46 protein-coding genes, 1 rRNA gene, 1 pseudogene and 2 riboswitches are annotated in these 49,606 nt (G+C 71.6%); of the genes and pseudogenes, 18 read left to right on the forward strand and 30 right to left on the reverse strand.

Going from position 1 to position 49,606, the window contains the following annotated elements:
- A pseudogene (rpsH, locus tag ACZ59A_RS33145) lies at positions 1-84 on the forward strand (30S ribosomal protein S8); the annotation flags it as partial.
- 111 nt (positions 85-195) lie between these two features.
- Here rpsH and ACZ59A_RS33150 read toward each other — a convergent pair.
- From ACZ59A_RS33150 to ACZ59A_RS33170, 5 genes are all read right to left on the reverse strand, one after another.
- Positions 196-960, reverse strand: coding sequence for an SDR family oxidoreductase (locus ACZ59A_RS33150; RefSeq protein WP_470966414.1), 765 nt, complete (start codon positions 958-960; stop codon positions 196-198).
- Between the two features lie 20 nt (positions 961-980).
- Entirely contained in the window at positions 981-1,742 is a 762-nt protein-coding gene (fabG, locus tag ACZ59A_RS33155; protein ID WP_470966417.1) for a 3-oxoacyl-ACP reductase FabG, read from the reverse strand.
- Between the two features lie 146 nt (positions 1,743-1,888).
- Positions 1,889-2,308, reverse strand: coding sequence for a DUF3037 domain-containing protein (locus ACZ59A_RS33160; protein WP_468044804.1), 420 nt, complete (start codon positions 2,306-2,308; stop codon positions 1,889-1,891).
- Positions 2,281-3,105: a HipA family kinase gene (locus ACZ59A_RS33165; protein WP_470966419.1), complete on the reverse strand. Its 825-nt coding sequence runs from the start codon at positions 3,103-3,105 to the stop codon at positions 2,281-2,283. Before ACZ59A_RS33165 ends, ACZ59A_RS33160 begins: the two co-directional genes overlap by 28 nt.
- A gap of 34 nt (positions 3,106-3,139) precedes the next feature.
- On the reverse strand, positions 3,140-3,754 hold the full coding sequence (locus ACZ59A_RS33170; RefSeq protein WP_470966421.1) for a DUF3887 domain-containing protein: 615 nt from the start codon (positions 3,752-3,754) through the stop codon (positions 3,140-3,142).
- 205 nt (positions 3,755-3,959) lie between these two features.
- Here ACZ59A_RS33170 and ACZ59A_RS33175 point away from each other — a divergent pair, with 205 nt between their 5' ends.
- The 3 genes from ACZ59A_RS33175 to ACZ59A_RS33185 all read left to right on the forward strand — a co-directional run bounded on the left by ACZ59A_RS33175 (position 3,960) and on the right by ACZ59A_RS33185 (position 8,161).
- Complete coding sequence (locus tag ACZ59A_RS33175; RefSeq protein ID WP_470966424.1) at positions 3,960-6,191, forward strand: MMPL family transporter; 2,232 nt, start codon at positions 3,960-3,962, stop codon at positions 6,189-6,191.
- Positions 6,192-6,293: 102 nt separating this feature from the next.
- Positions 6,294-7,481 (forward strand): sensor histidine kinase, encoded by a 1,188-nt coding sequence (locus tag ACZ59A_RS33180; protein ID WP_470966426.1) that lies wholly within the window; start codon positions 6,294-6,296, stop codon positions 7,479-7,481.
- On the forward strand, positions 7,478-8,161 hold the full coding sequence (locus ACZ59A_RS33185) for a response regulator (protein WP_470966428.1): 684 nt from the start codon (positions 7,478-7,480) through the stop codon (positions 8,159-8,161). The genes ACZ59A_RS33180 and ACZ59A_RS33185 overlap by 4 nt, the downstream gene beginning before the upstream one ends.
- 19 nt (positions 8,162-8,180) lie before the next feature.
- Here ACZ59A_RS33185 and pntB read toward each other — a convergent pair whose 3' ends face one another.
- Together pntB and ACZ59A_RS33195 are read right to left on the reverse strand one after the other, a co-directional pair.
- Positions 8,181-9,632 carry a Re/Si-specific NAD(P)(+) transhydrogenase subunit beta gene (gene pntB / locus ACZ59A_RS33190; protein WP_470966430.1) on the reverse strand — a complete coding sequence of 484 codons (1,452 nt, stop codon included), beginning with the start codon at positions 9,630-9,632 and terminating at the stop codon, positions 8,181-8,183.
- A gap of 6 nt (positions 9,633-9,638) precedes the next feature.
- Entirely contained in the window at positions 9,639-11,225 is a 1,587-nt protein-coding gene (locus ACZ59A_RS33195; protein ID WP_470966433.1) for a Re/Si-specific NAD(P)(+) transhydrogenase subunit alpha, read from the reverse strand.
- Between the two features lie 196 nt (positions 11,226-11,421).
- Here ACZ59A_RS33195 and ACZ59A_RS33200 point away from each other — a divergent pair, with 196 nt between their 5' ends.
- A complete protein-coding gene (locus ACZ59A_RS33200) occupies positions 11,422-11,919 on the forward strand; it encodes a Rieske (2Fe-2S) protein (RefSeq protein ID WP_470966435.1) in 498 nt (165 codons plus the stop codon).
- Here the strand turns inward: ACZ59A_RS33200 and ACZ59A_RS33205 are convergent.
- Positions 11,906-12,535: an isochorismatase family protein gene (locus tag ACZ59A_RS33205; protein ID WP_470966438.1), complete on the reverse strand. Its 630-nt coding sequence runs from the start codon at positions 12,533-12,535 to the stop codon at positions 11,906-11,908. The two genes, ACZ59A_RS33200 and ACZ59A_RS33205, sit on opposite strands and share 14 nt — an antisense overlap.
- 75 nt (positions 12,536-12,610) lie before the next feature.
- Between ACZ59A_RS33205 and ACZ59A_RS33210 the strand changes: the two genes are divergently transcribed.
- On the forward strand, positions 12,611-13,078 hold the full coding sequence (locus ACZ59A_RS33210) for a pyridoxamine 5'-phosphate oxidase family protein (protein ID WP_470966440.1): 468 nt from the start codon (positions 12,611-12,613) through the stop codon (positions 13,076-13,078).
- Positions 13,079-13,127: 49 nt separating this feature from the next.
- Here the strand turns inward: ACZ59A_RS33210 and ACZ59A_RS33215 are convergent, their stop codons facing one another.
- Positions 13,128-14,033 (reverse strand): LysR family transcriptional regulator, encoded by a 906-nt coding sequence (locus ACZ59A_RS33215; protein WP_470966442.1) that lies wholly within the window; start codon positions 14,031-14,033, stop codon positions 13,128-13,130.
- A 74-nt stretch (positions 14,034-14,107) separates the two neighbouring features.
- Between ACZ59A_RS33215 and ACZ59A_RS33220 the strand changes: the two genes are divergently transcribed.
- Positions 14,108-15,046 carry a DMT family transporter gene (locus ACZ59A_RS33220; protein WP_470966445.1) on the forward strand — a complete coding sequence of 313 codons (939 nt, stop codon included), beginning with the start codon at positions 14,108-14,110 and terminating at the stop codon, positions 15,044-15,046.
- A gap of 23 nt (positions 15,047-15,069) precedes the next feature.
- On the opposite strand, the gene ACZ59A_RS33225 is transcribed toward ACZ59A_RS33220, so the two are convergent.
- Positions 15,070-16,404: an aminotransferase class I/II-fold pyridoxal phosphate-dependent enzyme gene (locus ACZ59A_RS33225; RefSeq protein WP_470966447.1), complete on the reverse strand. Its 1,335-nt coding sequence runs from the start codon at positions 16,402-16,404 to the stop codon at positions 15,070-15,072.
- A gap of 36 nt (positions 16,405-16,440) precedes the next feature.
- Here ACZ59A_RS33225 and ACZ59A_RS33230 point away from each other — a divergent pair, with 36 nt between their 5' ends.
- Positions 16,441-17,145 (forward strand): pyridoxamine 5'-phosphate oxidase family protein, encoded by a 705-nt coding sequence (locus ACZ59A_RS33230; RefSeq protein WP_470966450.1) that lies wholly within the window; start codon positions 16,441-16,443, stop codon positions 17,143-17,145.
- 11 nt (positions 17,146-17,156) lie between these two features.
- Here the strand turns inward: ACZ59A_RS33230 and ACZ59A_RS33235 are convergent, their stop codons facing one another.
- Entirely contained in the window at positions 17,157-18,212 is a 1,056-nt protein-coding gene (locus ACZ59A_RS33235) for an EamA family transporter (protein ID WP_470966452.1), read from the reverse strand.
- A 32-nt stretch (positions 18,213-18,244) separates the two neighbouring features.
- The gene (locus ACZ59A_RS33240; protein WP_470966454.1) at positions 18,245-18,772 is read right to left on the reverse strand and encodes a Clp protease N-terminal domain-containing protein; all 528 of its coding nucleotides are present in this window, start codon (positions 18,770-18,772) and stop codon (positions 18,245-18,247) included.
- Between the two features lie 235 nt (positions 18,773-19,007).
- Here ACZ59A_RS33240 and ACZ59A_RS33245 point away from each other — a divergent pair, with 235 nt between their 5' ends.
- Entirely contained in the window at positions 19,008-19,625 is a 618-nt protein-coding gene (locus ACZ59A_RS33245) for an HAD domain-containing protein (RefSeq protein ID WP_470966457.1), read from the forward strand.
- A 4-nt stretch (positions 19,626-19,629) separates the two neighbouring features.
- Entirely contained in the window at positions 19,630-20,058 is a 429-nt protein-coding gene (locus ACZ59A_RS33250) for a type II toxin-antitoxin system Rv0910 family toxin (protein WP_470966459.1), read from the forward strand.
- Here the strand turns inward: ACZ59A_RS33250 and ACZ59A_RS33255 are convergent.
- Positions 20,055-20,687 carry a PadR family transcriptional regulator gene (locus ACZ59A_RS33255; RefSeq protein WP_470966462.1) on the reverse strand — a complete coding sequence of 211 codons (633 nt, stop codon included), beginning with the start codon at positions 20,685-20,687 and terminating at the stop codon, positions 20,055-20,057. The genes ACZ59A_RS33250 and ACZ59A_RS33255 overlap by 4 nt on opposite strands.
- A gap of 290 nt (positions 20,688-20,977) precedes the next feature.
- Between ACZ59A_RS33255 and ACZ59A_RS33260 the strand changes: the two genes are divergently transcribed.
- From ACZ59A_RS33260 to ACZ59A_RS33270, 3 genes are read left to right on the forward strand one after another with little or no spacing between them, the layout of a single operon-like run.
- Entirely contained in the window at positions 20,978-23,218 is a 2,241-nt protein-coding gene (locus tag ACZ59A_RS33260; RefSeq protein WP_470966465.1) for an MMPL family transporter, read from the forward strand.
- 4 nt (positions 23,219-23,222) lie between these two features.
- Positions 23,223-24,458, forward strand: a complete 1,236-nt coding sequence (locus ACZ59A_RS33265) for a sensor histidine kinase (protein ID WP_470966467.1) — start codon at positions 23,223-23,225, stop codon at positions 24,456-24,458.
- A complete protein-coding gene (locus ACZ59A_RS33270; RefSeq protein ID WP_470966470.1) occupies positions 24,455-25,147 on the forward strand; it encodes a response regulator transcription factor in 693 nt (230 codons plus the stop codon). The genes ACZ59A_RS33265 and ACZ59A_RS33270 overlap by 4 nt, the downstream gene beginning before the upstream one ends.
- Before the next feature lie 6 nt (positions 25,148-25,153).
- On the opposite strand, the gene ACZ59A_RS33275 is transcribed toward ACZ59A_RS33270, so the two are convergent.
- On the reverse strand, positions 25,154-26,377 hold the full coding sequence (locus ACZ59A_RS33275; protein WP_470966472.1) for an FAD-dependent monooxygenase: 1,224 nt from the start codon (positions 26,375-26,377) through the stop codon (positions 25,154-25,156).
- Positions 26,374-27,768, reverse strand: a complete 1,395-nt coding sequence (locus tag ACZ59A_RS33280) for an MFS transporter (protein ID WP_470966475.1) — start codon at positions 27,766-27,768, stop codon at positions 26,374-26,376. The genes ACZ59A_RS33275 and ACZ59A_RS33280 overlap by 4 nt, the downstream gene beginning before the upstream one ends.
- Positions 27,769-28,039: 271 nt before the next feature.
- Here ACZ59A_RS33280 and ACZ59A_RS33285 point away from each other — a divergent pair, with 271 nt between their 5' ends.
- Complete coding sequence (locus ACZ59A_RS33285) at positions 28,040-28,855, forward strand: PhzF family phenazine biosynthesis protein (RefSeq protein ID WP_470966477.1); 816 nt, start codon at positions 28,040-28,042, stop codon at positions 28,853-28,855.
- 19 nt (positions 28,856-28,874) lie between these two features.
- On the opposite strand, the gene ACZ59A_RS33290 is transcribed toward ACZ59A_RS33285, so the two are convergent.
- Both ACZ59A_RS33290 and ACZ59A_RS33295 read right to left on the reverse strand, forming a co-directional pair.
- Positions 28,875-29,687 (reverse strand): CPBP family intramembrane glutamic endopeptidase, encoded by an 813-nt coding sequence (locus ACZ59A_RS33290; RefSeq protein ID WP_470966480.1) that lies wholly within the window; start codon positions 29,685-29,687, stop codon positions 28,875-28,877.
- 16 nt (positions 29,688-29,703) lie between these two features.
- Positions 29,704-29,961, reverse strand: coding sequence for a hypothetical protein (locus ACZ59A_RS33295; RefSeq protein WP_470966562.1), 258 nt, complete (start codon positions 29,959-29,961; stop codon positions 29,704-29,706).
- Between ACZ59A_RS33295 and ACZ59A_RS33300 the strand changes: the two genes are divergently transcribed.
- Positions 29,899-31,716 carry a substrate-binding domain-containing protein gene (locus ACZ59A_RS33300; protein ID WP_470966554.1) on the forward strand — a complete coding sequence of 606 codons (1,818 nt, stop codon included), beginning with the start codon at positions 29,899-29,901 and terminating at the stop codon, positions 31,714-31,716. The genes ACZ59A_RS33295 and ACZ59A_RS33300 overlap by 63 nt on opposite strands.
- A gap of 12 nt (positions 31,717-31,728) precedes the next feature.
- Here ACZ59A_RS33300 and ACZ59A_RS33305 read toward each other — a convergent pair whose 3' ends face one another.
- Positions 31,729-33,231 (reverse strand): glutamate-cysteine ligase family protein, encoded by a 1,503-nt coding sequence (locus ACZ59A_RS33305; protein ID WP_470966483.1) that lies wholly within the window; start codon positions 33,229-33,231, stop codon positions 31,729-31,731.
- Positions 33,232-33,689: 458 nt separating this feature from the next.
- On the opposite strand from ACZ59A_RS33305, the gene ACZ59A_RS33310 reads away from it, so the two are divergent.
- Both ACZ59A_RS33310 and ACZ59A_RS33315 read left to right on the forward strand, forming a co-directional pair.
- Positions 33,690-34,277, forward strand: a complete 588-nt coding sequence (locus ACZ59A_RS33310; RefSeq protein WP_470966485.1) for a hypothetical protein — start codon at positions 33,690-33,692, stop codon at positions 34,275-34,277.
- Positions 34,278-34,546: 269 nt separating this feature from the next.
- Complete coding sequence (locus tag ACZ59A_RS33315; RefSeq protein WP_468044941.1) at positions 34,547-34,753, forward strand: DUF5999 family protein; 207 nt, start codon at positions 34,547-34,549, stop codon at positions 34,751-34,753.
- A 92-nt stretch (positions 34,754-34,845) separates the two neighbouring features.
- On the opposite strand, the gene gcvP is transcribed toward ACZ59A_RS33315, so the two are convergent.
- Positions 34,846-37,752, reverse strand: a complete 2,907-nt coding sequence (gene gcvP / locus ACZ59A_RS33320) for an aminomethyl-transferring glycine dehydrogenase (protein WP_470966488.1) — start codon at positions 37,750-37,752, stop codon at positions 34,846-34,848.
- A gap of 62 nt (positions 37,753-37,814) precedes the next feature.
- Positions 37,815-37,942, reverse strand: a riboswitch (glycine riboswitch).
- A riboswitch (glycine riboswitch) is annotated at positions 37,943-38,040 on the reverse strand.
- A 127-nt stretch (positions 38,041-38,167) separates the two neighbouring features.
- On the opposite strand from gcvP, the gene ACZ59A_RS33325 reads away from it, so the two are divergent.
- On the forward strand, positions 38,168-38,485 hold the full coding sequence (locus ACZ59A_RS33325; protein WP_470966490.1) for a PRC-barrel domain-containing protein: 318 nt from the start codon (positions 38,168-38,170) through the stop codon (positions 38,483-38,485).
- Positions 38,486-38,568: 83 nt separating this feature from the next.
- Here ACZ59A_RS33325 and ACZ59A_RS33330 read toward each other — a convergent pair whose 3' ends face one another.
- The 11 genes from ACZ59A_RS33330 to rrf all read right to left on the reverse strand — a co-directional run.
- The gene (locus tag ACZ59A_RS33330; RefSeq protein ID WP_470966493.1) at positions 38,569-40,107 is read right to left on the reverse strand and encodes a DNA polymerase IV; all 1,539 of its coding nucleotides are present in this window, start codon (positions 40,105-40,107) and stop codon (positions 38,569-38,571) included.
- A 63-nt stretch (positions 40,108-40,170) separates the two neighbouring features.
- Entirely contained in the window at positions 40,171-40,797 is a 627-nt protein-coding gene (locus tag ACZ59A_RS33335) for a MerR family transcriptional regulator (protein WP_470966495.1), read from the reverse strand.
- Between the two features lie 168 nt (positions 40,798-40,965).
- On the reverse strand, positions 40,966-41,439 hold the full coding sequence (locus tag ACZ59A_RS33340) for a bifunctional nuclease family protein (RefSeq protein ID WP_009713203.1): 474 nt from the start codon (positions 41,437-41,439) through the stop codon (positions 40,966-40,968).
- Positions 41,440-41,491: 52 nt separating this feature from the next.
- Complete coding sequence (gene ftsR / locus ACZ59A_RS33345) at positions 41,492-42,244, reverse strand: transcriptional regulator FtsR (protein ID WP_470966498.1); 753 nt, start codon at positions 42,242-42,244, stop codon at positions 41,492-41,494.
- Between the two features lie 21 nt (positions 42,245-42,265).
- Positions 42,266-43,120: an FHA domain-containing protein gene (locus ACZ59A_RS33350; RefSeq protein WP_468044870.1), complete on the reverse strand. Its 855-nt coding sequence runs from the start codon at positions 43,118-43,120 to the stop codon at positions 42,266-42,268.
- A gap of 133 nt (positions 43,121-43,253) precedes the next feature.
- Positions 43,254-44,093 (reverse strand): DUF881 domain-containing protein, encoded by an 840-nt coding sequence (locus ACZ59A_RS33355; RefSeq protein WP_470966556.1) that lies wholly within the window; start codon positions 44,091-44,093, stop codon positions 43,254-43,256.
- A 671-nt stretch (positions 44,094-44,764) separates the two neighbouring features.
- On the reverse strand, positions 44,765-45,097 hold the full coding sequence (locus ACZ59A_RS33360) for a small basic family protein (RefSeq protein ID WP_014058688.1): 333 nt from the start codon (positions 45,095-45,097) through the stop codon (positions 44,765-44,767).
- On the reverse strand, positions 45,094-46,032 hold the full coding sequence (locus ACZ59A_RS33365; protein ID WP_470966501.1) for a DUF881 domain-containing protein: 939 nt from the start codon (positions 46,030-46,032) through the stop codon (positions 45,094-45,096). Before ACZ59A_RS33365 ends, ACZ59A_RS33360 begins: the two co-directional genes overlap by 4 nt.
- A 118-nt stretch (positions 46,033-46,150) precedes the next feature.
- Entirely contained in the window at positions 46,151-48,646 is a 2,496-nt protein-coding gene (locus ACZ59A_RS33370) for a sugar phosphate nucleotidyltransferase (protein ID WP_470966503.1), read from the reverse strand.
- Between the two features lie 109 nt (positions 48,647-48,755).
- Positions 48,756-49,364, reverse strand: a complete 609-nt coding sequence (locus ACZ59A_RS33375; RefSeq protein ID WP_468044877.1) for a CDP-alcohol phosphatidyltransferase family protein — start codon at positions 49,362-49,364, stop codon at positions 48,756-48,758.
- Positions 49,365-49,514: 150 nt separating this feature from the next.
- Positions 49,515-49,606: ribosomal RNA gene (gene rrf, locus ACZ59A_RS33380) — 5S ribosomal RNA — on the reverse strand; the annotation flags it as partial.

Below are 49,606 nucleotides of genomic sequence, written 5' to 3' on the forward strand. Positions count from 1 at the left end.
AAGCGGATCTCGAAGCCGAGCCTGCGGGTCTACGCAAAGTCCACCAACCTGCCTAAGGTGCTCGGCAGCCTGGGCGTGCCGATCCCCCCCCCCCCCCCCCCCCCCCCCCCCCACACCCACCCCCCCCCCCCCCCCCCCCCCCCCCCCCCCCCCCCCCCCCCGCCGCCGTCAACGGCGCCGATGCGTGGCGGGCGGTCAGCCGACGCCCGCGTTGAGGAAGACACCGCCGTCGACGACGAGCGTCTGGCCGGTGATCCACGCGGCCTGCTCGGAGGTGAGGAACGCGGCCGCGCCCCCGATGTCCTCCGGTACGCCGAGCCGCCCGAGCGGATACGCCGCGGCGGCCTCCGCCTCCCGCCCCTCGTACAGGGCGGTGGCGAACTTGGTCTTCACCACGGCGGGAGCGATCGCGTTGACCCGCACGCCCGGCGCGAATTCATGGGCGAGCTGCACCGTGAGGTTGATCATCGCGGCCTTGGAGACGCCGTACGCGGCGATGAACGGCGAGGGGGTCATTCCGGCGACGGAGGTGATGTTGACGATCGCGCCGCCGTTCTCCTTCTGCCACGCCTTCCAGGTCTGCTGGGCGAAGCCGAGCGCCGAGACGACATTGGTCTCGAAGACCTTGCGTATCACCCCGAGGTCGAGTTCGGCGATGGGCGAGTAGACCGGGTTCGTACCGGCGTTGTTGACGAGGTAGTCGACGCGCCCGAACGCCTCCATCGCGCGCGCGACGGCGGCCGCCTGGTGCGCCTCGTCGTGGGCCTTGCCGGGGACGCCGATCACCCGGTCGGCACCCAGCCGCTCGACGGCCTCCTTCAGGGCGTCCTCGTTGCGGCCGGTGATGCACACCCGGTCGCCGCGCGCCACCATCGCCTCGGCGATGCCGTAGCCGATGCCACGGCTGGCCCCGGTGACGAGCGCGGCCTTGCCGCTGTCCGCTGCGATCTCTTTGGTCATGGGATTCGTCAAGCTCCTGATCAGTTGAGCGGGCCGCCGGCCACGTACATCACCTGGCCGGAGACGAACCCGGCGGCGTCCCCGGTGAAGAAGGCGACGGCGTTCGCGATGTCGTCCGGCTGCCCGACGCGCTGCACCGGGATCTGGCTCGCGGCGGCCTTCTGGAAGTCATCGAAGCCCATGCCGACGCGGTCGGCGGTCGCGGCGGTCATGTCGGTGGCGATGAAGCCGGGCGCCACGGCGTTGGCGGTGACGCCGAACTTGCCCAGCTCGATGGCGAGGGTCTTGGTGAAGCCCTGCATACCGGCCTTGGCCGCGGAGTAGTTGACCTGGCCGCGGTTGCCGAGCGCCGAGCTGCTGGAGAGGTTGACGACCCGCCCGAACCCGGCATCCACCATGTGCTTCTGACACGCGCGCGACATCAGGAACGCGCCCCGCAGATGCACGTTCATCACGGTGTCCCAGTCGGACTCGCTCATCTTGAAGAGCAGATTGTCCCGCAGCACACCGGCGTTGTTCACCAGGATCGTCGGCGCGCCCAGCTCCTCGGCGACCCGCCCGACCGCGGCCTCCACCTGCTCCGCGTCGGATACGTCGCAGCCCACGGCGATGGCCTTGCCGCCCGCCGCGGTGATCTTCTCCACGGTCTCCGCGCAGGACGCCTCGTCGAGGTCGAGCACGGCGACGGCGCGGCCCTCCTCGGCCAGCCGCACGGCGGTCGCCGCGCCGATGCCGCGGGCGGCGCCCGTCACGATGGCGACACGCTGCTCGTTGGTGGACATGCGGGGTCTCCTCGCCTCGAGTGGCGGCTCACCCTCCCGGCGCCGGGAAGTGAGCAACCGCTTAGTCTCTTCAGTGGACGAGACGCTATGAGGCCCGCCGCCGACTGTCAACGACCCGCTGTGATGCCCTTGCTCACCCTTGCCCGTCAGCGCACCAACAGGTCGAGCAGCCGCTCGACCTCCGCCTCCGCGTCCGTGGTCAGCCCGGTGTGCACCGGGCCCGGCTGGACGACCGTGGAGCGCGGCGCGACCAGCCAGCGGAACCGCCGCCCCGGGGCGTCACCGGCCGCCTGACCGGCCTGCTCCCCGCCGCGGCAGATGCCCTCCACCGCGCGCAGCGCGGCCCGTACGCCCGCCACGTCCGCCGACGGATCGAGCGCGAGCAGCCGGTTCTCGTCCAGATGGGTGCGGGCCGCCACGAAGGACGTCGCGCGGCAGTAGACGACGACGCCCGCGTTGATCAGCTCACCGCGCTCCACCCGGGGGACGACGCGCACCAGCGCGTACTCGAAGACATCCCGGTCCTGCTGCAGCCCGCTCACTTCGCCGCCCTTCCGTCGACCCATACGCGCAGCCAGTCGGGAGCCTTCGACGGCCCGTCAGCGGAGCGCTCCCCGAGCGTGATCCTTTCACCGACGGCCGCGGCCCGCTCCAGCAGCACGCGCACATAGGCGCGGCGCACCGCGTCCGGGCTGTCGAAGCCGGGCTCACCGGCCAGCCACACGTCGGGGACGTCGGCGGTGACCTCGGTCAGCAGTTCCTCGGTGATCCGCGGCGCGAGCGCCTCGGCGGCCGCCGCCACGTCCGGGGCGAAGGGGGCGAGTACGTGGTCGGAGGCGTCGTACGGCTTGGTGGCGGCCGCGTCCAGACCGCGCCAGCTGTGGTGCCAGATCATCGTGGCGCCGTGGTCGATGAGCCACAGCTTGCCGTGCCACACCAGCATGTTGGGGTTGCGCCAGGAGCGGTCCACATTGCCGACGAGCGCGTCGAACCACACCACCCGTCCGGCCTCCGCCGCGCCCACCTCGAAGGCCAGCGGGTCGAAGCCGAGCGAGCCGGGCAGGTAGTCCATGCCCAGGTTGAGCCCGCCGCTGGCCTTGAGCAGCTCCTGCACCTCTTCGTCCGGCTCGCTCAGCCCGATCACCGGATCGAGCTGGATCCGCGCCAGCTCCGGGACGCGCAACCCCAGGCGGCGGGCCAGCTGTCCGCAGATGACCTCGGCGACGAGGGTCTTCCGGCCCTGGCCCGCGCCGACGAACTTCATGACATACGTGCCGAGATCATCGGCCTCGACGATGCCGGGGAGCGACCCGCCCTCACGCAAGGGCGTGACATAGCGGGTGGCCGTCACTTCGGTCAGCATTTTGCCAGGCTATCCGAGTTGCCGGCCTTACGAATCAGGGGACTTCGGCGGGCAGGATGGTGAGACCGGCGACCTTCTCGTCGTCGTCGAACGCCACCCGGGCCTTCATCTCCCCCGCCTCGTAGCGCAGCGGGATGTCGACGACCGTGTGGTCGCCGATGCGCCGGACGAACGGTTCCGGCTCGCCGAAGCCCTCGAACGCGCCCACCAGACCCGCGACCGTGGCCATGCCACTGCCCCGCACCTCGTCGGTGAACGCCTCCCGGACCTGAGCGTTGAAAGACTCCCTCGCTTCGTCCATGCGTCCTTCGAGGACGTCCGTGACGATCTTGACGGCGCGCTCCGCGGCGTCGGCCATGCGAACGGTCTTGTCCATGGGTTCTCCCGTCCGGGGATCGATGGGCTTGCCGAACCGCTGGAAGGCGGCTTGACGGGTCACTCCGAGCAGGTCCCCGATCTCCTGCCAGGTGTGTCCGGCGTCCCGGGACTGCTGCGTGCACAGCTTGAGAATCTGTTCCGCCAGTTCGTCCAGGTCCCGCGAGCGCCGGACCAGGTCGAGGTAGTCCGGCGGAGCCAGCGGGCTGCCCACCGCCTCGGCCAGGGACGACGCGCGCTCGGCCAGCAGGACGGTCAGGGAAGCCAGGCTCATCGATGAATCGACCACACGTAAAGGATGCCTTTACAGACCGTGGGCGTCAAGGTTTCCTTTACACCGTCCTACCTGAGGAGGAGACACCGCGCCGCCTCATGCCCTGCCAGCAGGCGCAAGTGCCCGTAGGGGCACGACGCGGAGCGGGGCCCGTGCCGGGGAGTCTGAGGCGGTACGCACAAACGGATGCGGAGATCCCAGACACGTGGCTACCTTCCTGTATCGACTAGGCCGTACCGCCTTCCGGCGGCGCCGCCTCGTGGCACTGCTGTGGGCGGTGATCCTCGGCGCGGTCGGGGCCGCCGCCGCCAAGGCACCGGCGGCCGGTGACGACGGCACGTCCTTCATGCCCGGCATCGAGGCGCAGAAGGCGTTCGACCTGATCGGGGAACGCTTCCCGGGGCCGGACGCCAACGGCGCCGACGCGCGGATCGTCTTCATCGCCCCGGACGGGGCGAAGGTGACCGCCTCCGGGTTCCACGCCGCCATCGACAAGCTGGTGGCCGAGGCCGCCGACGGGCCCCAAGTGGCCGGTGCCGTGAACCCCTTCAAGGCGCACGCGGTGAGCGAGGACGCCTCCACGGCGTACGCCACGGTCACCTACAAGGCCAAGGCCGACGACCTCACCGACGCCAGCAAGGCCGCCCTGGAGAAGGCCATCGACGAGGCCCGCGACGCCGGGCTCACGGTCGAGGCGGGCGGCAGCGCGCTCGCCACGCAACCGGCCGCCGGAGGACCGGCCGAGGGCATCGGCATCGCCCTGGCCGCCGTCGTGCTGCTGATCACCTTCGGCTCGCTGGCGGCCGCGGGCCTTCCGCTGCTCACCGCGGTCATCGGCGTCGGGGTCAGCATGTGCGCGATCCTGGCGCTGGGCAGCGCCTTCGGGCTGAACGTGACCACCGGCACGCTCGCCTCGATGCTCGGGCTCGCGGTCGGCATCGACTACGCCCTGTTCGTGGTCTCCCGCTACCGGGAGGAGCGGGCGAACGGGCACCACCCGAGCGAGGCGGCCGGACTCGCGGCCGGTACCGCGGGTTCCGCCGTGGTCTTCGCCGGGCTGACGGTCGTCATCGCGCTGGCCGGGCTGTCCGTGGTGGGCGTGCCGATGCTGACGAAGATGGGCCTGTGCGCCGCGGGTGCCGTCGTCGTCGCCGTCCTGGTCGCGCTGACCCTGGTGCCCGCCCTGCTCGGGATGTGGCCGAACGCCGTCCTGTCCCGCGGGGAACGCAAGCGCGGCGCCCTCACGAGGCCCGACGCGGAGGGCGCGCCGAACGGCGGCACCCGGTGGGCCCGGTTCGTGCTGCGCCGTCCGGTCACGGTGCTGCTGGCCTGCGTGGCGGGCCTGGGTGCGCTCGCCCTGCCCGCCGCCCAGCTGGAGATGGGCATGCCCGGCGCCGAGGCCAAGCCCACCTCTACGACGGAGCGGCGTGCCTACGACGCGCTCGCCGACGGGTTCGGCCCGGGCTTCAACGGCCCGCTGACCATCGTCGTGGACGCGCGGGGCGCCGACGACCCCAGGACGGCCGCGAGCACCGTCGCCGAGGCGATCAAGGGCACCGACGGCGTCGTATCCGTCTCGCCCCCGCGGTTCAACGCGGACGGCGACACCGCGCTGTTCTCGGCGGTCCCGGCGACCGGCCCGACCGACGAGACCACCAAGAACCTCGTCCACACCATCCGCGCGGAGCGCACCGGCCTGGAGAAGGACACCGGAGCGACCTTCGAGGTCACCGGCAGCACCGCGATGAACATCGACGTCGCGAGCGCCCTGCAGGACGCGCTGGTGCCCTATCTGACGGTCATCGTCCTGCTGGCGCTGCTGCTGCTCATGGTGGTCTTCCGCTCCGTCCTCGTGCCCCTCAAGGCGGCCTTCGGCTTCCTGCTGTCGGTGCTGGCGTCGCTCGGCGCGGTCGTGGCGGTCTTCCAGTGGGGCTGGGGCGCGGAGCTGCTGGGCGTGGAGCAGACCGGCCCGATCATGAGCCTCATGCCGATCTTCCTGGTGGGCATCGTCTTCGGTCTGGCCATGGACTACGAGGTGTTCCTCGTCGCCCGCATGCGGGAGGCGTACGTCCAGGGGGACCGGCCCGCACAGGCGGTCGTCGGCGGGTTCCGGCACAGCGCCCGGGTGGTCGTGGCCGCCGCCGTCATCATGATCGCGGTCTTCTCCGGGTTCATCGCGTCCGGCGAGTCCATGATCAAGACCATCGGTTTCGGCCTCGCCGTCGCGGTGCTCTTCGACGCCTTCGTCGTCCGCATGGCGCTCGTGCCCGCGGTCCTCGCCCTGCTCGGCGAGAAGGCGTGGTGGCTGCCCCGCTGGCTCGACAAGGCGCTTCCCCACCTCGACGTCGAGGGCTCCGGGCTCATCTCGCCGCCCGCCCGCCCCGACTCCGGTCCGGCCGAAAGCGAAAGCCGCGCGCGGGAAGGGGCGCGCACCTGACGCGCACGTACGTACGCGCTGCGGTCGCGGTACCGTACCCAACGGCGCCGCGGCCCGCAGCTGTCGCCTCGTCCCCCCTGGTCCTACCTCGGAGTACGTGCCATGAGCACACGTTGGCACCACCGGGCGATGAGCCGCCCGAAGGCTGTCGAGACCGTCACCGTGGCGCTGGTGTTCGCCTTCACGGTGACGGGCGTCTGGGTCACCTCCACGGTGGTGGACGAGCCCGTCGCCCTGTGGCCCGGCATCGCGCTGTCCGCCCTCGCCTGCGCGGCTCTGCTCCGGCGGCGCGGCCACCCCCTTCCGGTCCTGGCCGTGACCACGCTGTGCACCATGCTCCAGGGCGCGGTGGGCTACCTGCTGACGCCCTTGCTGATGGGGCCGACGCTGACCGCGCAGTACGTCACGAGTCTGCGCAGCGACCGGAGAACCACGTGGAACAGCGCGCTGACGGCCGCCGCGAGCATCGCCCTCACCGTCATGTTCCGCAACGCGTTCAGGGACCCCATCATCAGCATCATCAACCCCGCCGCGTGGATCCTCATGGTGGCGGCCTTCGGCGCTTACGTACGAGTCCGCCGCGAGTACGCCGCCGCCCGGGCCGAGCACGCCGCCCGCGAGCGGGAGGAGGAGGCACGGCACCACGTGATCCAGGAACGCATGCGCATCGCCCGGGAACTGCACGATGTCGTCGCCCACCACCTCACCCTGGCGAACGCCCAGGCCGGTACCGCCACCCACCTCGCGCGGACCAACCCCGGCAAGGCGCTGGAGATCCTCGGGCAGCTGTCCGAGACCACGGCCACGGCGCTGCGCGAGCTCAAGGCCACCGTGGGACTCCTGCACCAGGACACCGACACCGACGACCTGACCCCCGCACCGGGCCTGCGGCAGCTGCCCGACCTGGTCGCCGCCTGCTCGGCGGCCGGTCTGGACGTCGCCGTCACCGTGGACGGGCATCCCCGGCCGCTCCCGGCGGGGCTCGATCTGACCGCGTACCGGATCGTGCAGGAGGCGCTCACCAACGTCACCAAGCACGCCCCCACCCGCAACGCCCACGTCCGGCTGGCCTATACGCCCCACGACGTGACCCTCACCATCACCAACGACACCGCCTCCCCCCGCACCCCGGCACCGGCCGGGTCCGGACGCGGCTACGGACTGCTCGGCATGCGCGAGCGCGCCCGGTCCGCCGGGGGAACCCTCGATGCCGGACCCCGCCCGGAAGGCGGGTTCGAAGTCGCCTGTGCCCTCCCGCTGAACGAGCCCCAGGAAAGCATCGCCACATGACCATCCGCGTCCTGCTCGCCGACGACCAGGCCCTGCTCCGGGCCACCTTCCGCATCCTCATCGACTCGGAACCGGACCTGACCGTCGTCGCGGAGGCCACGGACGGGCAGGAGGCGCTCGACCTCGCCCTGGCCCACGAGCCCGATGTGGTCCTCATGGACATCCGCATGCCGGGCACCGACGGGCTGACCGCCACCACGGACATCTGCGCCCGGCCGGAACTCGCCGCCACCCGCGTCCTGATCCTCACCACGTTCGAGAACAACGAGAACGTCGCCAAGGCCCTGCGCGCCGGGGCGAGCGGCTTCCTCGGCAAGGACGTCGGCCCGGAACTCCTCCTGTCGGGCATCCGCACCGTGGCGGCCGGGGACTCCCTTCTCTCCCCCACCGCGACCCGGACCCTCATCACCCGCTTCCTCGCCACCCCCGACACCGACGCCCTGCTCGCGTCCCCGGAACGGCTCACCGCCCTCACCGAACGGGAACGCGAGGTCATGGCGCTGGCCGCGCACGGCAGGTCCAACGCCGAGATCGCCGACCAGCTCGTGCTCAGCCCGCTGACCGTGCGCAGCCACATCCAGCGCGCCATGACCAAACTCGACGTCCGCGACCGGGCCCAACTGGTCGTGATCGCCTACCAGTCGGGCCTGGTCCGGGCGCGCCCGCAGCAGGGCGGCTGAACCGCCCGTCGAGCGGCTTTCAGTTGGCCGTGGCCGCCATGGCCACGGCCGACGCGTCGGTGGCGTCGAGGCTGCGCAGGATGTCCTCCACCCGCTGCTTGGCGTCGCCGAAGAGCATGGAGGAGTTCTCCCGGAAGAACAGCGGATTCTGCACCCCCGCGTACCCGGGGGCCATGGAGCGTTTGAAGACGACGACGTCGGCCGCCTCCCACACGTGCAGCACCGGCATCCCGGCGATCGGACTGCCCGGGTCGTCGGTGGCCGCCGGGTTGACGGTGTCGTTGGCGCCGATGACCAGGACGACCGAGGTGGCGGCGAAGTCGTCGTTGATCTCGTCCATTTCGAGGACGATGTCGTAGGGCACGTTGGCCTCGGCCAGCAGCACGTTCATGTGACCGGGCAGCCGTCCGGCGACCGGGTGGATGCCGAAGCGCACCTCGATGCCGCGCTCGCGGAGCTTGCGCGCCAGCTCCGCGACCGGGTACTGGGCCTGGGCGACCGCCATGCCGTAGCCCGGGGTGATGATCACCGAGGAGGCGGCGCGCAGCAGTTCCGCGGTCTCCTCCGCGCTGATCTCCCGGTGCTCCCCGTGGTCGCCGTCGTCGCTCGTCGCCACCTGGGCCCCGAAGCCGCCCGCGATCACCGAGAGGAAGGAGCGGTTCATCGCCTTGCACATGATGTACGAGAGGTACGCGCCGGAGGAGCCGACCAGCGCGCCGGTGACGATCAGCAGGTCGTTGGCGAGCAGGAAGCCCGAGGCCGCCGCGGCCCAGCCGGAGTAGCTGTTGAGCATCGAGACGACCACCGGCATGTCGCCGCCGCCGATGGAGGCGACCAGATGCGCGCCGAGCGCCAGGGCGAGCACGGTGACCGCGATGAGCAGTCCCATGTGGGGGCGCGCGACGAACACCGCGGTGAGCACGGCGAACGCGACGAGCGCGCCGAGGTTGAGGACGTGTCTGCCCGGGAGCATGAGCGGCCGGGACTTGATCCGCCCCGACAGCTTCAGATAGGCGACGACGGAGCCGGTGAAGGTGACGGCGCCGATGAACACGCCGATGAAGACCTCGGCGTGGTGGATGCGCAGCAGCGAGCCCGCCGCCTCCTGCCCGGCGTGGCCCCCGGCTTCGACATCGAGGTAGCCGTTCCAGCCGACGAGCGCGGCGGCGAGGCCGACGAAGCTGTGCATGACGGCGATCAGTTCCGGCATGCCCGTCATCTCGACCACGCGGGCGCGCCACAGTCCGATGGCCGCACCGGCCACCGTGGCGACGGCGATCAGCACCAGACCGGTGGCGGAGATGCTCCGCGAGGCCAGACCGATGGTGGCGGCCAGCGCCAGAACCATGCCCGCGATGCCCCAGACCACTCCGGAGCGGGAGGTGCGGTGCTGCGAGAGTCCGGCGAGGCTGAGGATGAACAGCAGCGCAGCGACGACGTAGGCGGCCTGTGCGGCCGTGGTGGTGGTCATCCGCGATCAGCCTTTCGAGAACATGCCGAGCATGCGGCGGGTGACGGCGAATCCGCCGAAGATGTTGATGCTCGCCAGCAGGATCGCGGCGAACGACAGCACGGTGACCGCGGTGTTCGCGTGCCCGATCTGGAGCAGCGCGCCGACCACGACGATCCCGGAGATCGCGTTGGTGACCGACATCAGCGGGGTGTGCAGCGCGTGGTGCACATTGCCGATGACGTAGAAGCCGACCACGATCGAGAGGACGAAGACCAGGAAGTGGCCGATGAGCTGGTTCGGCGAGAAGGCGTTCACCAGGAACAGGGCCGTGGCTCCGGCCCCGACGAGGACGTAGCCGGACCGCGCGGAACGTGTGGTTCCGGCCGCCTGGCCGGGCGGTGTGACGGGTTCCGGTGCCTCGGCGGACGCAGGCGCGGCGGACACCTGCACCGGTGGCGGCGGCCAGGTCTTCTCGCCTTCGCGGACCACGGTCATCGACCGCTGCACCACATCCTCGAAGTCGAGGACGAGCCGCCCGTCCTTGCCGGGGGTGAGCAGCTTCATCAGGTTGACGACGTTGGTGCCGTACAGCTGCGACGCCTGGGCGGGGAGCCTGCCGGGCAGGTCGGTGTAGCCGATGATCGTCACGTCGTTGTCGGTGACGACCGCCTTCCCCGCCACCGTTCCCTCGACGTTGCCGCCCTGGGCCGCGGCCATGTCGACGATCACGCTGCCGGGCTTCATGCGCGCCACGTCCTCGGCGGTGATCAGCTTCGGCGCCGGTCTGCCGGGGATGAGAGCGGTGGTGATGACGATGTCGACATCGGCGGCCTGCTCGGCGTACAGCCGCGCGGCGAGCCGGTTGTAGTCGTCCGAGGTGGCCTTGGCGTAGCCGTCGGTGCTCACCCCGTGCCCGGACTGTTCGGGCCGTACCTCCAGGAACTCCCCGCCCAGCGAGCGCACCTGCTCGGCGACCTCGGGCCGGGGGTCGGTGGCGCGGACCACGGCGCCGAGACTTCGCGCCGCGCCGATCGCCGCGAGTCCGGCCACCCCGGCACCGGCCACCAGCACCCTGGCGGGCGGCACCTTGCCCGCGGCGGTCACCTGGCCGGTGAAGAAGCGGCCGAAGGCGTGCGCGGCCTCGACCACGGCCCGGTATCCGGCGATGTTCGCCATCGAACTCAGGACGTCCAGGGACTGGGCGCGTGAGATCCGCGGGACGGCGTCCATGGCGAGTACGGTGATCGGCCGCCGGGCCAGCTCCTCGACCAGCTCCGGGTGGAGCGCGGGGCCGATGAGCGCGATCAGCGTCGCCCCGTCGCGCAGCCGCCCGATCTCCTCGCCCGAGGGGCCGTTGACCTTCAGTACGATCGACGCCGACCAGGGGTCTCCCAGGCTGGCTCCCGCCTCCGCGTAGGCCGCGTCGGAGAAGCGGGACGACTCCCCCGCCCCTGGTTCGACGACCACGTGATACCCCAGCTCGGCAAGCCGGGCCACGGTGGCCGGTGTCGCCGCCACCCTGGTCTCCCCCACGGTGGACTCGGCGGGTACACCGATCCACTGGCGTGCCACTTCCGGTTCCACTTCCGGCTCCGGTTCCGGTGCGACCATCGTCTTCCTCTCTCGCCGTCGACGCTCCGGCGCCGGGCCCGTCGGCCCGGCGCCTGGTGTGCCTGTCCATCCATCGGTGCCCGGATCTCTCCGTGTTCGACCCTGCCCGGATCGACAACAGGCCGCGCGACGGTTGAACACATGAGCGCCGCGCTGCGTATGGAATCGAAACGTCCCTGGATCAGGAGGCACCACCATGACGCAGCCGGAAACCACCGGATGGGGCACCACCCGTCGTGCCGTCGTCTCCGCTGCCGGAGCGGCCGGGCTGGCCGCCGCCCTCACGGCCTGCGGTAAGGAAGACAGCAGCGGGTCGGGGGAATCACAGAACGCCGGTTCCGCACAGGAGTCGGCCGGGTCCGGGCAGTCGGGCGCGGGAGGCGACGCCTCGCAGGGCGGCGGAGGCGGAATGGAGCTGGCCAAGACCTCCCAGATACCGGAGGGCGGCGGCATGGTCTTCAAGGATCACAAGGTCGTGGTGACCCAGCCCTCCTCCGGGCAGTTCAAGGCGTTCTCCTCGATCTGCACCCACCAGGGGTGCTCGGTCGGCGACGTTTCGGACGGGACCATCAACTGCCCGTGCCACCAGAGCAAGTTCGACATCAGCGACGGCAGCCCGAAGGGCGGACCGGCCACGAAGGCGCTGCCCGGCGCCAAGATCAAGGTGGAGGGCACGTCGATCAAGATGGCCTGACCGCCTGCCAGCAGGCGAGGACGTCCTCGGTCGAGGTGACGGTCGCGACGAGGGCGAGGGTGTGACGGACCATGGCCGGGGTGTACGAGGCGGGCACCCCGGCGATGGCGTCCGCGGGCACCACGGCCGTATAGCCGAGGTTGACCGCGTCGAACACGGCGTTGGGTATCGCCACATTGGCCGACACGCCGACGATGACCAGGGTGCGGCAGCCCAGATTGCGCAGCAGCGCGTCCACGCCGGTCCCGGCGAGCGGCGACAGGCCGTGCAGCCGCCGCACCAGCAGATCCTCCGCGCCGACCGGGACCGGTTCCGCGATCCGTACCGCTTCGCTCCCGGTGAGCTGCCGCACCGGCAGCCGCTCGGCGGCCCGGAACAGCGGGGCGTTGCGGTTCGCGCCCCGCCCGTCGGCGCGCCGCTCGGCCACCGCGTGCAGCACCTGTACGCGCGTGTCGTGGGCGGCCGACACCAATCGGGCGACACGCCCGAGTGCGCCGGACTCCCGGGCCTCGGCGGCGAGTTCGGGCAGCGCGCTGCCCGGACCCACGACGCCGCGCTGGCACTCCACGGTGAGCAGGGCACAGCCCTCGGGCCGGAGCAGTTCGGAAAGCGACACGGCGGCCTCCTGGCTTCTCGCGCCGGGAGAGTAACGGCCATTGCATGTGGAGGGAAGAGTCGCGATTCTGTGCGGATGACCGTCACCCAGCGGCGGGGACGCCGCATCATGCTGACCCCGGCCGAGCTGGACGCCTTCCTCGCCGAACAGCGCACCTGCCGGGTCGCGACCGTGTCCGAGGACGGGCGGCCCCATATCAGCGCGCTGTGGTTCGCCTGGGACGGCACGGCCCTGTGGCTCTACTCCCTGACCCGCAGCCGCCGCTGGGCCGAGCTGCGCCGCGATCCCCGGATCTCGGTGATCGTCGACGACGGGCACGACTACGACGAGCTGCGCGGCGCCGAGCTGAGCGGCGAGGCCGTCTTCGTCGGCGAGGCGCCGCGCTCGGGCGCGCCGTGCCCCGAACTCGACGCGCCGGAGCGGATGTTCGCGGCGAAGTACTTCGGTCTCGACGCCATGCCGCACGACGGGCGCCACGCGTGGCTGCGGCTGACCCCGGACACGGTCAGCTCCTGGGACTTCCGCAAGCTGCCCCAGGGCTGAGCACGCCGCACCGGGGGCCGGGCCGTACGTACGCGCCGGGCCCTGCCGGTCAGTCGACGACCTTCTCCCCCACCGACCGCAGCACATCCACCGCCGCGCGGATGGAGGGCCTGCGGTCGGCGTCGGCGCGCCAGATCGCGTAGACATGCCGCCGCATCGTGGGCGGGCTCACCGGCACCATCCGCACGCCCTCGGGCACCGGGCCCCGGCCGAGCCGCGGGATGACGCCGATCCCGAGCCCGGAGGCGATCAGCGCGAGCTGGGTCTGATGCTCCCGCGCGGTGTGCCGGATGTGCGGCTCGATGCCCTTGCCGCGCAGGGTCACCATCAGCCAGTCGTAGCAGAACCCGCCCTCGGGCCAGGACACCCACTCGTCGTCCACGAAGTCCTCCGGCTCGACCGCGCAACGGTCGGCGAAGGGGTGGTCCGCGGGCATCGCCACGTCCACCAGGTCGTCCAGCAGCGCCGCCTTGACCAGCCCGCCGGGCACCGGCAGCGGCTTGTTGTACCAGTCGAGGACGACGGCCAGGTCGATGTCGCCGCGCACCACCGCGGGCACCGACTCGTCCGGCTCCATCTCCTGCAACCGGGCGCGCAGCTGGGGATGGTCGGACCGCATCCGCTCCAGCGCGGCGGGGAACAGGCCGCGGACGGCGGTCGGGAAGGCGCCCAGCAGCAGTTCACCGACGGCGTGTCCGCGCTGGGCCTCCAAGTCCGCCTGGGCCAGCTCCACTTGGGACAGGATCCGCGCCGCGTGATCGGAGAGCAGCCGCCCGGCATCGGTGAGCCGCACCCCGCGGCCGTTCTTGGCGAGCAGCTGCTGCCCGGTCTCCCGCTCCAGCTTCGAGAGCTGCTGGGAGACGGCCGAGGTGGTGACATGCAGTCCTTCGGCCGCGCCGCTCACGGAACCGTGCCGGGCCACGGCATACAAAGTGCGCAGGCGATCCAGATTCATGTAAGCAATGCTACGCGATAACGCACATGAATTCTCGCTTGTTCTAAGAAGTTGCAGCCCGCAATGTAGAGGCCATGACCTCAGCGACCACCGCGGCGTCCTCGTCTGCCACCGAGCAGCCCCCCGCATCCGCCGCCCGCCCACGACGGTTGCTCGACTGGCGGATCCGCTTCGGCGTGCTCGCCCTGGTCTGGGGTTTCAGCTTCCTGTTCATCAAGGTGGGCACCGAGGCGTTCGCGCCGCTGTACGTCACGCTCGGGCGGATGCTGTTCGGCACGGCCGTCCTCCTCGCGGTCGCGGTGGTGAAGCGGGAGCGGCTGCCGCGCGGGGCCCGGGTGTGGGGCCACCTAGCCGTGGCCGCGTTCTTCCTCAATGCGCTTCCGTTCTCGCTCTTCGCCTACGCCGAGACGACCATCCCCTCCACCCTGGCCGGGATCTGCAACGCCGCCTCGCCGCTGTGGGGCATGGTCGTCGCGGTGGCCGTCGTCTCCGACGACCGCCCGACCCGGCAACGTGTCGCGGGCCTGGGCCTCGGCTTCACCGGCGTGCTGATCGTGCTGGGCGCGTGGCAGGGCTTCTCCGGCCAGGACCCGGTGGGCACCGCCCTCGCGCTCACCGCCTCGCTCAGCTACGCGATCGGCTGGGCCTACGTCCGCCGTACGCTCGCCGACACCGGGAACTCCCATCTGGCCATGTCCTCCGGCCAGCTGCTGCTCGGCACGGTCCAGCTGGCGGTGGCCGCCCCGCTCGCCGCCCCGGCCCCCGGCTCCTATCCCGTCCTCCCCCTGCTGTCGGTGCTCGCCCTCGGCGCCCTGGGCACGGGCGTTGCCTTCCTGATCCAGTACGGCCTGGTGGCTGAGGTCGGCCCGACGACGGCGATGATGGTGACGTACTTCGTGCCGGTGATCGCCACGGCAGCGGGCGTGCTGATCCTCGGCGAACACCTCAGCTGGAACACGCCCGTGGGCGCGCTGATCATCCTCGTCGGCGCGGCCCTCTCCCAGCGCCGGTAACTCCCCGGGCGACACGGGCCGCATCAGTCCATCCGTCCCGCCGGAACCGGCCCCCTCGCCACCGCCGACGCCACCGCGCCGGCGAGCCCGGCCACCTCGCCGGGGCGCAGCGGAGAGACCGTCAGCCGCAGTCCCGGCCCCGAGGCCACCCGGAACCGGGCGCCCGGGGCGACCGCCCAGCCCGCGGACAACAGGCGGGCCACCGCGCCGGTCTCGTCGGGCACCGGGATCCAGACGTTCATCCCGCTGCGCCCGTGCGCGGTGACCCCCCGCTCCCGCAGGGCCCTCACCAGGGCGTCGCGGCGCGTGTCGTACGCCGCCGCGACCGCCGCCGCGTCCACCGCGCCGGTCCGCCACAGCCGCGTCACGGTGTCCTGCAGCAGATGGCTGACCCAGCCGGGGCCGAGGCGCTGCCGCCCGCGCAGCCGGTCCAGGGTGACGGCGTCCCCGGTGAGCACGGCGAGGCGCAGATCGGGGCCGTACGCCTTGGCGGTGGAGCGGACCAGGACCCAGTGGTCCGTGCCGCCCGCGAGCGGGTGCAGGGGCAGATCCACGATGCCGTGGCCGTGGTCGTCCTCGATGAGCACCACGCCGGGGTGACCGGCGAGGACGGCGCGCAGCTCGCGGGCGCGCGCCGCGCTCACCGCCGCGCCCGTCGGGTTCTGCGCCCGGTCGGTGACGACGAGCGCCCGCGCCCCCTGCCGCAGCGCCCGCTCCACCTCCTCCGGCAGCGGCCCGTCGTCGTCGAGCCCGACGGGAACGGTGCGCAGCCCGAGTGCCGGGATCAGGTCGAGCAGACTGCCCCAGCCGGGGTCCTCGACGGCGACCGCGTCACCGGGCCGCAGATGGGCGGCGAGGACGCGTTCGATGGCGTCGAGCGAGCCGGAGGTGACGGCGACGGGCCCGTCCGGCACGCCGTCCGCGTCGAACGCGGCACGCGCCGACGCGCCGAGGCCGGGGGCGACCCCCGGCGCGCCGTACAGCGTGGGGCCGTCGGCGGCGCGCGCCGCGGCCTCCGCGAGGGCCGCGCCGAGCGGCGGCAGCAGGGCGGGGTCGGGGTTGCCGGTCGCGAGGTCGCGTGCGCCGGGGGCCTCGACCCGGAGCCATTCGCGGGGTGTGCTCGCGGGGCGCGCCCGCACCCGGGTGCCCCGGCGGCCCGCCGTCTCGATCACCCCGCGCTCACGCAGGACGCGATAGGCGGCCGCGACGGTGTTCGGATTGACGCCCAGCCGCGTGGCCAACTCCCGCTGCGGCGGCAGCGGTTGGCCGGGCGCCAGCGCCCCGGCGCCGACCGCCCGCTCCACGCTGGCCGCGATCTCCGCTGCGCCACGCCCTTCGATCGGATATTCTCCTAGCACAAAACACAGTTTGCACTAGTGCAATGGAGAACGCAAATGAGTGCGACCACCGAGCCGCCCGCCGAACGGCCCACCGGACCGGACGACACCGTCTACGCCGCGACCGACCGCACCACCCCGACCCGCGCCCGGGAACGCGCCTCGTACGACAAGGACGTGGTGCACGCGATCCTCGACGAGGGGTACGTCTGCCACCTGGGCTTCATACGCGACGGCGCCCCGGTCGTCCTGCCGACCCTCTACGCCCGGTCCGGGACCCGTCTCTACGTCCACGGCTCGTCCGGCTCACGCCCGCTGCGGATGGCGGGCGCCGAGGATCCGGGGCTGCCGGTGTGCCTCACGGTCACGCACCTCGACGGCCTGGTGCTCGCCCGCTCGGCGTTCCACCACTCGCTCAACTACCGCTCGGTGGTGGTGCACGGCACCGCCCATCAGGTGCGCGACGGGGCCGAGCGCGCGGCGGCGCTCGACGCGATCGTGGACCATGTGGTGCCGGGCCGGGCCGCGGACTCCCGCCCCGCGAACGCGAAGGAGCTGGCCGCCACCGCCGTGCTCCGCCTCGACCTCGACGAGGTCTCGGCCAAGATCCGCACCGGCGGCCCCAACGACGAACCCGAGGACATGGCGCTTCCGTACTGGAGCGGCGTGGTCCCGGTCGCCCGGACCTACGGCGCGCCGATCCCCGCGGACGACCTCGCGCCGGGCACGGCCGTACCCGGCTATCTCGCGTCGCTGAGCTAGCGGGTGATGCGCTACGGAGCCGGGTCCCCGGGGCGGCCGTTCGGGGGCTCGTTCGCCGCCGCGCGGCGGTGCCCCGTCTCGGACGCGGCGGGCGCGGGCGCGGCGGGGGACGGCCCCGCCGCCACCGGCTCCGCCTGCGCCGCCTTCGGTGCCGACGTCTGCGCGATGAGCGCCCCGGCCAGCACCACCACACCGCCGACGACCTGGGCCGTGCCCAGGTGTTCGTCCAGCAGCACCCAGGCCAGCACCGTCGCGACGACGGCCTCCAGACAGGCCACCACCCCTGCCACCTGCGGCGACAGCCGACGTACCGAGAGCACTCCGGTGAGATACGCGACCACCGTGGCGACCAGCACGATCCAGCCCAGCAGCAGCACCGCTGGCACCCGCGTGCCCGCGAGGTCGGCCTGCCCGGTGAGCACCGGCCAGTCCACCTCCCACGGCCGGGCGATCACCGTGAGCGTCGCGGCGCCGATCAGCAGCCCGTAGGCGATGACGCCGAGCGGATCGGCCGCGTCCTCCCCCTCACTGCCGTGGTCGGACAGGACGAAGTAGCCCACCTGGCAGCAGGCCGCGCCGAGCGCGAGCACCAGCCCCAGCGCGTCGAAGCTCAGCCCGGACCACACCTCCACCACACACGCGAGCCCGCCCACGGCGAGGACGACGCCGACCGCCGCCGACCGGCTCACCGGCCGCCGCTGGACGAACCGGACCCAGCCCAGCACCAGCGCGGGCGCGAGGTACTCGACGAGCAGCGCGACCCCGACCGGGATGCGCGAGAGCGCGGCGAAGTAGAACGCCTGGACGCCCGCCACGGCCAGCAGGCCGAAGCCCAGGAGCAGTCCGGGGCGGCGCAGCGGCAGCCGACGGTGCCGCCAGACCAGGGGCAGCATGACGAGGGCCGCGCCCGTCACCCGCAACCAGGTGACCTGCAGCGGCTCGAGCCCCGCCCCGATCAGCGGTTTGGCGGCGACGCCCGAGCCGCCGAACGCGAGCGCCGAGACCAGGGCGAGCCCCAGACCGACACCCCTTCCCCGATCATGGCGCCGGCCTTGGGTGCTGTGCATCGGGCCATCATGTCAGCCGGACGTCAGGACCGTCACCCCGTTTGCAACTGGCACGGTTCGCCGTCCAGCGCCGTGACCAGCAGATCCACATCCACCCCGGCCCGCCGCAGCACCTCCGCGGCCCGGCACTCCCGGTCGTACGTCAGCGCGGCGAGGAGGTCCGGGCCCTCGGCGAGAAGCACGCCCCGCGCCGCGGCGCGCCCGACCGCCGCCGCCATCGCGGCCGCGGACGCCGGGGACCAGCCGGGCACCTCGTCACCGGCGCCGGTCGCGGAGGTCTCGACCGTGCCGCTCCACCGGAGTCCGTAGCCGATGGTGCGCTGCGCCAGATAGCCGAGCAGCCGCACCACTTGGGGCGGGCCGCCGGCGAACGCGTCCCACACCCGCGGGTCGTTCTCGACCAGGGTGTGCAGCAGATGGGCCGTGTCGAGCTGTTTGTCCCCGTCGCGTACGGCGCGCCGACGGGCTCCCGTGGCCACGGCGGTCAGCCGCTCGCTCAGCCGGCCCTCGAACCCGGCACCGGCCGAGTCGGATGAAGCGGAAAGGGTAGGACTTCGCACGCTCTCACCCCATCAGTCCCTTGAGGCCGAAGCGTCCTCAGCGGGAAGCATGTGCGGATCCCACGGTAGTTGGGCACCGATGACCGGAAATCATCCTCGAGGAGGAGAGAACCCGGCCTTTCTCCCGACTCCGAAACCCCTCGAAACTCCCGCGGCACGCAACCGTCGCGGCCCCGGGCGCCGTCCCCCACTCACAACCGCGTCTTTCCGCCGCACAGTGCCGCCAAGGAGTCCTATGACCGCCCGGCCGCTGCTCTTCCTGGACATCGACGGCGTCCTCAACCCGGTCCTGCCGACCGACGGGTTCACCGCCTACCACATCCTCGACTTCACCGTCCTCCTCTCCGCCACCCATGCCGACTGGCTGCGCGAGCTGTCCTCCACCTACGAACTCGTCTGGGCCACGACCTGGGAACACCACGCCAACCGCCATATCGCGCCACTCCTCGAACTGCCCCAGCTCCCGGTCGTGGAGTTCACCGGCTACCAGCCGCGGCCGGACGATCCGAAGCTGCCGGTCCTCGACCTCTTCACGGGCCGCAAATGGGCGCCGATCCTGCGGTACGCCGCGGGCCGCCCGTTCGCCTGGGTGGACGATGTGATGCCGGAGCGGCTGGTGTCCCGGTCCCGCCTGCGGCGCGACCGGCTGCTGCTGCCCATCGACCCCGCGCACGGGCTGCGCCGGGAGCACGTCGACCGGCTGCTGGCACGCCCGCCCCGGGCGCGCCGCCTCCAGCGGCTGCGGCCGCGCTCCGCCCGAGGACCGGGAACTGATGTCCCGTCAGCGTTGAATGTTCCACGCGGCGGGGCTACGGTGCTCAGCCCCGCCGCCGGACGCCCGGAAGGGACATAGCCCCATGGCCGAGGTCAGCGCGCAGACACGCATCGAGGCACCGGCCGAGAAGGTATGGGACCAGCTCACGGACTTCTCCGCGTACGGCGACTGGAACGTCACCCACACCGGCTTCCCCCAGGGCGCCCCCGCCTCGCTCGAGACCGCGGCGACCTACCAGGAGAACATGAAGCTGATGGGCTTCCCCGCCGAAGTGACCTGGACCGTCGAGGAGTACACACCCGGACGGGTGCTCGCCACCCGGGGCAAGGGCCCGATGGGCGTGAACCTCGCCATGCGCTACACACTGACGCCGGACGGGGACGCGACGACGGTCCGCGTCGACGGCGATTTCACGGGGGCGGCGGTGTCCCTGATGGCCGGAAAGCTCAAGGACTCGGCGACCGCGGCACTCAGCGAGTCGCTGCGCAAACTCGCCGCCCTGGTGACCTAGCCCGCCTCCCCGTCATCCTCCTCGGCGAGGATCAGATACAGCCGCTTGCGCGACTCGTTGATGACCGACAGCGCCTTCTGCCGCTGCTCGGGACTGCCCGTCTTCCAGACCTGTGCGAACGCCTCCATCAGCCCGAACCCGGCCTGCCGGACCTCCTGCATGGCCTCCCAGTCGATGCCGCGCCCGGCCTCTTCCCACGGAGCCTGCGGCCCCGCCTCGACCTCGGTGCGCCCGGCCTCGGTGAGCGCGTACAGCTTCTTGCCGCCGTCGCTCTCGCTGCTGATCATCCCCTCGTCCTCGAGGAGCTGCAGCGTCGGATAGACCGAACCGGGGCTCGGCTTCCACGCTCCCCCGCTGCGCTCGGCGATCTCCTGGATCATCTCGTAGCCGTGCATCGGCCGGTCCCCCAGCAGCGCCAGGATCGAGGCGCGCACGTCGCCCCGCCGCGCCCGCCCACGACGCCCGCCGCCACCACGCCCCCGCGCGCCGAACGGAGGCCCCCCGAAGGGCGGCCCACCAAACCCGCCAGGCCCGGGCCCGAACGGCCCGAAGGCCGCCCGCCGCTCCTCGAAGTCCCCCCGGTCGCGCCGACCGGGTCCGCAGTACTCATGCCCACGGTGATGCCTCATCGTGACGCTCCTTTCATTGTCGATCCATCACGATGGCTCAACGATATATCGGAACCGATCGGATGACAAGACTGTTCTGCTGAGCGCGCGGTGCTGCCGAGCGTGGCGCGGGGATGGCCTCGTCCCGGCCTGTGGTGCGTGGGCACCAGGACATGTGAGGGGCTGGTCCGGGTGCACCAGGGGAAGACGGCGGCGGGGGACGATGTCCGGCGGGGCGCCGGGCGGAAGGGTGGGAGGCGCGTGAATCTCGCGCATTCCCCTTGCCTCGCGGCGTCTGGAGTGATCGACAGGTGGCTACCTTTCTTTACCGGGTCGGGCGGTGGGCCTTCCGGCGGCGTCGGCTCGTGAGTGGTGTGTGGCTGGGTGCCCTGGTGCTGGCCGTGGTCGCCGCCGCCGTGGCACCGAGCGGGGAGGAAGAGGAACTCTCCATGCCCGGCACCGAGTCGCAGAAGGCGTTCGACCTGCTGGACGAGCGCTTCCCCCAGGGCAACTCGCAGGGTGCCGAGGCCCGCTTGGTGTTCCGGGCCCCGGACGGGCAGCGGGTGACCGCCGGGGAGAACAGGGCGGCCGTCGAGGACACGCTCGGCTCGCTGGACGGGGGCGATCAGGTCGCGTCGGCCACCGATCCCTATGAGACCGGCGCGGTCAGCGAGGACGGCACCATCGCCTACTCCACGATCACCTACACCGCGGACACCGTCGACCTGACCGAGCCGACGAAGAGCGCCCTCGAGGACGCCGCGAGCCAGGCCCGGGACGCGGGGCTGACCGTGGAGACCGGCGGCTCGGCCCTGGACTCGGAGGAGGAACCGGGCGGTACGACGGAGCTCATCGGCGTGATGGTGGCGGCGGTGGTGCTGATCCTCGCCCTCGGATCGGTGGCCGCGGCCGGATTGTCGCTGCTGACCGCCTTCCTGGGCGTGGCCATCGCCTTCGGCCTGGTGTCCGCGCTGGCCGTTCCGCTGGGTCTGACGTCCACCGTCGCCATCCTGGCGCTGATGCTGGGGCTGGCGGTCGGCATCGACTACGCGCTCTTCATCACCTCCCGCTTCCGCGACGAGCGCGCCCGGGGCGGCGAGCCGGAGGAGGCCGCCGGTCGGGCGGTGGGCACGGCCGGGTCCGCCGTCGTGTTCGCCGGTGCGACCGTCTTCATCGCCCTGGTCGGGCTGGGGGTCGCCGGAATCCCCGAACTCACCAAGATCGGCATGGGCGGTGCGGGCGCCGTGGCCCTTGCCGTACTCGTCGCGGTGACCCTGGTCCCCGCGCTGTTCGGCTTCTTCGGCCATCGCGTGCTGTCCCGCGCCGTCCGCAAGGCCGCCCGGCCAGAAGGCGGGCACCCGGTGCCCACCCCGGCCGATCGGCCCGGGCTCGCCGTCCGCTGGGCGCGGCTGGTGCTGCGTCGGCCGGTGGCCGTGCTGATGATCGCCGGACTCGGCCTCGGCGCGGTCGCCTTACCGGCGCTGAGCCTCGGACTCGGGCTGCCCGGAGACGAGTCCAAGTCGGTGGAGACCACCCAGCGCCGCGCCTACGACCTGCTGTCCGACGGCTTCGGCCCCGGCTTCAACGGCCCGTTGACCGTGGTCGTGGACACCTCGAAGTCCGCGGACACCCGGGCCACCACGGACCTGGTCGTCAAGACCGTACGGGGAGTCGACGGGGTCGCGTCGGTCGGTGATCCGGTCCTCAGCCGGACCAAGGACACGGCCGTCCTCACCGCCGTCCCGCGGACCGCACCGAACAGCGACGAGACCAAGGACCTGGTGCATGCGATACGGAACGCGGCCTCCGGCGTCGAGGCCGACACGGGCGCCGCCATCCTGGTGACCGGCACCACCGCGATGAACATCGACATCTCCGAAGCCATGTCCGACGCCCTCATCCCCTATCTGACCGTGGTCATCGGCCTAGCGATACTCCTGCTGATGGTGGTCTTCCGCTCGGTCCTGGTCCCGGTCAAGGCCGCGCTCGGTTTCCTGTTGTCGGTGGGTGCCGCCTTCGGCGTCCTCGTCGCCGTCTTCCAGTGGGGCTGGGCGGCGGACCTGCTCGGCATCGAACAGACCGGACCTGTCATGTCGCTGATGCCGATTCTCATCGTCGGCATCGTGTTCGGCCTCGCCATGGACTACGAGGTCTTCCTCCTCACCCGGATGCGGGAGGCATACGTCCATGGCGCGTCCCCCGGCGAGGCGATCGTCAACGGCTTCCGGCACAGCGGACGCGTGGTGGCCGCGGCGGCGATCATCATGATCAGCGTGTTCGCCGGATTCGTCGGGATGAGCAGCCCGACCATCCAGACGATGGGCGTCGGTCTGGCCTCCGCCGTCCTCTTCGACGCCTTTGTGGTCCGGATGGCGATCGCCCCCGCGGTCCTGGCACTTCTCGGCCACCGGGCCTGGTGGCTGCCCCGTATCCTGAACCGCGTGCTGCCGAATGTGGATATCGAGGGTGAGGACTTGAGCAAGCACGTCCCGGCCTCCGCGAGCGAGCCGGACACAGCGGCGGTGCCGCGGCTCCCCGTCGGCAGGACTTGAGGCCATGACGAACACGGGTGGCGGTCACCCGCGACCACGCGGCACACGGTGGCGGGAGGCAGCGGTCACGGCGGCGGCGTTCGCGCTCTGTCTGCTCGGCGGCGTCGTACGCGACGACGGCACCACGCTGTCGCCGCCGCCCGCCGCCGCCTACCTCATCGCCGTGGCCTCCTGTGCCGTGCTGCCGGTACGGCACAGGGCGCCCCTGACCGCCATGGCGGTCACGACCGCGGGCGGCATGCTGGTGCCGTTCGTCGGCCTCCTGCTGAGCCCGCTCATCGTGGCCCCCGCCGTGATCACCGCCTACTCGCTCACCGCGCGCACCGAACGGCACGCGGTGAGCGCGGTGTCGCTCACCTCCGTGGCGCTGCTGGTCGCCTCCACCCCCTTGTTCGGGACCCTCTCGTGGAAGGACGCGAGCAGGGTGGGAGCGGTGGCGGCGTTCCCGCTGGTGGCCGGCGTACTCGGTCACTCGGTGCACAACCGGCGGGCCTACCTGGCGGCCATGGAGGAGCGGGCCCAGCGGGCCGAGCAGAGCCGGGACAGCGAGGCGCGCCGCAGGGTGGCCGAGGAACGGGTACGCATCGCCCGGGAGCTGCACGACCTCGTGGCCCATCAGATCACCCTGGCCAACGCGCAGGCCACGGTCGCCGCCCACCTCTTCGACGCCCGCCCGGAGCAGACCCGCAAGAGCCTCGACGAGCTCGTCGAGACCACCAGCGACGCGCTCGACGAACTGCGGGCCACGGTCGGTCTGCTGCGTCAGTCCGGGGACACGGCCGCGCCCGCCGAACCGGCGCCCGGGCTGTCCCGCCTTCCCACGCTCCTCGCGTCCTTCCGCCGCGCGGGCATGGAGGTGACGGTGCACCAGGAGGGCACGGCCAGGCCGCTGCCACCGGGAGTGGACCTCACCGCCTACCGCATCATCCAGGAGGCCCTGACCAACGTGACCAAGCACGCCGGGACCGATACTGCCCGGGTACGCCTCGAATGGAACCGCGAGCGCGTGGCCATCACCGTCGCCGACGACGGACGCGGCGCCCGTACGACGACGGCGGCCGCGGACCGTCCGCCCGGTTACGGTCTGATCGGGATGCGTGAACGTGCCACCGCGGTCGGGGGACGGCTCTCCGCGGGCAGGCGCCCGGAGGGCGGCTTCCTCGTCTCCGCCGAACTGCCCCTCCCGCCCGCCAAGGACACGGCGCGGAGGACCGGCGGAGAGGCCGGGGACGCGCCGTGACGCTCCGCGTGCTGCTCGCCGACGATCAGGCCCTGCTGCGCGGGGCCTTCCGGCTGCTCCTCGACACCGCCGACGACATCACCGTGGTCGGCGAGGCCGCCGACGGCAGGGAGGCGGTGAGACTCACCCGGGAGCTGCGCCCGGACGTGGTGATCATGGACATCCGTATGCCCGAGGTGGACGGTCTCACCGCCACGGCGGAGATCTGCGCGGACCCGGAACTGCGGGCCAGCCGCATCCTGATCCTCACCACGTACGAGACCGACGAGTACGTCGCCCAGGCGCTGCGCGCGGGGGCCGGTGGCTTCATCGGCAAGGGCATCGGGGCCGAGGCCCTGCTGGACGCCGTGCGGACGATCGCCGACGGCGACACTCTGCTGTCCCCCGCCGCCACCCGCTCCCTGGTGTCCCGTTTCCTGGCCACACCGGACGCCTCCCCCTCGCACCACCCCGAACAGCTCGCCGTGCTCACCCCGCGCGAACGCGAGATGGTGGCTCTGGTCGCGACCGGCCTGTCCAACCAGGAGATCGCCGAGCGGATGTTCCTCAGCCCCTTCACCGTCCGCGCCCACGTGCAGCGCGCCATGACGAAGCTGGAGGCCCGCGACCGGGCGCAACTCGTCGTCATCGCCTACCGGACGGGCCTGGCCCGCGCCGCCCCCGACGGCGGCGCGGACCGGCTGTCGTAGCGAAGGTCACGGCGTCGGGGCGAGCTCGGGCAGCGTCAGCGCCGAGTACGCCGGCCGAGCCGGGGAGGAGGGCATGGTGACGAGGCCGCGCAGCATGGCGTCGCGTCGCTCCAGGGCCCCCGCCGTGGTGGGGAAGAGCGTGGCCGCGCCGTTGTCGACCAGTGCCTGATTGACGGCCACGAACTCGCGAACGTCGCGTTCGTACGCCACGAAGGCCGCGGTGTGGTTCCGGTTCGTGGCCAGGGAGTTGGCGAGCATGTAGGCACCGACCAGCGCGAGGCTCGAACCTTGTCCGGTGAGGAACGAGGGTGCGTACGCGGCGTCGCCGACGAGCGCGACGCGGCCGCCGGACCAGCGGGGCATACGGATCTGACCGGCCGTGTCGAAGAACAGGTCATCCGCGTCGCGCATGGCGCCGACCATGCCGGGGACCTCCCATCCCGCGCCCGCGAAGGCCGTGGCGACCAGGTCCCGCTGGGCGTCGGGGTTCCGGAGGGCGTCGATCGGCGGTTCCGGCCGGTGGAAGGTCAGGAAGGCGTGCAGCTCGTCGCTGTCCCCGACGGCGTAGAGGGCCGCGGCCTTCCCCGGGGTGTTCCACAGCACCACCTCGTGGGAGAGCCCGAAGGTGTTCGGCATGGTGAAGATGGCGAAGCAGTAGCCGAGGTAGCGGTGGAACCGTTCTTCGGGGCCGAACAGCGACTCCCGGGTACGCGAGTGCATTCCGTCGGCGCCGACCACCAGGTCGAACGTACGCTGTCGCCCGCTGTGGAACGTCACGTCGGCCCCCTGTGCGGACTGGTCGAGGGTGTCGATGGAGTCGTCGAACAGGAATTCCACGTCGTCGCGGACTCCCGCGTAGAGGGCCGCGGCCAGATCCCCGCGGCGCACCTCGAGGTCCTGTCCCTCGGCATCGCCGACGATGGCGGCCGGGCTGACCGAGGCCACTTCCCCGCCATCGGCGTCGAGGAAGGTGCAGCGACGCGAGTCGATGTGCGCGTCCCGCAGTCGCGGCAGTATCCCCATCCGCCGGACCACCTCCGTCGCGGTACCGCGGATGTCGATCGGGTAACCACCGTCGCGCAGCGAACCGGCCTTCTCCACCACGGTGACCGCGCACCCGGACCGGTGCAGCCAGTACGCCAGCGCGGGTCCGGCGATGCTGGCCCCGGAGATCAGGACTCTGCGCTTCATGGTCGTAATCGTGTCCATCGACAGACCGTTGGGTGTCATGCCCGGGCTCCTTGCTTCGTGATACGGACGACGAGCAGCGACAACGCGGCGACGAGGCCGACGACGGCGAAGCCTGTGACGAAGGCCGATTCGGTCGGCTGGCCCGTCATCGGGTCGGCCCCGGCGGCGAGGATCGCGCCGCCCACCTGAGCGCCCACGGCGACGCCGATCACGCGTGTCACCACGAGCAGGCTGGTGGCGATGCCGGTGTCCCTGGTCTCGACGGTGGTGGCGGTGCTGGCGAGCAACGCGGTGGTACCGACGCCCGCGGCGAACGCGGTCAGCACCTTCGCGAGGACGAGCTGCCATTCCGCGGTGTGCGCCGACGCCAGGGCGAGCATCGTGGCCGCAGTGACGACGGTGCCCACGATGACCACGGCACGCGGACCAAAACGCCGCGCCGCGACCCCGCCGACCGAATCGCTGACCGCCCCGGCGATGGCGCCGGGCAGCAGGAACAGCCCGATGTCGGTGGTGCTGGCCCCGAAGCCGTACCCGTCGGCCGATACCGCGAACAGCTGCGGGAGCAGCAGGATCACCATCCCGGAACCGGTGGTGATGACGAAGGTGAGCACGCACGCATGCCACATCTCGGGCTTCGCCAGCATGCGCAGATCGACCATCGGCGAGGCCGCCCGGCGCTCGACGGCGACCCATCCGGTCGCGAGGGCGGCCACAACCACCCCGAGGGCACCGACCGCGAGCGGCGGCAGGGCGTCGTTGGTCACCGTCACGAGCCCGAGCATGAACGCGAGCAGCGTGCCGCTCAGCAGCACCACACCGGGCCAGTCGATCCCGTCGTCCGAGGGGATCGGCGGATCATGCGGCATCAACCGGATCACGGCCAGCGTCATCGCGATGATCGTGATCGTCGGCAGCGCGAACATCCCATGCCACGACAGCGCTTCCGCGACCGGCCCGGCGATCAGCGTGCCCACCATGCCGCCGCCCGTGAACAGCGCGACGACCAGCCCGATCGCCACCTGTGACTCTCCCGTCGGGAGGTGTTTGCGCACCAGGATGAACGAGAGGGGCAGCGCGCCCACCATGACGCCCTGCAGTACCTGGCCGAGCAGCAACACCGGCAGGTTCGGCGCCAGGCTGGCCAGCAGACCACCGGCCGAGACCACGGCCATCAGCCAGATCAGCACCCGCTTTCCGCCGTAGCGGTCGCCGAGCTTGCCCGCGACGGGTGTGACGACGGCGCCGGTGATCAGTAACGTGTTGCCGACCAGTGCCCCTTCGGCAGGGCTGACCCCCAGCTCACGTTGGAGCAGCGGGAGCGCGGGCTCCACCACCGACTGCAGGGTGCCGAGGGCGAGTGCCAAGATGCCGAGGGCACCGATCGACAGTCTCCCGATGCGGACCGGAGAAACCACAGTTGCGGACATAGGTGTCCTCTTCCTCGTGGGTTGCGGGCAGGTGCGCGGACCTTCTTGAGGTGCGCCGCGCCGACATACGTCGGCGCGGGATTCGCGCACCTCCCACACTTCCTTCCGGCGCCCCGCCGGGCATCGTCCGCCGCCGCCGTCTTCCCCTGGTGCGCCCGGACCAGCCGCTCAGGTGTCCTGGTGCCCGCGCACCACGGGCGGGCACCACGGCGGGCCACCGTTAGGGGATTGGCCGTGGCCCGGCGGTCCGCCCGCCGCCTACGGTCGGGGCATGCGGATACGTATCGTCGACGCCTTCACCGACCGCCCCTTCGCCGGAAACCCGGCGGGAGTCGTCCTCCTGGACGGCGAGACCTTCCCGGACGACAGCTGGCTCCAGGACGTCGCCGCCGAGGTCAACCTCTCCGAGACCGCCTTCGCCCACCCGCTTCCCGAGGGGGCCGAGGCCGACTGGGCGCTGCGCTGGTTCACCCCGGCCACCGAGGTGAGCATGTGCGGCCATGCCACGCTCGCGACCGCTCATATCCTGCGTACGACGGGCGCCGCGACCGGCACCGTACGGTTCGCCACGCTCAGCGGGGTGCTCTCCGCGAGCGGCGACCCCGGCGGCACGATCACCTTGGACTTTCCGACCGCCCCGCTGACCGAGACCCCGGTCGCGCGCGAGGTGACCGACGCCCTCGGCACCACGGTCCTGTCCGCCCGGGACACCGGCCCCCAGGTCGGCGATCTGCTGGTGGAGCTGGCCGACGAGAAGGCCGTACGGGCACTCACCCCCGACTTCGCGGCGCTCGGGCGGCTCGTCAAGCGGGCCGTCATCGCGACCGCGCTCCCCGACGACCCCGCCTGCAGCCATGACTTCGTCTCGCGCGTCTTCGCGCCCGGCGTCGGCATCGACGAGGACCCGGTGACCGGCAGCGCGCACACCGCGCTCGCGCCCTTCTGGTCCGCCCGGCTCGGCCGCGACGAGCTGACCGGACTCCAGGTCTCCGCCCGCACCGGGCTGGTCCGCACCACGCTGCGCGGCGACCGTACGCTGCTGACCGGCCGGGCCGTCACGGTCATCGACGGGGAGCTGCTGGTCTGAACGGCCCGCCGGGGGCGGGTCAGGCGGTGGGCAGCCAGCCCACCTTGCCCGCCAGCAGCGAGTAGCCGACGAACGCCACGATGTCGATCAGCGCATGCGCGGCGACCAGCGGCCCGACCCGCCCCCACCTGCGGTAGAGCAGGACGAAGACGACGCCCATCGCCATGTTGCCGAAGAAGCCGCCGATGCCCTGGTAGAGGTGGTACGAACCGCGCAGCACCGAGCTGGCCAGCAGCGCGGCCATCGGGGTCCAGCCCAACTGCCCGAGCCTGCGCAGCAGATAGCCGACCACGATCACCTCCTCCAGCACGGAGTTCTGCACGGCGGAGACGATGAGCACGGGCAGCTTCCACCACACCTCGGGCAGCGCCTCGGGCACCACCGTCAGATTGCCGCCGACCGCCCGCGCGCCCAGGTAGAGCAGCAGTCCGGTGCCGCCGATGCCCGCCGCCACCGCGGCGCCCCACGCCAGGTCGGAGCGCGGCCGGGTGCGGTCGAAGCCGATCGCGCGCAGCCCGGCGCCCTCCCGCAGCAGCAGATGGGCCACCAGCGCGACCGGCACCAGCGCGGTCGCGATCCCGAACAGCTGCCAGGCGAGGTCCAGCCAGGGACGGCCGGGCGCCTGGGAGGCGTTGAGGGTGGCCGCCTGGTCCTTGAGCCCGCCGGGCTTGGTCACCGAGCCGATGAAGCTGATCAGCGCGGACAGGGCGCTCGCGCCGAGCGACAGCGCCAGCACGAGCAGCGTCTCGTTGCGCAGCATCCGTCGCGGCAGGTGGCCCTCGATCGCGGGCAGTTCCGTCCCGCGCCCCTCTGACTGCACTCCTGCCTCCACTTCCGCTCTTCATACCTCATCGGCGCGCCCGCCCCGCTATGGTCTCGAAAACACATCCGAGATCGCGCACGAGCAGGCCGGGCCGGGCGCCGTCCACTGGCGCGCCGTCCCTCCTGACAGCGTCATCTTCCAGGAGAGACAGATCGCCATGGGACGCCACAGCCAGCCCGACGAAACCGACGGTCCCGACTACTCCGGCATATTCGATGCCATGGACCGCGCCGATCACACCGGTCACTCGGATCACACGGATCGCTCCGGGCGCATCGATCACTCCGCACCGGACAATACGGGGTCCAGACCGGGCACGTCCTCCCGACGCCGGACCGTGGCGATCTCCACAGCGCTGGTGCTCGCCGTCGCGACCGGCGCCGTGGTGGTCTTACGCGGCGGGCTGCTGCCCTCCGCCGAGTCCTGCCGGAGCAACGCGGTGCGGCTCACCGTGGCCGCGTCGCCGGACATCGCCCCGGGCTTACGCACCGTGGCCGACCACGCCCGGAGGGCGGGCATCCGGTCCGACGGCCGCTGTCTGGACGTGAAGATCGCCAGTCGCCCGGCGTACGAGGTCGCGAACGCGCTCGGCAGCGCGGACCGCGGCCCGGGGTTCCAGGTGTGGGTGCCGGACTCCAGCGTCTGGGTCGAACGCGCGGCCACCTCCCCGGTCAGCGCCGCGCCCCTGGACACGCTCGGCGGGATCGCGTCCTCCCCGGTCACGGTCGCCACCACTTCCACCGCGGCCGGACAGCTCAACTGGCCGCGGAAGACCTACAACTGGGCGCAGCTGGCCGAGGCGGGAACCGGCGGCAGCCCGCGGCTGGGCACCGCCGACCCGGCGCGCAGCGCCACCGGGCTGCTGGCCCTGGCCCGGATCAACGGGTCCATCGCGAAGGCGGGGGCGGCCGACGGAAAGGCCGCGACCGATACGCGCGCCGCGGCCAACGCCAAGCTGCTGTCCCAGCGGGCCGCCACGACGGACGCCGCCCTGCTGAAGACGCTGCCCCGGCGCAACCAGGCGGTGGTCCTGTCCGAACAGGCCGCCTTCACCCACAACGCGGAGGCCGACGACGCGTCCCGCCTCGACCTGTTCTATCCGAAGGACGGCACGGCCGAGCTGGACTACCCGTACACCGTGCTCAACGACCGCGGGCTGACCACCGTGCGGGCGCGCGCCGCCACCCGCTTCATGACGCTGCTCACCGACTCCCGCGGCCGCCGGGCCCTCCGGACGGAGGGCTTCCGGACGGCGGACGGCACGGTCAGCGAGCCGGTGGCGCAGGCCGCGGGCGGCCGCACGCCGCAGCCGTACGCGGTGACGCCCTCCCCCGGGCCCTCCGCCCGGGAGGTGGAAGCGGCCCTGGGCATGTGGACCATCACGGTGCAGAGCGCCCGGCTGAACACGGTCGTCGACGCCTCGGCCTCGATGAGCGATCCGGTGCCGGGCCGTCCCGGGCAGAGCCGGATGGACGTCACCAAGGCATCGCTGCGGCAGGCCCTCGCGCGCTTCACCGCCCGGGACGAGATCGGGCTGTGGGAGTTCTCCACCGAGCTGGACGGCGACCGGGACTACCGCGAACTGGTCGCGGCCCGCCGCCTTGAGGCGCGCACCCCGGACGGAACCGGCCAGCGCGAGGTACTGGCAGCCGCCTTCGACGCGCTGAAGCCGCTCCCCGAGGGCTCGACCGGGCTGTACGACACCACGCTGGCCGCCTACAAGAAGGCCCAGGAGACCTTCGCACGCGGCAAGTTCAACGCCGTAGTACTCCTCACCGACGGCACCAACCAGGACCCGGGCGGCATCTCGCGCCCCGCGCTGGTGAAGGAGCTGACGCGGCTGGTCGACCCGGACCGCCCGGTACCGCTCATCGCCATCGCGGTAGGCCCCGACGCCGACCAGTCCGCATGCCGCGAGATCGCCCGGGCGACCGGCGGATCGGCCCAGCGGGTGAACGACCCCGCGCAGATCAACTCGGCCATGCTCAAGGCCATCGTCGCCGCGGGCGAGGCCGGCGCACCGGACTTCCAGCCCTAGGGACTGTCCGCATCAGGCCGAGAGATCGGCGGGCCAGGTGTGGACCGGGGCGTCCGTCCGCATCAGGGCGCAGTAGCGGCGGGTCATGGCGGCGAGCGCGGCGTCCCGCCCCAGCCCGCTGTCCCGTGCCCGGTGGTAGGTCGCGGCCTGCCAGGACGCGCCGTTGACGCGCAGGGCGCAGCGCTGTTCGATCACGCCGAGGTAGCGGTCGCGGTCGGCGGGTTCGACGCCCCAGGCGTCGAGTCCCGCGGCGGCCAGCGGCAGCAGTTCCTCGCGGACCAGCCGCACGGCGGGGGTGCGTGCCAGGGACGAGGAACGGCCGGGCTTCGGCCATTGCAGGACCGTGTCGATGCCATGGCGGCACGCGGCGTCGAAGTTGGCCGCGGCCGCGCTGAACGGCAGCCGGGTCCACACCGGGCGGGGCTCCTCGGCGAGCGCCCTGACCAGCCCGTAGTAGAAGGCGGCGTTGGCGATGACGTCGGTGACGGTGGGGCCCGCGGGCAGCACCCGGTTCTCCACCCGCAGATGCGGCACGCCGTCCACGACCTGGTAGACGGGCCGGTTCCAGCGGTAGATCGTGCCGTTGTGCAGCACCAGCTCCTGGAGGTCCGGCACGCCGCCCTCGTCCAGGATCCGCAGCGGCTCCTCGTCGGCGCCGGTGGACAGCAGCGGGGGGAAGTAGCGCAGGTTCTCCTCGAAGAGCTGGTACGCGTCGGTGATCCAGCGCTCGCCGAACCAGGTGCGCGGCCGCACCCCCTGCGTCGCGTATTCCGGTGCCCGCACATCGGTGGCCTGGAGGAACAGCGGCGGGCGGGATTCGCGCCACACCTCGCGGCCGAAGACGAAGGGGGAGTTGGCGCCGATGGCGATCTGCACGGCGGCCACGGCCTGCGCCGCGTTCCACACGGCGGCGAAGCGTCCGGGGGTGACCTGGAGATGCAGCTGTACGGAGGTGCAGGCGGCCTCGGGGGCGATGGTGGCGCTGGCGTAACTGATGCGCTCCCGGCCCTCGATATCGATGAGGAAATCCTCGCCTCGGGCGGCCAGCATCTGTTCGTTGAGGAGTTTGTAACGGTCGTCGTAGGACAGGTTGGCCGATCCGAGATCCCGGGCGGCCAGCGTCGGCAGAATTCCGATCATCACGATCTCGGAGGACACCTCGCGCGCCTTGCGGTCGGCATATGACAGCCCCGTTCGCAGCTCTTCCGAGAGCTGATCGAGAACCCTCCCGTGCAAACGGTGCGGCACGATGTTTACTTCAAGATTGCACTGTCCGAGTTCCGTCTGAAAATCGTGACTCGCGATGCGCTCCAGAACCTCTGTGTTCATCATCCTCGGCAGCCCGTCGGCGCCTGCGAGATTCAGCTCGATCTCCAGCCCCATGAGATTCTTCGGGCGGTCGAACCGCTTGTCGGCCAGGAGCCGGGACAGCCCGTCGAGGCACTGCCGCAACCGTCCGCGCTGCCGCTGCCGACCCGACGGGTCGAACTCACCGGCTACGACCTTCTCCCCCATCGGAGCTACCTCCTTGAGTGGATCATCGGCGCCCGTACCGCGCACACCACGCTCGATGATGCCCGCCAATGTGATCGATAACGCCCCGCGCGGCCCGCCCAGCCGGTAGGCTCTCAACAGTGGCGCATTGCTCCAGGAAATCGGATCGGTGGGATCCAGCCTACCGCGGCGCGGGTAAACCGCCAGGTCATATCCGTGCATCCAGCACCGAATCGGGGGAAATCCCCGCGTCCGCATGGACCGGAAATCACCTTGTGCGCAATATCGGGGACAGCTAGCCGAAACACGGCCGGAACATGAGTCGTATAAACTCGCTTTACGAGGCAGAGAGATAACGCCCGGACAGTTCGTCCCGGCCCCCTCTGACCCGCGTACCGATCTACGTACACCGACAGCGCGCGCCCCTACCCTGGCCCGCTATCGCTCCACCGTGTCTCCGAAGTGAGAGGCGACCCACCATGCCGCTGCTCGTGCCCCCGGCCCCCGCGCCCGCCCTGCGCAGCGTCCTCACGGCCCTTGGTTCCCCCACCGCTGTCCGCGAGGTGCGCACCCCGGCACTCAGCTCCCTTTCCGGCCCCTTCGAACCCGAACTCCCGCTCCCCGTCCACGTCCTGGACGACATCACCACACCAGCCGGTCCGCCGCAGGTCAGACTCACCGGCTGGCGCTTCATGCTCCGCGACGGCGACCGCACGGTGGCCGCCGCCGAGGCCATGCTCACCGCCGACGGCTGGGCCTTCTCCCACTTCTCCGAGGGACCGTACGTGGCCTCGGCCGAACTCGCCCTGCGCCAGGCCGAGTCGCTGCCCTCGGCATACCAGCCGCGGCTGCTGTCCATCCCCGAGCTGTACATGGTCGCGCTGTGGCTGCACGGCGACCCCGGCGCGGACGCCGCCGAGGGCGGCATCGGGACCGGGGACCTGCTGGTGCCGCTCGCCCCGGCACCGCCCGGCATCGCGGCCCACCACCCGCATCCCGCGGCCGATCTGCTGCCGGTGCTCACCCATCGGCTGACGTCCGCCAAACTGCTGGGCTCGCCTGCCTGACCTGGCCCTTCGGCGACAGGTGGAGCGCCCCGTGACCCACCGGGTCACGGGGCGCCGCGCTACGGGCGGGTAACAGTCCCGCCAGGATGAACCGTCCGGTCGGGTGATGCGTCATCATCTAGCAAGAACCGGTGCCGTGAAATCCCTGCGGAATCCGTGCCGCGGGGCAACACTGGGAGCAACCAACCGACATGTAACGGGGGGCGGCCAACATGAACGCCGCAGCGAGCAGCAGGACATACACCTCACCGCAGCGAAAGAACCTCGCCATGTGCCAGCATCAACCACCGTGCCCGTCAGCCGACTCCGCCGACCGGGAGGCCGCCCATCTCGTGGCGCACCATCCGGAGCAGGGCTGGAGCCTGCTGTGCAATGGTGTCCTGCATTTCGAGGACACCGGTGAGCTGCTGCCGGACGGGCGCATCATCGCCCCGTGCCGACCGCTCGCCACCGAGCACGTCGTGACCGCCGCCTAGGCCGACCACCTAGAGGCGTTGGCATCACCAGGGCCCGGCCCGGCGAATTCATCCGCCGAACCGGGCCCGTCGTTGTGTTCACACGCGCGCGCTCAGCCCTCGTACGACTCCATCGGCGGGCACGAGCAGACCAGGTTGCGGTCCCCGAACGCGCCGTCGACCCGCCGCACCGGCGGCCAGTACTTGTCGGCGGCCGAGACTCCGGCCGGGAAGACCGCCTCGTCCCTGCTGTACGGGTGGTCCCACGCCCCGCTCAGCGTCGCGGCCGTGTGCGGCGCGTTCCGCAGCGGGTTGTCTTCCTTGGTCCACTCCTCCGAGCCGACCTTGTCGATCTCCGCGCGGATCGCGATCATCGCCTCGCAGAACCGGTCCAGCTCCGCCAGGTCCTCGCTCTCCGTGGGCTCGATCATCAGCGTCCCGGCGACCGGGAACGACATCGTCGGCGCATGGAATCCGTAGTCGATCAGGCGCTTGGCCACATCGTCGACCGTGACTCCGGTCGCCTTGGTGAGCGGCCGCAGATCCACCACGCACTCGTGCGCCACCAGCCCGCCGGGCCCGGTGTAGAGCACCTGGTAATGCGGCTCCAGCCGCTTGGCGATGTAGTTCGCGCCGAGCACCGCGGCCTGGGTCGCGCGGCGCAGCCCCTCGGCGCCCATCAGCCGGATGTACGACCAGGAGATCGGCAGGATGCCCGCCGATCCCCACGGCGCGGCCGACACCGGGCCGACGCCGGTGGCCGGGCCCGCGGCGGGCTGCAGCGGGTGGTTGGGCAGGTACGGCGCGAGGTGCGCGCGCACCGCGACCGGGCCGACGCCCGGACCGCCGCCGCCGTGCGGGATGCAGAACGTCTTGTGCAGGTTCAGGTGGGAGACATCGCCGCCGAACCGGCCGGGCTCGGCCAGCCCGACCAGCGCGTTGAGGTTGGCGCCGTCCACGTACACCTGGCCGCCCGCGTCGTGCACGGCCGCGCAGATCTCGGTGATGTGCTCCTCGAACACGCCGTGGGTGGACGGGTAGGTGACCATGAGGACGGCCAGCTGGTCGCCGTACTGCTCGATCTTGGCGCGCAGGTCGGCGGCATCCACCTCACCATCCTCGCCGGTCTTGACGACGACGACCTTCATGCCCGCCATGACGGCGCTGGCCGCGTTGGTGCCGTGCGCCGAGGACGGGATCAGGCACACCGTCCGCTGGGGCTCGCCGTTGGCCCGGTGGTACGCCCGCACGGCCAGCAGCCCGGACAGCTCGCCCTGCGACCCGGCGTTCGGCTGGAGGGAGACCTTGTCGTAGCCGGTGACATCGGCCAGCCGCTCCTCCAGCTCGCGGATCAGCGTCAGATAGCCCTGCGCCTGCTCGACCGGCGCGAAGGGGTGCAGCGCGCCGAACTCCGGCCAGGTGACCGGCTCCATCTCGGTGGTCGCGTTGAGCTTCATGGTGCAGGAGCCGAGCGGGATCATGCCCCGGTCCAGGGCGTAGTCGCGGTCGGCCAGCCGCCGCAGGTAGCGCAGCATCGCGGTCTCGGAGCGGTACTGGTGGAAGACCGGATGGGTCAGGTACGCGTCCGAGCGCAGCAGCTCCGCGGGCAGGGCGTCGGCCGACGCGGCGTCCAGCTCGTCGATGCCGGGAGCGCTGCCGCCGTCCCCGCCGTCGACACCGAAGGCGGACCATACGGCGGCCAGCTGGGCGCGCCCGGTGGTCTCGTCGCACGCGATGCCCACGTGGTCCGCGTCGGTCAGCCGGAGGTTGACCCCGGCCTCCCGCGCGGCGGCCACGACATCGGCGGCCTTGCCGGGGACGCGCGCGGTGAGGGTGTCGAAGAAGCCGCCGTGCACCACCTCGACGCCGCCCGCCCGCAGCCCCTCGGCGAGGACGGTGGCGTAGCGGTGGGTGCGGCGGGCGATGCCCGCGAGCCCGTCCGGGCCGTGGTAGACCGCGTACATTCCGGCCATCACCGCGAGCAGGACCTGCGCGGTGCAGATGTTGCTGGTGGCCTTCTCGCGGCGGATGTGCTGCTCGCGGGTCTGCAGCGCCAGCCGGTACGCCTTGTCGCCGTCGGCGTCCACCGAGACCCCGACGAGGCGGCCGGGCAGGCTGCGGGCGTGGGCGGCGCGCACGGCCATGAACCCGGCGTGCGGACCGCCGAAGCCCATGGGCACACCGAACCGCTGGGTGCTGCCGACCGCGATGTCCGCGCCCAGCTCACCGGGCGAGGTGAGCAGGGTGAGCGCGAGCAGGTCGGCGGCGACGGTGACGATGGCGCCCAGCTCATGGGCCCGCTCGATGACCGGGCGCGGATCGCGCACCGCGCCGGAGGCGCCCGGGTACTGGAGCAGCACGCCGAAGACACCGCGCTCGGCGATCTCGTCCGGGATGCCGTCGGTCAGATCGGCGACCACGACCTCGACGCCGGTCGGCTCGGCGCGGGTCTCGATGACCGCGATGGTCTGCGGCAGACAGTCGGCGTCGACCAGGAAGACGCCCTCCTTGACCTTGCCGACGCGGCGCGACAGCGCCATGGCCTCGGCGGCGGCCGTGGCCTCGTCCAGCAGCGAGGAACCGGCGGTGTCCAGGCCGGTCAGATCGGCGACGACGGTCTGGAAGTTGAGCAGCGCCTCCAGCCGCCCCTGGGAGATCTCGGGCTGGTACGGGGTGTAGGCGGTGTACCAGGCGGGGTTCTCCAGGACGTTGCGCAGGATCACCGGCGGGGTGAAGGTGCCGTAGTAGCCGAGGCCGATCATGGACGGCAGCACCTGGTTGCGGTCGGCGAGGGCGCGCAGCTCGGCGAGCACCTCCGCCTCGCTGCGGGCCGGGGGCAACCGCAGCGCCTCCGCGCTCCTTATGACCTCGGGTACGGCGGCGGCGGTCAGCTCGTCGAGGGAACCGAAGCCGACCTGGGCGAGCATCTTGGCCTGCGCTCCGGCGTCGGGGCCGATATGCCGCTGCTCGAATGGAGTACCGCGCTCCAGATCGGCGAGCGAGATGCGATGGGTGGTCATCTGCGGGGGCCTCCTGGTCTGCTACGACCGGCGAGGGGCACCGCGGTGCGGGTGCCCGGATGGCCTCCCCCTCTGTCATCTCAACCTGAGAGCTTCACCGGTCCATAGGTGCCTGACCGGCTTTCACCGTCGGTGAGGAGGGGTTCCGGAGCGTGTGCTCCCCGTGGCCCGCCCTGCTTTCCAGAGTGACCTCGCCCGCACGGTACGTGTGCCTGAGAGATTCCGGGGAGGATTTGCTCCTTCGGCGCCCCCGACACCATTGTCGAAGGACTCTCCCGCACGGGGTCTGCAGCCACAGCCAGCGTACCAGCGCGTCTGTCGCTGGGGGATTGGCAGAACGATGCTCGAGTGGCCGCATACGGGGATGTGGCTTTTGGTAGGTATCACTGGACCACCGCCACCTGTGGGAGAGAGCGTGCAGACGGACATCGACCCGCGGACCCTGATCGGCCGCAAGGCACTCGACCGCGAGGGCGCCAAGATCGGCACGGTGGACGAGGTCTACCTCGACGACGCCACCGGCGAGCCGGAGTGGGCGGCGGTACGCACGGGCCTGTTCAGCCGGGACGTCTTCGTACCGCTCGAACCGAGCGAGGTCGTCGGCGACACGCTGCGGGTCCCGTACGACCGGGCGCTGATCAAAGACGCCCCGGACCTCGGCGTCGGCCGCCACCTCTCCCCGGAGCAGGAGCTGCAGCTGTACCACCACTACGGCCTGGACGTAACCGGCTGACCCCACCCCGCTCCGCCGCCGAGTCTGCAGAAGCCCGGCCCTTACCCGGCGCACCGCCCCGCTCCTGGCCCCCGCCCGGCAGGTTAGCCGACGCTTCGCTGACGCCCCGGCGCGCCGCTCACCCCCTGGCTCCCGCCCGGCGCGCCGCCCGACGCTTCGCTCCCGCCCGGCGCGGCGCCCAGCCCCTCGCTCCCGCCCTGCGCGCCGCACGGCGTATCGGCGTCCTCGGGGGGTCGTACCAGGGGGAGCGGGTCGCCCGGTTTCAGGTCCGGGTCGTCCACGGCGAACGTGCGCACCCGGCCCGGTGCCGACCAGGGCAGCTCGAAGCGCACGGTCACCCGCCCCACGCCGCTGCCCTGTACCCAGCCCGCCCCGTACTCGGCGTGGCGCACGTCGAGCCCCGGCAGCCAGGTCCGCGGCCTCCCGGCGCCCTCAGGGGCCTCTGAGGCGCCCGGGCTCTCCGGCTCGGCAGCCTGGGAGCCCGAGGCCCCGTCCGGCTCCTCCAGGGCCTCGTGGGCGGCCTGGGCGGCCTCCGCCGCCTGCGCCGCCTGCGCGGCCTGGGCGAACAGATCCTCCTGCGTGTAGTCCGCGAGACCCGACACGCCCACCCCCAGCAGCCGCACGCCCGCCGTCGTTTCCACCCCGTCGATCAGCCGCGCCGCGGCCTCCTTGACCACGCCGGGGTCGTCGGTGGGCCCGCGCAGGGTCTCCGAACGGGTCAGCGTCGAGAAGTCGTACCGCCGCACCTTGATCACGACCGTGCGCCCCGAGCGGCCCGCCTCCCGCAGCCGCCGCACACAGCGGTCCGCCAGCCGCGCCACCTCCAGCTGCACGCGGGTGCGGTCGGTGAGGTCGACGTCGAAGGTGTCCTCCACCGATATGGACTTGGCGTCCCGCTCGGCGACCACCGGCCGCTCGTCCCGCCCGCTGGCCATCAGGTACAGCGACGTCCCATGTGCCCGGCCCAGGAGCCGGACCAGCTCGGCCTCGCCCGCCTCACGGGTCTCGGCGACGGTGTGGATGCCGACGCGGCGCAACGCCTCCGCGGTGGCCGGGCCGACGCCCGGCAGGGTACGCACCGGCATCGGATCCAGCAGCTCCCGCTCCGTGCCGGGCTCGATGACCGCCATACCGTCCGGCTTGGCCTGCTCGGACGCGATCTTGGCGAGCATTTTGGAACCGGCCAGGCCCACCGAGCCGGTCAGCCCGGTCACGGCGCGGATCTCGGCCCGCAGCCGCTCCCCCACGGCCCGTGCCGCCGCCACCCGGGCCTCCGTGCCACCCGCCTCCAGGTCCACGAACGCCTCGTCCAGGCTCAGCGGCTCCACCAGCGGCGACAGCGCCCGCAGCAGCCCCATGACCTGGTCGCTGACCTGGCGGTAGAGCGAGAAGCGGGGGGTGAGGTAGGCCGCGTTCGGACAGAGCCTGCGGGCCTGCGCCATCGCCATGGCCGAGTGCACCCCGAACACCCGGGCCTCGTACGACGCCGTGGCCACCACCCCGCGCGGCCCGAGGCCCCCCACGATCACCGGTTTTCCGCGCAGGCTGGGCTTGGCCGCCTGCTCCGCCGAAGCGTAGAAGGCGTCCATGTCCAAATGCAGAATCGTCGGCGCACCCCTCACAGGTCCGATGCTGCCGCACGCCACTGACAATGGGCGGACCGGCACCGCCCGGAGGGAGCGCTCTCAGCCCGCCCGGTTGCGGCGCCGGGCGAGTTCGTCGGCGGGGTTGTGCCCCACCAGGGTCTCGCCGGTGTCGACCCGCTCGCCGTGCAGCTGGGACAGCGCGCTCTCCACGTCCCGCCACACCACGCCCACGGCGATCCCGAAGACACCCTGGCCGCCCTGGAGGAGGTCCACGACCTCGTCCGGCGAGGTGCACTCGTACACCGTCGCGCCGTCGCTCATCAGCGTCATCTGGGCCAGATCGTCGAGACCCCGGGTGCGCAGGTGCTGGACGGCGGCCCGGATGTTCTGCAGGGACACGCCGGTGTCCAGCAGCCGCTTCACGATCTTGAGGACGACCACGTCCCGGAAGCTGTACAGCCGCTGGCTGCCCGACCCGTACGCGGGCCGAACGCTCGGCTCCACCAGGCCGGTGCGCGCCCAGTAGTCCAGCTGGCGGTAGGTGATGCCCGCGGCGGCGCACGCGGTGGGGCCGCGGTAGCCGACCGTCTCCGTACCCCCCGCGGCGGGCTCGCGTGGTGCCGTGGGCTGTGCCGCGACCCGAGCCTTCAATACCGGATCGGCCGGTGCGCTCCCCTGGAGCGCATACGGACCGCCGGCTGCCGTGCCGTCGCCGGTGCTTCTCACGCCGACCTCCGTCCTCGACCTGCCTTCTTGAAGGTAGGCAGTCACCCGGGGTGCGTCAACGATCGCCACACTCGGCACGCCGAGTGATAATCACCCTGAGAGTGGTTTCCCGTGTCCCTCGTCCGGGAAAGGCTACTCGAATGCGCTAGCGAGGTCCGGCAGACAGGCTTACTGGCTGCTGCTTCCGAAGTCCTCGGGCGAGATCTGGTCGAGGAACTCGCGGAACTTCTCCACCTCGTCCTCCTGCTCGTCCGGGATGGCGATACCGGCGTCGTCGAGCACGCCGTCGCTGCCGTAGATCGGCGTCCCGGTGCGCAGCGCGAGCGCTATGGCGTCGGACGGCCGCGCGCTGACCTCCACACCGCTGGCGAAGACCAGCTCGGCGTAGAAGACCCCCTCCCGCAGATCCGTGATCCGGACCTCCGTGAGCGTCTGGCCGACCGCTTCGAGTACGTCTTTGAAAAGGTCGTGGGTCAGCGGGCGTGCCGGAGCCATGCCCTGCTGTGCGAAGGCGATCGCGGTCGCCTCCCCTGGTCCGATCCAGATGGGGAGGTACCGGTCGCCTCCCACTTCACGCAGGAGCACGATCGGTTGGTTGGAGGGCATTTCCACCCGGACACCCACGACGTCGAGCTCGTTCACACAGCAACCCTAGGACGTGCCCGGCCGGTTTGGATAGTCGGGGCCGGATCGGTCAGTGTGCGGCGGCCCGCAGCGCCGACTGCACCAGGGCCGCGTGCAGCCGTACGGAGAGCGTCGCCAGCTCGCGCGCACTGGCCTCCGCATGCGCTCTGGTCTGCGGATTTCGATGCAGCCGCAGCGGTGCGACCACCTGCTCGACCAGTCCGGCCTCGCGCTCCGCGGCCGCTTTCATGATCCGCAAATGGCGTGGCTCCAGACCGAAGCGGCCCAGCTCGGCGATCAGCCGGGCGACCGTCACCGCCTCGACGTCGTATCCGCCGTCCGTACCGTGCGCGATCAGGCCGTACGACTCCCAATCGGCCAGCTCCGCCTCGCTGACCTGCGCGGACGCCAGCAGCTCGGCCCGGCCCACCCGGGCCACGGTCGGCCCTTCCGGGGCCTCGTGCGCCCCGGGCTCCAGCAGCTCGTGCGGCCGCGCTCCCGGCGAAACGGCAGGAAGCTGCGGCCGCTCACCCCGCTCCAGGGCCTCCAGGTGCTCCCGGATGACCTTGAGTGGCAGGTAGTGGTCACGCTGCATGCGGAGGATGAGAGCGAGCCGCTCCACATCCTCCTGACTGAACTTGCGGTAGCCCGACGGCGTGCGCCGCGGCTCCACCAGCCCTTCGGACTCCAAGAAGCGGATCTTGGAGATGGTGACTTCGGGGAACTCGTCCCGCAGCAGATTCAGCACGGTGCCGATACTCATCGACCGGCCACCCGCGGGGGCGGTGCCGGTACCGGCACCGCCCGACGGTGTCTGAAGCATGGACGGACCTCCCCTGGCGGGTCAGATGCCGACGCCCCGCTGGCTCGGGTAGAAGACCAGCCGGTACTTACCGATCTGCACCTCGTCGCCGCTGGTCAGGACCACCGACGCGTCGATCTGCTCCCGGTTGACGTACGTCCCGTTGAGGCTGCCGACGTCGGCGACGGTGAAGCTGCCGTCCTGGCCGCGCCGGAACTCCACGTGGCGACGGGAGACCGTGACGTCATCCAGGAAGATGTCGCTCTGGGGGTGGCGACCGGCCGTGGTCAGATCGCTGTCCAGCAGGAAGCGACTGCCCGAGTTCGGCCCGCGGCGGACCACCAGCAGCGCGGAACCCAGCGGCAGCGCCTCCACGGCGGCCTGGGCCTCCGGGCTGAGCGACGGCAGCGGGTTCTGCCCGGTCACCTCGGAGTCGTACGCCTCGATACCGGAGATGGAGATCGTCGACGTGGTCTCCGAGGCACGCTCGGAGGGCGCCTGGCCCCGCAGCGGCGCGCCGCAGTTGGAGCAGAACCGGCTGTCCTCCGCGTTCCGATGCCCGCACCTCGTACAAACAGGCAATCCGGGACCTCCACCACTACGCGAGGCCGATGAGTCCTCGAAACCTATGCGCCCGGCCGCCGAGGGGTCAACAGAAGACGCGCCCTGGCCGCCCGAAATGTCACCGCCCTGGCCGCCGACCTGATCCCGGAACAGCGGTCGCTCCTCGCTCCCCCCTCCGCTCTCGTCCGCAGCACGCCCCGCGCGGTGGCGAGCGGTGCTGCTGCCGCCGTCCTGGCGTGCACTCTTCCCGAACAACTTCCCGAACAACTTCACGGGCGATTCCCCTTGACTGAAACAGACCCGCCCGTGGGGCAGGACAAACCCTCGATGCACACACCAGCAGACGGTCCGGACATCCTCACAACGTCCGTGACCACCAGACAGTTTCCATCACGCGCGACTCTTCTGGTGCGTCGACCCCCCGCATCCACATGGTCTCGCCGAGAGACCCTCATATCGAACCGCCTCACCGTGATGACGACCGAGCGTAGTCAGGGCGCTTCCCCGACCGCAAGGCGTCCACAACGATCTTCTTCTCCCGCCGAACGGACACGGTGGCCTGCTCCTTCTCCAGACTCTGCACCACTCCGCCCGGAATGTTCAGCGCGGGCTCCAGATCCTCCGGCTTGCCGATCACCTTCACGACGTACGGCTGCGTCACTTTCCGTCCATCGATCGCCACCGAACCGCCGGAGTCCGAGAAGTAGGAGTTGGCGACCACCCGCACGGAGCCGATCTGGATCGCCTCGGCACCCGCCGCCCGCAGCTCCTGCACCGTGTCGAGCAGCATGTCGGCCTCCACGGAGCCCTGGGCGTCGTGGATGGTGATCGTGATCCCCGGCCCCTGCGCGGCGACCGTGCCCGCGAGCACGCCCAGCTGCTGCTCCTTCTGGAGCGTCTGCTTACGGGCCTCCTCCGCCTGGTCCGAGCTGTTCTCCAGCTCGGTGCGCTGATTCTCCAGACGCCGCTTCTCGTCCTGCAGCCGCTGGGTGCGCGAGTCCAGCTCGTCCAGGATCCGCACCAGGTCCTCCTGGCGGGCCCCGCGCAGCACGCTGTTCTCATTGGTCGACCGCACCTGGATGGCCAGGCCCAGGCCCAGCCCGAACAGCAGCAGGGCGACGATCAGCTGCGCCCGGGTCACCCGGGGCGGCCACACGCCCTTGAGCAGGGCCTGCCGACCGGTCGGCGCCTGTTTCCCCGGGCCCTCGGGCTTACCTCCGGGCGCGGGCTCGGCACGCTGCCCCGGCCCGTTCGACGGCCCGCCACCGTTCGCCGGGCCCTCGGACGGGCGCCGCCCGTTCGGCACCGAGGCCGACGGCCGCCCCGCGGCGCCCTGGCCCCGGGGCGCCGGACTCTGGGGAGCCTGGCCCTTGGGCGCCGGACCCTGGGGAGCCTGGCCCTTGGGCGCCGGACCCTGGGGAGCCTGGCCGCGGGGCGGGGCGTTCTGCGGCAGCGGGGCCCTGAGGGCTGGACGGGGGCCGCCCGGCCCGCCCGGCCCGCCCGCCCCGGGGCGCCTCACCTGGGGCGCCGGGGGCTTCGGCGAGGCGGCCTTACGCCGCTCCTCCGCCTCGGGGGGCTCGGGCTTCCCGCTCGCTTCCGCGCGCTTCTCCGGCGGCTTGGGCAGCGACGGCCGCGGCGGCGCGCCCTGTGCTCCCGGCTCCCCGGACGGCTCGGAGGCGGCGGGTCGCTCGGGCGCGCCCCGCTGCCGAGGCTTCGCGGATTCCTCGGACGCGCCGGGCTTCTCCGGGCCGCTCCGCCGTACCGAATCGCCGGGCTGCTCGGCCGCACCGGGCCGCTCGGAGTCGCGCGGCTTCTCCGCCGCGTCCCGCTCCCGGCGCGACTCGGCCTGCTCGGGCCTCTCGGACTCGCGCGGCATCTCAGACCGCTCAGGCTTCTCGGCCTGCTCGGACCGCTCCGGCTCACGCGGCGTCTCGCGCCGCTGCGGCTTCTCGGGGGTGTCGTCGGTCGTCATCCGCCTCACGCCCGGAACACATGCCGACGGATCGCCGCGGCGTTGGAGAAGATACGGATGCCGAGGACCACCACGACCCCAGTGGACAGCTGGGCGCCGACGCCGAGCTTGTCACCGAGGAAGACGATCAGTGCGGCCACCACCACGTTGGACAGGAACGATACGACGAAGACCTTGTCGTCGAAGATCCCGTCCAGCATCGCCCGGAAGCCGCCGAATACGGCGTCGAGCGCCGCTACGACGGCGATCGGCAGATAGGGCTCGACCACCGTCGGCACCACGGGTCGGACCACCAGCCCGACCACGACTCCCACGATGAGGCCCAATACGGCGATCACGATGTGCCCTTCCCTGGTTCGGTGCCACCCTTGCCGGCGCCGCCGGTTATGGGTTCTGCGCTACGTACGATCAGGCTCGGCGCGGCAGGCAGCCGGACCGTGTCCTGGGCGGAAATGCTCGTGCGGATGTCGTAGTTCTCCTGCAGCACGTGCAGGTACTGCCCATCGGCACTGTCCTGGAAGGCGGTGCTCAACCGCTGCCCGTCCCCCACCGCGAGCACCGTGTACGGCGGCGCCAGCGGCTTGTTGTCGACCAGTATGGCGTCTCCCGCGGCCCTGATCGCCGACAGCGCCGTCAGCCGCTGTCCGTTGATCGAGACGGCCTCCGCGCCCGACTCCCACAGACCGTTGACGACGCGCTGCATGTCGTGGTCGCGTACCCGCCCCGTATCGGAGAAGTCGTTGCTCTCCCTGGGGCTCCCGCCGCTCCCCGACGTGGACTCCTTGGCGTCGTCGACCGTCAGCTTGACGCCGGGACCGGACACCGCGGTCGCCCCCGAGAGCAGCGCCACTAGGTCGCCCTTGGCTCCCCCGTGCTTCTGCAGCGCCTGCCGCTGCTTCTCCCCCACATCGCTGCGGAGCTTGTCCACGCTCTTGGTGAGCTCGTCCGCCTTCGCGTTCCCCGACTCGATGCGGTCGATCAGCTCTCCCCGCTCCTTGGCCAGCGTCGGCGCCGATATCCGCGCCTCGGCGGCCCCGATGGTGACCACGACCGCCACCATCACCAGGCCGAGCGCCACCGTCAGCCTGCCGCGCAGCGTGCGCGGCAGGCGGGACGTGCCGGTCTCGCCCCGCCGCTCGGCCGCCTCGGCGTAGCCGTCGTCGAGGCTGTGGTCCATCACGTTGGTCAGCAGCGACATGGACGCGTCGAGGCGCGGGCGCGGGTTCGGCGGTGATGTGCTCCGAACGGGGGGCTGCTGCGACATGCCGCACATCGTCGCACGTCGCGAGCGCCGTCTCCCAATGGCCCCACCGGCGTGCCGGATCGATGGCCGGGAGACGGCGCCCCAACGTGTTCAAACGGGTTCAAGAGCCGTCGGAAGACGTCCCGGATCAGCGTCCGGCGCTGTCCACGACACCGGCCCACTCGTCGAGCAGCGCCTGTGCGGACGCGTCGTCCGGGCCCTCCGCCCACAGATGGGTGACGGCCTCGGCCGGGTCGGGCAGCACCATCACCCAGCGGCCGTCGGCCTCCACCACCCGCACCCCGTCGGTCGTGTCCACGGACCGGTCACCGGCGGCCTCCACCACATGCCGCATGACCAGACCCTTGACCGCCCAGGGGGTGGCCAGATCGCGCCGCTGCACATGGGCCCGCGGAATGCGCGCATCGATCTGGCTGAGCGTCAACTGGGTGCGCGCCACCAGTCCGATGAGCCGGACGAAGGCGGCCGTACCGTCGAAGACGCTGCTGAACTCGGGGATGATGAAGCCGCCGCGGCCGTCGCCGCCGAACATCGTCGTCTCCGACCGGGCGACCCGGGTCAGGTCGTCCGCCGCGGTCGTCGTCCACTCCACCTGGGTGCCGTGGTACGCCGCGACCTGCTCGGCGATACGGGTCGTGGTCACCGGGAGCGCCACCCGCCCGCTCCGCCGCTCCGCGGCCACCAGGTCCAGCATCACCAGCAGCGTCCGGTCGTCCTCCACGATGCGGCCGCGCTCGTCCACGAGCGAGAACCGCTCGCCGACGGGGTCGAACCGGACGCCGAAGGCCGCGCGGGCCGAGGCGACGATCTCGCCGAGCCGGGCGAGCCCGGAGCGGCGGCCGTCGGCGGTCTCGGTGGGGCGCGACTCGTTCAGCCCCGGGTTGATCGTCAGGGCGTCCACTCCGAGCCGTCCCAGCAGACTGGGGAGGACGAGCCCGGCGCTGCCGTTCGCGGCGTCCACCACGACCTTGAGACCGGACTCGGCGATACCGCTGACGTCCGTGGAGCGCAGCAGCGAGCCCGTGTACGAGTCGAAGACGCTCGACGGGAAGCTGAGGTCACCGATCTCCCCGGGGAACGCCCGGCGGTACTCCTGGCGCGCGTAGACCCGGTCCAGCTTGCGCTGGCCGCCCGCGGACAGATCGGCGCCGCGCTCGTCGAAGAACATGATGTCCACGGAGTCGGGCACGCCGGGGGACGTACGGATCATGATCCCACCGGCACTGCCCCGGGCCGTCTGCTGGCGGGCCACCGGCAGCGGCACGTTCTCCAGGTCCCGGACGTCGATGGCGCTGGTCTGCAGGGCGGAGATCATGGCCCGCTTCAGGGCGCGGGCGCCTCGGGAGTGGTCGCGCGCCGTGGTGACCGTGGAGCCCTTCTTGAGGGTCGTGGCATACGCACCGGCCAGCCGCACGGCCAGCTCGGGGGTGATCTCCACATTGAGGATCCCGGATACGCCCCGGGCCCCGAAAAGATGGGCCTGGCCCCGGGACTCCCAGATGACCGAGGTGTTGACGAACGCGCCCGCCTCGATGGTCTTGAACGGGTAGACCCGGACGTTCCCCTGGACGATCGACTCCTCGCCGATCAGACACTCGTCGCCGATCACCGCCCCGTCCTCGATGCGGGAGGCACGCATGATGTCGGTGTTCTTGCCGATCACACAGCCGCGCAGATTGCTCTGCTGGCCCACGTAGACGTTGTCGTGGACGACGGCCTTGTGCAGGAAAGCGCCGGTCTTCACGACGACGTTGGAGCCGACGACGGTGTGCTCACGGATCTCGGCGCCCGCTTCCACCTTGGCGTAGTCACCGATGTAGAGCGGGCCGCGGAGCACGGAGTCGGGGTGCACCTCCGCGCCTTCGGCGACCCAGACGCCGGGCGAGATCTCGAAACCGTCGAGTTCGACCTCGACCTTCCCCTCCAGCACATCGGCCTGGGCCTTCACATAGCTCTCGTGCGTGCCGACGTCCTCCCAGTAGCCCTCGGCGATATAGCCGAAGATGGGCTTGCCCTCCTTCATGAGCTGCGGGAAGACATCACCGGACCAGTCGACGGGAACATCCGGCTCGACGTAGTCGAAGACTTCGGGCTCCATGACATAGATGCCGGTGTTGACCGTGTCGGAGAAGACCTGGCCCCAGGTGGGCTTTTCGAGGAAGCGCTCGACCTGGCCCGCCTCGTCGACGATGGTGATGCCGAATTCCAGCGGATTGGGGACCCGGGTCAGGCACACCGTGACCAGCGCGCCCTTTTCCTTATGAAAATTGATTAGCTCGGTCAGGTCGAAATCGGTCAGGGCATCGCCCGAGATCACGAGAAAGGCATCGTCCTTGAGAGCCTCTTCCGCGTTCTTGACGCTTCCCGCGGTGCCGAGCGGCTTCTCCTCGTTGGCGTACGTGAGCTCCATGCCGAGCTCCTCGCCGTCCCCGAAGTAGTTCTTGACCAGAGACGCGAGGAACTGCACGGTCACCACGGTCTCGGACAGGCCATGCCGCTTGAGCAGCCGCAGCACATGCTCCATGATCGGCCTGTTGGCCACGGGAAGCAGTGGTTTGGGCATGGTCGCGGTCATCGGGCGCAGACGAGTTCCCTCGCCCCCTGCCATTACGACGGCCTTCATGTCGGAAGCGTCCTCCTCGAAAGAGACGGCGGTCACGCCGACCGCGCACGCCCGATGGCCCAAGAAATCGCTACGGGAGCCCGGTCCTGGGCTGCCCACGACGGCGAACTCAGTCGGCCGCGGCGTCCGCCTTCACCAGCCGGCGGACCTGAACCACGTAGAGGACTCCTGCCCACCAATAGAGTGTTGTACCCCATCCGGCGAACGCCCATCCGAAAATAGCAGCGGTCGTGTGAAGTGGGCCACTTCCATCACTCAGAAGGAGCAAGGGGAAGGCGTACATGAGGTTGAACGTCGCCGCCTTGCCGAGGAAGTTCACCTGCGGCGGCGGATAGCCATGGCGCCGGAGGATCCACACCATCGCGACGAGCAGGACCTCGCGGGCGAGGAGAACCACGGGCAGCCAGAGCGGCAGGATGTCCCGCCAGGTGAGGCCGATGAGCGTGGACAGAATGTAGAGCCGGTCGGCGGCAGGGTCGAGGATGCGGCCAAGGCTGCTGATCTGGTTCCAGCGACGGGCCAGCATGCCGTCCAGATAGTCGCTCACCCCGCTCAGCGCCAGCACCAGCAGGGCCCAGAGGTCGCTCTTGGGCCCGCCGAACTCGGGCCGGAGGATCAGCCACAGGAAAAGCGGTACGCCGAAGAGGCGCGCGGTGCTGAGGATGTTCGGGATGGTGAGTACACGATCCGTCTGGACCCGTGTCTCCTGAACCTCCACCCGGGGGCCTCCTGTGAGGGAATCAGTCGATGATGCCCCATGACTCTACCGGTAGTGCCACCGGTACCCCTCACCGGGGAGGTAGTAGGAAACGCGAAAAGGGCCCGGTCGGGAGCTTTAAGCTCCCGACCGGGCCCTTTTCTAAAAATTGTTCGGCGGCGTCCTACTCTCCCACAGGGTCCCCCCTGCAGTACCATCGGCGCTGAAAGGCTTAGCTTCCGGGTTCGAAATGTAACCGGGCG

This window comes from Streptomyces sp. NPDC040405 (genome assembly GCF_055595765.1).

Coding starts and splice junctions, on each gene's coding strand:
- ACZ59A_RS33150 (WP_470966414.1), bottom strand. CDS start 960: ATGACCAAAGAGATCGCAGCGGACAGCGGCAAGGCCGCGCTCGTCACC.
- fabG (WP_470966417.1), bottom strand. CDS start 1,742: ATGTCCACCAACGAGCAGCGTGTCGCCATCGTGACGGGCGCCGCCCGC.
- ACZ59A_RS33160 (WP_468044804.1), bottom strand. CDS start 2,308: ATGGGTCGACGGAAGGGCGGCGAAGTGAGCGGGCTGCAGCAGGACCGG.
- ACZ59A_RS33165 (WP_470966419.1), bottom strand. CDS start 3,105: ATGCTGACCGAAGTGACGGCCACCCGCTATGTCACGCCCTTGCGTGAG.
- ACZ59A_RS33170 (WP_470966421.1), bottom strand. CDS start 3,754: ATGAGCCTGGCTTCCCTGACCGTCCTGCTGGCCGAGCGCGCGTCGTCC.
- ACZ59A_RS33180 (WP_470966426.1), top strand. CDS start 6,294: ATGAGCACACGTTGGCACCACCGGGCGATGAGCCGCCCGAAGGCTGTC.
- ACZ59A_RS33185 (WP_470966428.1), top strand. CDS start 7,478: ATGACCATCCGCGTCCTGCTCGCCGACGACCAGGCCCTGCTCCGGGCC.
- pntB (WP_470966430.1), bottom strand. CDS start 9,632: ATGACCACCACCACGGCCGCACAGGCCGCCTACGTCGTCGCTGCGCTG.
- ACZ59A_RS33195 (WP_470966433.1), bottom strand. CDS start 11,225: ATGGTCGCACCGGAACCGGAGCCGGAAGTGGAACCGGAAGTGGCACGC.
- ACZ59A_RS33200 (WP_470966435.1), top strand. CDS start 11,422: ATGACGCAGCCGGAAACCACCGGATGGGGCACCACCCGTCGTGCCGTC.
- ACZ59A_RS33210 (WP_470966440.1), top strand. CDS start 12,611: ATGACCGTCACCCAGCGGCGGGGACGCCGCATCATGCTGACCCCGGCC.
- ACZ59A_RS33215 (WP_470966442.1), bottom strand. CDS start 14,033: ATGAATCTGGATCGCCTGCGCACTTTGTATGCCGTGGCCCGGCACGGT.
- ACZ59A_RS33220 (WP_470966445.1), top strand. CDS start 14,108: ATGACCTCAGCGACCACCGCGGCGTCCTCGTCTGCCACCGAGCAGCCC.
- ACZ59A_RS33230 (WP_470966450.1), top strand. CDS start 16,441: ATGAGTGCGACCACCGAGCCGCCCGCCGAACGGCCCACCGGACCGGAC.
- ACZ59A_RS33235 (WP_470966452.1), bottom strand. CDS start 18,212: ATGCACAGCACCCAAGGCCGGCGCCATGATCGGGGAAGGGGTGTCGGT.
- ACZ59A_RS33245 (WP_470966457.1), top strand. CDS start 19,008: ATGACCGCCCGGCCGCTGCTCTTCCTGGACATCGACGGCGTCCTCAAC.
- ACZ59A_RS33250 (WP_470966459.1), top strand. CDS start 19,630: ATGGCCGAGGTCAGCGCGCAGACACGCATCGAGGCACCGGCCGAGAAG.
- ACZ59A_RS33255 (WP_470966462.1), bottom strand. CDS start 20,687: ATGAGGCATCACCGTGGGCATGAGTACTGCGGACCCGGTCGGCGCGAC.
- ACZ59A_RS33265 (WP_470966467.1), top strand. CDS start 23,223: ATGACGAACACGGGTGGCGGTCACCCGCGACCACGCGGCACACGGTGG.
- ACZ59A_RS33275 (WP_470966472.1), bottom strand. CDS start 26,377: ATGACACCCAACGGTCTGTCGATGGACACGATTACGACCATGAAGCGC.
- ACZ59A_RS33280 (WP_470966475.1), bottom strand. CDS start 27,768: ATGTCCGCAACTGTGGTTTCTCCGGTCCGCATCGGGAGACTGTCGATC.
- ACZ59A_RS33285 (WP_470966477.1), top strand. CDS start 28,040: ATGCGGATACGTATCGTCGACGCCTTCACCGACCGCCCCTTCGCCGGA.
- ACZ59A_RS33300 (WP_470966554.1), top strand. CDS start 29,899: ATGGACCGCGCCGATCACACCGGTCACTCGGATCACACGGATCGCTCC.
- ACZ59A_RS33305 (WP_470966483.1), bottom strand. CDS start 33,231: ATGGGGGAGAAGGTCGTAGCCGGTGAGTTCGACCCGTCGGGTCGGCAG.
- ACZ59A_RS33310 (WP_470966485.1), top strand. CDS start 33,690: ATGCCGCTGCTCGTGCCCCCGGCCCCCGCGCCCGCCCTGCGCAGCGTC.
- ACZ59A_RS33315 (WP_468044941.1), top strand. CDS start 34,547: ATGTGCCAGCATCAACCACCGTGCCCGTCAGCCGACTCCGCCGACCGG.
- gcvP (WP_470966488.1), bottom strand. CDS start 37,752: ATGACCACCCATCGCATCTCGCTCGCCGATCTGGAGCGCGGTACTCCA.
- ftsR (WP_470966498.1), bottom strand. CDS start 42,244: ATGCTTCAGACACCGTCGGGCGGTGCCGGTACCGGCACCGCCCCCGCG.
- ACZ59A_RS33365 (WP_470966501.1), bottom strand. CDS start 46,032: ATGTGCGGCATGTCGCAGCAGCCCCCCGTTCGGAGCACATCACCGCCG.
- ACZ59A_RS33370 (WP_470966503.1), bottom strand. CDS start 48,646: ATGAAGGCCGTCGTAATGGCAGGGGGCGAGGGAACTCGTCTGCGCCCG.